This window comes from Bradyrhizobium betae, assembly GCF_004123905.1.
GTDB classification, from domain to species: Bacteria; Pseudomonadota; Alphaproteobacteria; order Rhizobiales; family Xanthobacteraceae; genus Bradyrhizobium; species Bradyrhizobium betae_A.
Genome location: NZ_MZXW01000050.1, coordinates 173,015 through 230,685 on the forward strand (window position 1 = coordinate 173,015; position 57,671 = coordinate 230,685).

Here is a 57,671-nt window from a genome sequence, read left to right on the forward strand (position 1 = left end):
AGATCAAGCAGCTTGAGCTCGAAAACGCCCAGTTGAGGCGTCTCGTGACGGACATGCTCCTGGAGAAGCTGAAATACGAAGAGGAGCTGCGTTCGCGCCGGGAGATGCGGCTGCGGCATCCCGACGGCGGCTAGAGCATGATCCGGACCCGGAGGGCTGCGCTAGCGCAAAGTGCGAAGCAGTTTTCCGAACAGATCATGCTCAAACAATAGCCAAGCGTTACGACCTCCCAAAACCGCCAGTCATGTAATATCCGTTCTGATAAACGCCTGGCTGCTCAAACCTTTCCAGAACTTTCAGGTCTGCCTTGTTCAGGACCACGCCGAGCAGGCGATCGTGAAGCTCGGGGTCCGCCAGCAGGTGATGACGCACCGCCTTGATTTTGGTGCTGCCCCATCCCACGGCGAATACGAAGGAATCGATCGCCGTGACGACGGCCCGGACATCGACGACCGGCGCGATCGGCGGCAGGTCGATGATGACGTAGTCGTAGCTTTGGCGGAGCCTCTCGAGGAGATCCCGAAATCCCTGCGACGCCAGGACTTCGTCGGAATGCACCGGGGCCTCCGTCAACAGCAGGGGAAGCAGCGCCAATCCGGTCGTGGGCTCCCGGCCGATGGCTTGCGCCAGCTCGACCTTCCCGCCGAGGACGTCCAGCCATCCAGCTGACGGCCGCGGGGTCAGCGAGCGGGCCAGGGTAGGGTTGCGAAGATCGGCGTCGATCAAGACCACGCGCCGGCCCGCATCGGCCATCAGCACCGCAAGGTTCGAGGCGATGGTCGACTTGCCTTCATTGGGCAGGGTGGACGTAATGCCAATGACCTTGTTGTTCCGAATGGACGACTGCAGCCAGGCACTCACCTTGATGGCGCGAAACGCCTCGGTAAAGACCGAGATGGGATCGTCGACTGCGCGTCGCTTCAACGGATCGGTGAAATTGTAGTGACGATCCGTGGTCACGCTCTCCGTCGGTCGTGAAGGCGTGGCACCCGCTCGATCGGCCTCGGCAGCCTCGGAGCTTGCGGCGATCGAGGGCGGTCGCGCCAGCGCAGGGCGGACATGGTTGGTGACGAGCGGGATCACCGAAAGACAGCGGGCGCCCAATTCCTGCTCGGTCTGCCGCACCGTGCGGAACACGCCGTCGATCGCCTCGCGCAGCGCCGCGATCCCGACGCTGGCGATCAGCCCCATGGTCAGTGCAATGGCCAGGACGAATGATGTGACAGGCTTGCTCTTTTGCGAGGGCGCCACGGCCGGGCTGATCACGCGCGCGTCCGTGATCGGAAACGACTGCTGCTGGATCGCCTCCATGTAACGCTGCAGGAAACTGTTGAAGAGCGTGTGATACACCCTGGCGGAGCTCTCCAGCTCAGCGAGGCCAAGCCGGTCGCGGTTGGTGGTTTGTCCCACCGAGACCAGATTGGCGAGTGCCCGCTCCAGGCTCTCCTCGCGCGTCCTGGCGATCTCATAATCGCTCTTGTAGCTCCCGGCGATGCGTCCGAGTTCCGCGCGGATATTACGGCGTGTCTCCTCCATCTGGTCGCGCAAATTGGCCGCCGCGGCGTGATCCGAGCCGTATTTTCCCGAGATATTGGCTTCGCGCGCGGACAGGTCGAGATATTGGTTGCGCAGCCGCGTAATGACGTCGTTCTTCAGGGTATCGGCAACGGCGCCCTCGCTGACGTCCATCCCCCGAACTTGCTCGATGCGGTCCAGGCGCGCTTTGGCTTCGCTGGTTGCACCACGCGCGGTCGCGAGCTGGCTGTTCAGCTCGAAGAGTTGCTGTTCGCCGATGAGCCGGCTCGAGGCGCTCACGCCAGCGGCCACGCTCGCGCCGCCGAGGTCGACAATGTTGTTCTTTTCCTTGAATTCCAGGACGGCACGATCCGCCGAAGTCGCCTTGGACTTGAGCTCGTTGATCCGGTCCTGCAGCCATACGCCCGCGCGGGCGATCGTCTGGTATTTGGCGCCGAGCTGGTCGTCGATATAGGCTTCGGCGATCGCGTTGGCGATCTTCGCGGCCGTCGTGGGGCTGCGCGACGTAAACGAGATGTTCAGCGCATAGGTCTTCTCGCCGCGTGTGATGGTGCGACGGGCGAGAAACGCGTCGATCGCTCTTTGCTCGCGGTCGCCCTGCGAATCCGAGGAGAGGTGCGAGAACGGATTCCATCCACTCCGTTCGGTGAATTCCGGATCGTCGGCGAGATTGAGGTCCTTGACGACGGCAAGCGCGAGCTTTCGCGACGCGAGGATCTCGACCTGCGATCCGACCTGAAGCGTATCGAGCGGGATGTCCCCCTGCGGCTGCTGCTGGTTCTGCAACACCCGCAATGTGCTGCTGTCGATCAGCAGTGTGGCGATGGCGGTGTATTGCGGAGCGGTGACAAGAAGGTAAAGCACGCCGACGGCAAGCGCCGCTGCGGGCAGGGCAAGAAAGACCCGATACTGCCGCCGCACCAGTCCGGTCAGCTGATCGATCAAGGCCGCCATTGAATTCGACGCTTGGTCTCGCTCGCCGTTATAGTCGATACGCGTTCTGTGCGGCAGCATGTCCATCGTCGATAACATCCTCGGCGGGCAACCCGGCGGGCATGCGAACATCCCTGTGATTGCTTCGTTGGCGGTGCCAGGGTGAGTTCGTCGGCACCGACGAGCCTCGGCACAGCTTCTTCTGCGGGGCTCTCGACCGGCCTGGATCTCGACCAATGCGGCGGCCAGGGTCAGGCACCGCCCCTCCGCGGCGACACGTTATCTCTCTAGCGGAGGAATAATACACAATTGCAACAGTTTGATATGATACGACAGTTAAGGGTCGTGACCGAAACGCGAGATGTGATGCATTACGATAACGATGCGATCTCGCGCGAATAGGGGTCGTTGGCCGCCGCGCTCCCCGGGCCGACATCGTCACCCGCATTCCTGGTCTCGGGACCTTTCGCCCCATCGCATGGGCTGTCCGCCGTTTGCCGCGCTCTGCTGAGCAAGGATTGCGATGCGCGTGGCTCGCAGGGCCTCCGTTGCCGGAATTTGCAAGGCCTCGCCACGGACGAGATGATCGAAGGCGAAGCCGGCAGGCGAGGCGCCCGCGGGCAGGCCGACTTCGCGCCGGGGTCTCGTCGCGGTCTCGACCAGCAGTCGATTTTCCGCGAAGAGAACGTCAGCACGCCCCTTCGTCCCGGAGATCCGCATGGCATAGTCGCCATGCCGTGGCGATGCTTCGGGCTGGATCCAGTCGACTTCGATCGCGCATTGCGGGCCGCCATCGCAGGCGAGGATGGCGCGCCCCAGCGCGGGAAAGTCCGTCGTGCCGGCAGCCGGGATCGGCGAGACCCAGCCGCTGACGGTGCCGCTGGTGTATCCCGTGAGCCAAAGCGCGAGATCGATGTCGTGAACTGTCAGGTCGGCGAGAATGCCACCATAAGTCGATGGCTCGAACATCCATGCTGGACGACGGCTTGGGATGAGCTTGTGCGGCCCGGTTGCGGTGATGGATACGATGTCTCCAAGCTCGCCACTGTCGATGATCGAGCGGAGCGCGAGCGTAACAGGATAAAAGCGCTTCTCCAGCAGGAGCGTCAGCAGATCGCGCCCGGCGAGCGCCTCCTCGATGAGGGCGAGCTGATCCATGGTCACGACCATGGGCTTGTCGGCGATCGCGAAGATGCCGCGGCGTAACAGTTCGGCGACGATCGGGGCGCGAAGACCGAATTCGGTGAAGACCGCAGCCGCTTGAATCCGATGCGCATCCAGAAGCGCGCGCGGGTCGGCGTAGCCGGGCGCCATCGTGCGGCGCTCAAGCTCGGCGCGTCGTGCGGCGTCACGATCGGCAACCGCCACGACCCTGACGTCGGTTCGGTTCGCAATCTCGGACAGCACATATTCGACATGCGGGTGGGCTGCGCCAATGATGGCGATGTCGATTGTCTGCGAGCCATTAGCCGGCATGAATGACCTCCGGCGCAACCTCGCTGGGGCTGATGGCGCGACCTTCCGCGGCCGAGCGATAGATGGCGTCGACCAGTCTGGCGGCTTCGAACCCATCCCTGAACGAGCTCGCGGTCGGCCGTCGCTCCCGGATGGCCCCAACAAAATCGCGCCATTGCGCGACATGTCCGTCGATCCCGATGGCCTTGGGATCGCTGGCGGCACTTCCTATGCTGGCTGCGCTTGGCGGCTCCGCAACGCCGGGAAAGTCCCAGCGCACGATGCTGTCGTTGGCGAGCTCGCAACTGCCGCGATCCGTGAACAATCGAAGCATGGCTGGCCGCCCCGGCGGCAGCGCCGTGCTCGTCACGATCACGCCGAGCGTGCCGGATGCGAAGGAGAGCAGCGCTGCTGTCGTGTCCTCGACGGCGTGCGCGTGTCCGAGCGTCGCCATCTTGCCTTGAACACTGTCAACGGTTCCGAACAGCCAAAGCATCAGATCGAGATTGTGAACGCCCTGATTGAACAGCGAGCCGCCGCCGTGCTCCGTTTCGCTGCGCCACGGCTTCTCCGCATAGTACGCGTCGGAGCGATACCAATGAAGCGCCGCCTCGATCAGGCGCGGCTGTCCGAGGCGGCCTGTGTCGAGGAGGTTCTTGATCGCCTGATGCTGCGGCTCGAGACGACGCTGCGAAACCACACCGCATGTCAGCTGCGAGCGCTCGGCGGCGCGGACCAGGGACGCCGCCTCGGCGGGATCGACGCAGAGCGGTTTCTCGACCAGCACGTGCCGTCCGGACTCGATCGCGGCAAGCGTGACGTCATGGTGGGCGCCGCTCGGGGTGCAGACCACGACCGCGTCGATCGCGGCATTGGCCAGCATCGCATCAGTGGTTGGGAAAGCCGGAATGGGTTCGCCGTTGGTGCAGGCTGCGATCTGCTCGGGCGTGCCGCCGGCGATCGCGGACAAGACGGTCTCGTCGAGTGCGTGGATCGCCCGCGCGTGCGTTTCTCCGATCGCCCCTGGGCCGATCAACCCGATGCGAAGCCGGTTCATGTCTTGGTCCTCAGGGGGTGCACGGGTAAGGCCGGCCCGCGACATAGACCGTATCGGGCGCAAGCGATCCATCCTCGCCGAGACGGAAGCACAGCAGATCGGCCGGGGCTCCCACCGTCAGCGCGGGAAGGTTGAACGGCAAGCGCGGATTGATTGTTGCGAGCCTCAGCGCCTCCGCCAGGGTCAATCCGGCCATGCGTCTGGCCGTGGCTATTCCGAAGGTGAGGCTGACGGCTGCTCCCGCCAGAAAGGAGGTGCCGACGACTTCCAGCCGGCCGTTTGCTTTCAGCTCGACCTTGCCGCCGATCGGCGCGTCATAAATTCCGGGCGTGCAACCCGCGAGGGCGGCGGCGTCCGACACCAGTATCGATCGATCGAGGCCCTTTGCACGCAGCATGGCCTTGAAAGTCTCGGGCGGAAGGTGATGGCCATCGGCGATGAAGCTCGCCCACAGCCTGTCCTCTGCCAGTTGAGTCCAGATCGGGTTGGGATGTCGCGGCAGCGTGGCTGCGATGCCGTTGCCAAGGTGCGTCGACAGCGTTGCTCCGGCCGCGACGGCTGCGGAGATCTGATCCGGTGTCGCACCGGTATGGCCGAGGGCAACACGAACGCCGCGCGCATGAAGGCCGCGCACATAGGCGTCCGTTTCCGGCCAATGCGGCGACAATGTCACGAGACCAACGAGGTTTCCGCTGGCCTCCTGCCACGCGTCGAACTCGTCGAGGCTCGGCGGCCTGACATGCTCGGCCGGATGCGCACCGCGCGCGCCGTCCTCCGGCGCGATGTGCGGTCCTTCGACATGCACGAAGGGCATCGCGTGCCTGACGAGAGGATCGCTATCGCGCGCTTGCGCAACGGCCCGCAATGCATCGACGATCGCATCATGCGAGGCCGTGATCAGCGTCGGGGCAAAACGCGACACGCCGCTCCTGTGGACGGCCGCAACGAGATCGCAGACCGTTTGGGGATCAGGGCGGGCATTGAGATCGTGGCCGCCAAAGCCGTTCAGTTGCAGATCGAACAGTCCGAGCGACAGCCACAGTCCGTCATCATCACCGCCGGGAAAGATGTCTGTGATCCAGCCGTCCTGAATGACGATCGTGCGATTCTGTCTGGTCTCGGGGTCTCGGCCTGAGACGCGCGTTGCCGGATCCGTCATGCGCGTGCCGGTGTTTGCGATGCGAGCCGCGGCGGCGTGGAATCCTGGTCGAGATACAGCGCGCATCGCGGATGCGTGCGGAGCGCACTCGCCGGGCAGGCCGCTCCGATCGGGCCGTACAGGGATTGCTCGACGGCGGCGCGTTTGGATGCGCCGGGCACGACGCAGAACAGCTGGCCGGCGTCCAGCAGCCTGGGAATCGTCAGTGTGATCGCGTGCGTCGGGACGTCCGCAAGCGTCGGGAAACACTCGTCGTCGACCTGCTGTTGCCGGCATATATCGTCGAGCTCGACCACCTTGACCTGCTTGGTATCGTGCAGATCGGCAACCGGCGGGTCATTGAAGGCGAGGTGACCGTTGACGCCGATGCCGAGGCAGACGATGTCGATCGGGGCTTCGGCAAGAAGGCTCGCATAGCGCGCCGCTTCCTGCTCCGGATCCGGCTCTTGCCCAATGAAGTGAACGGCGCCGAAAGCGACGCGCGAGAACAAGTGATGCGTCAGCCAGGCGCCGAAACGCTGCGGCGCATCCGCGGCAAGTCCGAGATATTCATCCATATGGAAGGCTGTGACGCGCCGCCAGTCGATATCACGCTCGCGCGCGAGGGCGTCCAGCATCTCCCCTTGGCTCGGTGCCGCCGCGAAGATCATGCGCACCGTGCCCTGTCGCGCCAGGCGGTCGCGGAGCGCGGCAGCGACGTCTGCGGCAGCCGCCCGGCCCATCGCATCCCGCGTTTTGAATGTCGCGATTCCAGGGCGTATCGAAGCCGTCATGCTCATCCGTGATCTTGCCGGGCCTGCCGTCACCCCGTCGCAGAGAATGTGATGCAACCGGTTGCATGTCAAGCTTGCGCCCCGGGCTCGACCAAGGCATGTAGTTGAATGCGATCCAGAGAAGGCGGCCTGCGGTGAAGCGCGATTCCGACAGCGGCGGGAAGGGACGTCCATCGATCGTGCCGACGATCAGCCAGGTGGCGAAGGCCTCCGGGGTTTCGCGCGCGACAGTGTCGCGCGCCTTCTCGCGGCCCGAGATGCTGACCGAGGCGACCGTCCGGCGCGTCAAGGAGGTTGCGGGCAAGCTCGGCTATGTGCCGAACCAGGTTGCCCGCGCATTGTCGACCGGGCGCCACGGCAATGTCGCGCTCATTGTCTCCGATGTCGCGAACCCGTTCTTTCCGCCGCTGATCAGGGCCGCTCAGCTGCGTGCCGACCAGGCGGGCTTGTGCGTATTCCTCGGTAATTCGGACGAGGATCCTGCGCGTGAGGAATTGCTGGTCGGCCGCTTCATTGGTCAGGTGGAAGGACTCGTCCTCGCTTCGTCCCGCCTCGACGAAGAACATATAAGGCGCCATGCGACGCGGCGGCCTCTGGTCCTCATCAATCGCGATATCGAAGGTATTACACGGGTCTTGATCGATACGGCGCCCGGGGTCGCGGCTGCGATCGCGCATCTTGCCGAACTCGGGCACCGGCACATTGCCTATGTCAGCGGCCCCACGACATCGTGGTCCAACCAGCAACGGCGCAACGCTGTCCGGCGTGAGGCGGAGAAGCGCGGGCTCAAGGTGATCGCGGTCCCTGCGCGCCCGCCATCCTACGACACCGGCCGGTTGGCGGCCACCCAGATCGTCGCCAGCGGCGTCACCGCGGCGATCGCGTTCGACGACCTTGTCGCTCAAGGACTTATGGCCGGGCTCGCTGCGCTCGATGTCGAGGTGCCGAAATCGTTCAGTGTCGTCGGCTGCGACGATGTCCTCGGCGAAACCACCTACCCGCCGCTCACCACCGTGTCGGCGCGCTGCGCCGATGCGGGCGATGTCGCAGTCGGCCTTCTGCTCAGCCAGATGAATGGCGGCGTGTCGGGGGAGATTCGCCACAAGCTGAACTCCCATCTCGTCATTCGCGCCAGCACCGGCCCGGCGCCATTGAAGCGACGAGGCCGCTGACGATTTAGTCAATGGCCTTCGAAAGCGGCATCGGATCGCAATTGACACGCAACCGGTTGCATGCGAGCTTTTTCGCAGAATTTGTCTTAATTCCGGATGCGAGAGTGATCCTCATGGTGAAACCCGTCGGCAGGTTCGGCTATGTCACGCGTCGCGAGGACAGCACTCGCCCGGCGAATTTGGTTCGTCGGTCATGGCGGTCGGCAACGCTGCTGCTGGCGCTGGCTGTTGCGCTACCGGCGTTTGCTTCGCCTGCGTCGGCGGAGAAGCTGACCATCTGGAGCGGGTGGCCTGATCTGGTCCCGTTTTACAAGCGCGTCGGCGACCAGTTGAAAAGCAAATATCCGGATCTCGACATCAGCGTCGAGGCCATTGCCCTGCGCGAGCATGAGAAGCGGCTGGCATTGTCGCTTCCGTCAGGTGCGGCCGGCGACGTCATCGAGATGGAGGTCGAGGCGGCGCGGTATCTCGAGGCCGGCCTCATTCCAGAGCCGCCGGCGTCGATCGTCGATTTCGTCAAGGCCAATTACGACATGACGCGTGTGAAGACCGCCATGTACGACGGCAAGATCTTCGGTGTGCCGCTGTTCCAGGGGCAGGGCGCGTTGTTCTACAACACCGAGATGTTTGCCAAGGCCGGCCTCGACGGCGCTCCTAAGACCATGGCTGACTACACTGCGTACGCGCAGAAGCTCGCGCAGCGCGATGCGTCCGGCGTGCCGACGGTGAGCGGATGGAGCTTGCGCCTCAGCGGCGGCGGCTCGGGCATCGCGGAGAAGTACTGGACCATCCTCTATAACCACGGTGGCACGCTGCTCGAGGAGAAGGGCGGAAAATGGCGCGCGGCCTATGCGAGCGCGGCCGGCCGCACCGCGCTCAAGCAGTATCTCGACAACGTCGTGGTCTATCGGACGGTGACGCCCGAGATGAAGGCGGATGCCGAAGCCTTCGAGCTCGGCCAGACCGCGATGTTCATTCGGGAATCCTGGGTGATTGGCGATATCGCCAAGAAGGCGCCCAACCTGAAATACGCCACGGCGCCGTTGCCCAAGGGCACGCTGATGGTTCCGGTCGATCTCTACGTGCCGAACAAGGGACCCAAGAGCCAGATCGCCTGGGATTTCGTTCAAAAGGCAAACGAGCCGGAAAATCTGCTCTGGTTGCTTGAGAACACGGCCTGGGTCCCCAACCGCAAGGGCCTCGACTACTCCGCAGTCCTCAAGAAAATCCCGCAGCTCGACGCATTCGTCAACGTTCCCTCAGGCTACGTCTTCTTCACGGTGCCGGCGATCAGCCCTGCCAGCGAAATCCTCACCCGGCTTGCGGCGCGGCTGGAGAAGGCGTTCACCGACAAGTCGCTCGCAGGCAACGACGCCGCGATCGATGCTTTCCTGAAGTCCGCGGCCGAGGAGAGCGACAAGATCCTCGCCCGGGAAGATTTGCTGGCCAAACCCTAGAGCTTCCGACAGGGACCCACTCAATCCAGGCGCCGGCCGCAGACCGGCGCTTGCCGGAGGATCCATGCGCACCACGCCGAAATGGCTGTTTCCAGTTCTGGCGCTGCTTCCGGTCCTCGCCCTCTATGGCTGCATCCGCGTCTATCCGATCATCGAGACGCTGCGGCTCAGCCTGTTCCAATGGAATATCATCTCGCGGCGCAAGCCGTTCGTCGGCTTCGCCAACTTCGTCGAGCTGGCGAGCGACCCGCTGTTTCTCGAAGCGATATTCAACACCACCATCATCGCCTTCAGCGTCGTGGCGATCACCATTCCCGTCGCCCTCGCGCTCGCCGCCCTGATCAATAACCGGCAGGGGCTGCGGCGCAGTGGCGTCTACGAGGCCTCGGTTTTCCTGCCGCACGTCGTCTCGCTGGTTCCGGCGGCGATGGCCTGGAAATGGATTTTCGACGCCCGGCTCGGGCCGCTCAACGCCTTGATCGGATTTTTCGGAATCCCGGCCCAGTCGTGGCTGTTCGACCCCGTCTTGTCCCTCGTATGCCTGATCGTGCTCTGCTCCTGGCAGGCGATCGGCTATGCCGTCCTCATCTTCCTCGTCGGACTGAAGAACGTTCCGGATGCGCTCTATGAGGCCGCACGCCTCGACGGCGCCTCGTCGCTTCAGGCCTTCCGCTACATCGCCGTGCCGCTGTTGAAGCCGGTCATGCTGTACGTGTCGGTGATCACGCTGATCTCGTCCTACAACATCTATGCGCAGGCCTTCGTGCTGGCATCGGACGTGCAAGGTGCGCCGGGACACCTTGTTCGCGTCCTCGTCCTCGACATGCTCGAAAACAGCTTTCGCAATTACCGCGTCGGCTATGCGGCCGCTGAAGCCGTCGTGCTGCTTGTCATTGTCCTCATTCTGACCGGTGCGCAGTTCAGGCTGTTCCGTGATCGGAGCCGCGCGTGAGCGAGCACGAGCATCCGTCCGTTGTTGGCCAGAACCGTATCGTCGGCCTCGTGATCGACGCCGTTCTATGCGTCGTCAGCCTGATGATGCTGCTGCCGCTGGTGTTCCTGATCAGCAACGCGTTCAAGACGCCGCCGGAGCTGCTGGTCTGGCCGCCGACCGTGATCCCGCACCAGCCGACGCTGGACAACATCGTCAGCGTCCTGCGCGAAACGCCGCTGTTCCGCTGGATCGGCAACTCGCTCATCTTCGCGACGCTCTCGACCGCGAGCATCGTCTCCACGTCCGCGATCGCAGGCTATGTGCTCGGCAAGTTCGATCTGCCGGGGATCCCGGTCATCTTCGGCGTCATCATCGCGACGGCGGTCGTTCCCTTCGAAGTCTACATGATCCCGCTCTACCTCAACGTCCAATCGGCCGGACTGTTGAACACCTGGCCCGGGCTTCTGGTCGGCTATCTCGTCATGAGCTTCGGCATCTTCCTGATCAGGCAGTACGTGATGACGTCGATCCCCGACGAGCTGCTGGAAGCTGCGCGGGTGGATGGCGCGGGGGAAGGCTGGATCTTCCTGCGGATCGTGTTGCCGCTGATGCGCGGCCCATTGGGCGCTCTCGCCGTGCTCGCGTTCTTTCAGGCCTGGACCGCATTCGCGTGGCCCCTCGTCGTCATGACCAACAAGGACACCTATACGCTCGAGGTTGGGCTCGCGTTGTTTCAGACCGGTTTCACCGTGGATATCGGTCGTCTCAGCGCGGCCGCGGCCCTGGCGCTGGTTCCGAGTGCGCTGTTCTTCTCGCTGATGCGCCGAAATTTCGTGCGCGGCGTCGCCGCAAGCGGTCTGAAGGAGTGATGTCCGCCGCGCGATAGGATTCAATCGAACGCCTCAAAACGCACGCGTCCCCCGGGACGGCGCTGAGCGAGCTGCGGCAGATCCGCCGAGATCCTGAAGGGGCGTTGCGAGACCAGCCTCGACGATTTCGAGATCAACAGACATCGCACAGCTCAGGCCTTAAACTCTTCTTTCCCGGCGATGATCGCGCCCGTCTCCGCCGCGCGCTCGAGCGCGGCAAATTCGGCAACAGCGATGGGGTGAAACCGCAGCAGATCGCCGGCGCGGAACAGGAAAGGCTCGTGCGTGCGACGCGGATCGTAGGAGCGCACCGGCGTGCGCCCCAGCATGTGCCAGCCGCTTGGCGCAGCGAGCGGTGGCGCAACTGCCGCCTGCTGGCCTCCGACCGAGACGCTGCATGGCGGCGTCACGAGCCTGGGCTCCGGGCGCCGGTCGACATGAAGTGCGGGATCGAGCCCGCCGAGATAGGCAAATCCCGGTATGAAGCCGATCATGTAGACACGGTATTCGGCTGCACTGTGCCGCGCCACGATCTCGTCCGTCGTCGTGTCGAGCCGTTGTGCAAGCCAGTCGAGGTCCATCCCGTTGTCGCCGCCATAGGCGACCGGAACGGTCCAGCGGCGGCGGACCTGCCCTTCCGGGGGGAGCGGCGGCCACAGCGCCATGATCTCGGATTCGATGTCGCGCCGTGACAGCAGGGTCGGATCGAAGCAGACCAGCAGCGTGCGATAGGTCGGTACGATCTCCACGATGCCGGGCAGCGCGCGCCCGGTCAGCGCATGGTCGAGATCGACGACGCGCGCGTTGACGTCGGCATTGATGCCGTCTCCGATTTCGACCGTCAGCGCAGCGTCGCCGGATTGGCGGAAGCGCGGCATCGCGTAGAGTGTATCGTTCATCATGCTCATTCATGCCGTCGCGAAGCTGTCAGACCCATGCATGCTCTTCGAAAAGCATCACTGTCCCATGCAAGCCGCGCGCCGAATTTGTCGTGACGCGCACCGCGCATCATGCGTATATCGAACCAGCGCGACATGCGAGGGCGATGATGACTCTGATCGATATGAACTGCGACATGGGCGAAGGCTTCGGCGTCTATGCGCTCGGCGACGATGCCGAGATGCTGCGCACCGTCACCTCGGCCAACATCGCCTGCGGCTTTCACGCCGGCGATCCGCTCGTCATGCATCGCACCTTGAGCGAGGCGAAGGCCAACGGCGTGCAAGCCGGCGCACATCCCGGGTTCCTCGATCTCTGGGGTTTTGGCCGCAGGCCGATTCAGGGCGAGCGGCCGGCCGACATCGAGAAGATCGTGCTCTATCAGGTCGGCGCGCTGATGGCGCTGGCATCCGACGCCGGCCATCCTGTCCGCCACGTCAAGACTCACGGCGCGCTCGGCAACATCGCCGCGGAGGATCGCGATCTCGCCGAAGCCGTGGCGCGCGCGATCCGCACCATCGACCGCAATTTGATCTTCGTGGTGATGCCTGGCCAGGAGACCGAGCGGGCCGGCGAGAAATTCGGCCTGCCGCTGGTGCGCGAGGTCTATGCCGATCGCGCCTATGCCGACAACGGCAATCTGGTGTCGCGCCGCCTTGCGGGAGCCGTCATTCATGATGCCGAGCTCGCGTCCGAGCGGGTCATTCGCATGATCGCGGATCGTGCGATCACGTGCCTGTCGGGAACGCGGCTGCCGACCCGCATCGACAGCGTCTGCGTCCACGGCGATACGCCGGGCGCGGTTGCGATGGCGCAACGCCTGAAGGCGCGCCTTGCGGCGGCAGGCGTCACGCTGGCGCCGATGGCTGAGGTCATCGGTGCCTGATCGCCTGCGGGCCTCTCCTTCACGAGAGAACGCCGTCTCGCGATCAAGCTAGGCGTGCCTCGCTCACCCGGGGTACGAGACCGCTGATTTGCCCGACGGGCAAAACACCTTGTAAGGCAGGCGGCGTGTCAACCCTGATTGTCGGCTTCAGGCCTGAGGCGGTCGTGCCGCGATGGCGGTCATCTCGAGTTTGACGCCCGGCCCGAGATCAGCGACGCCGATTGCGGCGCGCGCCGGCAGATGAGCCTCGGCGAAATGCGCCTTCCAGGCTGCATTGAACTCTGCCTTCTCCTTGAGGCTGGTCATATAGATCGTCACTTGCAGGACGTTGGCCAAATCGGATCCGAGGGTCTTCAACAACTGGGCCAACTGCTTGAGGACGTCGTTGGCCTGGCCCGACATATCGAGGCTCGCGTCCTCGGGAACAATTCCACCGATGTAAAGCACGCCATTATGCTCGACCACTTCGTGGAGCAGACCTTCGTAGGGCAAGACGCGCTGGATCATGATGAGACCGATGTTGCTGCAGGGGATGCGCGGCATATCGCACATTTCGATGTCAGTGTCGTCGGAAGAGATTGCACGCGAAGCCATGCCGAAAGCGGGACTGGGCATGCCCCGCATGCGGTCTCGTAAAATATTGAAAATAAAAGAATAAATGGCTTTTGGTGTCGCCGCCGGTCGATTCGGCGAGAGTTCGCCAAGGTGTCCTTGCACGAGGCCCCGGCATTTCCGCCGGCCTTGAGCCCGACGACATCGCGGAGCGGATCGGTATACTGGCACCCGAATTGACACCGGAGCGGCCAGCCTGCGCAGGACCGCAACAAGGATCAGATGATGGACGATACGATTGGTTTCCCCGATCCCGGCCTCGACCTCTCGGACGGCTTCAAGCCGCACACCTCGCATTGGGGCGTGTTTTCCGCGCGCCAGGGCAAAGCGGGGCTCGAGGTCAGGGCCTATGCCGGCGATCCCGATCCGAACGGCATCATCGACAATTTCCCAGGCGCGCTCCGCCACCAGGCGCGCATCGCGCAGCCGGCGATCCGCCGTGGCTGGCTCGAGCGCGGGCCCGGCCCGGACGATCGCCGCGGCCGCGACGAGTTCGTCTCCGTGAGCTGGGAGAAGGCGCTCGATCTTCTCGGCGACGAGCTCGGCCGCATCCGCGACACGCGCGGCCCTGGCGCCGTGTTCGGCGGCTCCTATGGCTGGTCGAGCGCGGGCCGCCTTCACCACGCTCAGAGCCAGGTGCATCGCTTCCTCAACATCGCCCTGGGCGGTTATGTGCGCTCGGTGAATTCCTATTCCTCGGGCGCGTCCTCCGTGCTGCTGCCGCAGATCCTTGCGGGCTACGAGGATATCACCAAGCGCAACGTCACCTGGGAGCAGATCGCTGATAATACCGACATCGTGCTGGCGTTCGGCGGCATGGCGCTGAAGAACTCCATGGTGGCCGGCGGCTCGATCAGCAAGCATGTCGAGCGTGACGCCATGGCAGCGGCGCACCGGCGCGGCTGCGAGTTCATTCTTGTCAGCCCGCTGCGTGAAGACCTGCCTGTCGAAGCCGGCGCCGAATGGATGACCTGTGTTCCGAGCACCGACACCGCGCTGATGCTCGGCATCGTTCACACGCTGGTCAGCGAGAATTTGCACGACCAGGCCTTCCTCGATCGCTACACCGAGGGTTGGCCGGTCTTCCTGCGCTATCTCACCGGCGAGAGCGACGGGCAGGCGAAGCACGCCGAATGGGCATCCGGGATCTCAGGTGTCGATGCGGACACCATCCGCAAGCTCGCGCGTCGCCTCGCCGGAAAGCGCGCGCTGATCACCGTCTCCCATTCGCTCCAGCGCGCCGAACATGGCGAGCAGCCAGTGTGGATGGGCATGGTGCTGGCGGCCGCACTCGGCCAGATCGGCCTTCCCGGCGGCGGCTACGGCTATTCGCTCGGGGCGATCGGCTATTACGGCCGCCGCGTCAACGACGTGCCGGGGCCGACGCTGGGGCAGGGCCGCAACGGTATCAGGGATTTCATTCCGGTCGCGCGCATCGCCGACATGCTGCTCAACCCCGGCAGCACCTATCGCTACAATGGCGAGACGCGCACCTATCCGGACATCCGCTTGGTCTACTGGGCCGGCGGCAATCCCTTCCATCACCACCAGGACATCAACCGCCTGCGCAAGGCGTTTGCGAAAGTCGACACGTTCGTCGTGCATGATCTCGGCTGGACCGCCACCGCGCGGCACGCCGACATCGTGCTGCCCGCGACGATGACGCTCGAGCGCGAGGACATCGGCTATTCCAGCAACGATCCGCTGATGGTCGCGATGCACCGGATCGCCGAGCCGTTTGGCCTTGCGCGCGACGACTACGAGATCTTTGCCGATCTCGCCGAGCGTCTCGGCGCCCGCGAGCCTTTTACGGAAGGCCGCACGTCACGGGAGTGGCTGGAACATCTGTACGAGCCGACCCGCGCATCGCTCGAAGCGCGCGGCCTGGAGGCGCCGAGCTTCGACGAGTTCTGGAAGCGCGGCAGCCTGGTCGTTCCGCAGCAGCCCGACGATGGCGGCCGGCTGCGCAGTTTTCGCGAGGATCCGGTCGCCCATCCGCTGCCGACGCCGAGCGGACGCATCGAGATCTTTTCGCAGAAGATCGCGGGCCACGGCGATGCGGATTGTCCGGGACATCCGGTCTGGCTGGAGAAGACCGACATGCCGAAGCCGGGTGCGCCGTGCTTCCTTGTCGCCAATCAGCCGGTGACGCGCCTGCACAGCCAGCTCGATTTCGGCGGACATTCGCTTGCCGCAAAGCATCGCGGCCGCGAGGTCGCGCGCATGAACCCGGTTGACGCCGACGCGCGCGGCATCAAGGACGGCGACATCATCCGCCTGTTCAACGACCGCGGCGCCTGCCTTGCCGCAGTCCACGTCACCGACGGCATCGCGGCCGGTGTCGTTCAGCTTCCGACCGGCGCCTGGTACGACCCGATGGACCCCGAGGACGAAGCGCCGCTCTGCGTTCACGGCAATCCGAACGTGCTCACTCGCGACATCGGCACCTCGTCCTTCGCGCAGGGCTGCACCGGGCAACTGACGGCGGTCGAGGTCGAGAAGTTCACCGGCAATCTGCCGCCGATCCGGGCGTTTGATCCGGTGTAGCGGAAGGGCCGTTAATATCAGCTCGATATCAACGTCAACGAGCGCGCCGGCGCGGCGCGCTCGTTGACGGACTCCGACGCAAATTTTCCGGCCGTCATCGCCGGCGGCAAGACCGGATTGGTGCTGTGCCAGGTCGGCGGCCAGTGCTCGGCCCGATGGCCCCAGGCATTGAGCTGTCCGAGCGCATCGAACAGACCGAGATATTGGTGATAGGCGACGTTCGGCAGGTCCTCGCCGATCGGACATCCCAGCGTCACCACGCGCAGGCCGTCGAGCCGCTCTGCCGGGACCGATCGGATCGCGTTGCTGATCTGAAGCGAGCCTTTGCTGTGACCGACCAGCAGGCGGAACGGCTGTTCGCGATTCATCAGCAGCGAATGGAGCACGTCCGATGAACCGGATCCGCATCGGAACACCGGTGCGCCCCGCACGGTCGGCTCACTCGGCGCCGATGCGGCAAGCTCGCGCCCGATGCGCGCGACCCCAGGCGCGGCCGCCGCGAGCCCCGTCTGGATCATCGACTTGCTGCCGAGGTAATCGTGCAGGCCGAACGCGAACCAGCCGCCCAGCGATTGGAGAAGGACGTCGGCAACACCGTAACCCGGTACGAGCGCCAGCACGGGCTTCTGAAGAGCGACGGAGACGTCCCAGGCCAAGGCCGCGCTCCCCAGCGCCGAACTGCCGACGCCGGTGATCGTGACGATGTCGACGTCTCGCGTTTCCTGGTAGGGCGAATTGAGGAAGGCGTCGACGCTCTTGTATTCGTGGACGTAAGGCGGCGTCGCGGCATCAATGAGGAGCATCGATCCTTCGGGATCGCTGAGCGCGTCGAAGTCGACGATGCGGGACGGCCGCTTTTCATCCTGTGCCGCCATCTGCGCGTCCTTTCCGGCCAATCCGGCGCGCAGGGTCGGAACGTCGTAGAAGATGAAGTCCAGTGCGGTGTTGAACAGCCGGCACGAACGTACCGCCGGCTCGATGAGCCATTTTGGAATCTCGAAGAGGGATAGTCCGGTGGACGAATGATCTGGTGTCGCCATGACGGGCTCCAATTGCTTTTGAACAATCGATCTTCCGCCTGATCTTGTCCGCTTATGTGCGGTCAGGCCGACGCCCGGCGATATAAGTGTAGTATGGAGAAGCGGCAATTTACAATTGTCGCTTCGATGGAGCGCTGATCACATTTGTCGCATCGCAAGTCCCGCAGCGCAGGAGGACGGGGCTGACAACGTCGTCATCGCAATCGTCGCTGACGTCGCAAAAAGGGGCCGCCCTGTGTGGGTGCAGGGACGGCCCCCGAGTGGCTCGTAGGCCCGGGAGGACAAGGGCGCGAGCCGGCGCAAGTGGCAGGGCACTTGCGCCAAAGGCAGATCAGGCGGCCGCGCCGACCATCCAGTCATTTTCCGCCGCCGGCCGGCTTCGCGGCAACGCTTCGACTTCAACGCGCTCGCCCTTGCTGGCGAGGCGCCAGCGCGCCGGCGATTGACCGCTCATGCGCTTGAACACGGTCGAAAAATGCGCCTGGGTGCTGAAGCCGACGGCAAGCGCGATCTCGGCCAGCGGCCTCCCGCTCGTCGTGAGCAGCGTCTTGGCATGCTCGATCCGGTGATTGAGCAGATATTCGCGTGGCCGATAGCCGGTCGCGGCGCGGAACTGCGCCGCGAAGTGCATGCGCGACAGGCCCGCGACGTTGGCGAGCTCGGACAGGCTGAGACAGCGGTCGAAATGATCGGCGATATGCTGCTCGACACGCCGCAGCCGCCATTTCGGCAGGGCATTGACCTTGGCGCGCGGCGGCTCCAGCCGGGCGAGATGCACGGCGAGGGTTTGGCCGATGCAGCGCGTAAAGCGGTGGTCCGCCGCGTCGCCATGTGCGATCAGCGCCCGGGCGAGCTGCGCCGCGAGCGGGTCGCGCAGTAGCACGAGGTCGTTCAGTCCATCGGTCGTGGAAAATTGCGCCGGAAAATGATCCGCGGAGATGTGGAAATGCAGGAAGGCGCAGGGGGCCTGGAACTGGACGCTGAGCTGCCGCGACGGCGCGCTGACATACATCGAGCCCGCGGGCATCGTGCCGTCGAAGACGATCTGGCGATCGCGGGTCAGCTTCGCACGCGTCTGCTTCAGGGCGATGCCGACGAAATAGCAATTCTCGGGTGTTGTCGCCTCGTGCGACGAGGCGCCTCGCGGATCGTCCCATCGCGAGACAATGATATCCTCGGCGGCAGCCTCCGGGTTGTAGTCGACCCCGCGCCATTGGTTCTCGCGGCTGATCGCTTGGGCTGCGTGAGGCAGCTTCTGATCGTGCGCACCGGCTGGAAAATCAATCCAAGGATGCGCTGCCTGCAAATCGCTCAACATCGTTCGTCCTCTCTCTTCCCAGTGACCGCTTGTGGCGGCCGGCGAACGCACAAGTCCTGCGTCCGGTATGCTGGAAGAGTAAGCGCGTGTGCGCCAGGACGCTCGTTAGCGGTGATTAGGAGTTGTTAGTTGTTGTGTGAGCGCGAATGGTGTGACAGCTCGCCGCAGCTGACTCGATTTTACGAGAGCTTTCAACTCGTTGCCTCAATCGGGCTACTCTAATACGGCGTCGAAGATCTCGACATCCATCAGCACGGGCTTGGCGATCACGGCTCCGTCGGGCTGCAACGTCTGCACACGCCGCAGCGTCGGCACCACGATGCCGCCGAAACTGTCATGAGCCCAGGAGTAGTGCGTGACCTTCATTCCGAAGAGATCGTGATCCGTCCGCCGTTGCAGCGCGTTCTCGTCGAAATAGAAGATCTGCTCGGGCGCGAGCGTGATCAAGTGCGCCGGGAATTGCGCCCGCAACCGCCGCCAGGTCTCGGTGCCTTCGTGCCACGGCGCCAGCTCCTCCACCACGACGTCGGGATGCGCAAGCAAAAATGGGATCGTCAGATAATTCCAGATCGCGACGCCGCAGAAGAAAATCAGATGCAACTCGTCCGCAAGCGCGGGCGAGCTCGCTTCCGGAAACGCGAGGCGCGGATTGCGCCAGGTCCGCAGCACCGCGCCATCCAAGCTTTCGATCGTGATCGCGTCCGGTTGAAAGGAGCCCGAATGTTCTCCCCCGGTGATGCCGGTGAAGCGGACGGATTGCGTCCGGGTCGAGCCTTCCGCGGTCACATCCTTGAATTCTCTGGCGTGCCCGGCGCTGGAGAACAGCGTTCCGCCGACGGACAGATGGAGCGTGAACCGGTTCAAGCTGTTCCAGCGGGCCAAACCGCCGCTGGCATCGATTACGTCGTCAAGAAGAGCCATGTCCCGCCATATCCGCCGTGAAGTGCCACCACCATGGCGGGGCGGATGCGGCTTGGCGTGTTAGAAGTTGTTAGGAGTTGCGAGCGGCCGGGATGGCGGTATCCCGTTGAAGATGCTGTCAATTCAGCGCGACCAGGAGATCCCTGGCGGCCACGAGATCGCGGCTCTGGAGCCCCTCCTGGTACCGCGCGACGAGCGGGGCGAGCAGGTCTCGTGCTTCGCCGGCCTTTCCGGTTTGGCGCCAGAGCTGGCCGAGGCTGATCGCCCCCCGCAGCTCCCAGCCGAGCGCGCATTGCCGCCGCGACAGATCCAGCGATTTCCGCAGGCAATGCTCGGCCTCCGCGGCATCACCTGATTGCACCAGGATGTCGCCTTTGACCCGGAGCATCTCCGGCATGTCGAAGGATTCGCCGTGATCGGGGATCTCGGCGATGGCCTCGTTGATCGTCCGCAGGGCCTCATCAAGCTGGTTCTGCGCCCCGAGCCCCTCGGCGAGCGCCGTCGCGAACACCGTCGTCATGATCCGGTGCCGCGTGGCATACAACGTGGCCTGGCTGCGGCGAAGATGCTCGATCCCCCCATCGACGTCGCCGCGACGCAGCAGCAGCTTGCCCTTCTGGCCGATGCCGACCGCATGATAGGGGCCGAGGAAGTGCCGCGCGGAATGATCGATCAACCGCTCGATCAGGGTTTCGGCATTGGCCCAGTCGCCAACCCAGAGGAACACGTAGATGGTCCAGATCAGGGCGATGCCGAGGGTGAGCGGCTGTTCGAGCAGCTCGGCCTCGTGCACCGTGTATCTGGCCGCCTCGACCGCACGATCGGGCCGGCCGGTGAGCCAGAGCCCGCGCGCGAGCGCCACCAGCGCGACGATCCGGTCGTCATAGCCGAGATGCCCGATGTTCAGCCGCTGCGAGCCGGGATTTTCCACCATCGCGCTTTGGCAGAACTGCACGGCCTTGTCCTGGTTGCCGATCAGATGATGCGCGACGCCCAGCATCCATTCCACGTTCAGTGCGGCGGCCGGATCGTTCAGCTTGCGCGCAACGCTCTCGCCCTGCGCGCCGGTGCTGAGCGCGCCGTGAAAATCTCCGACCCTGGTCAGGTAGATGTGCAATCCGCGCAGCAGCCACAGCTGCCAGTGCAAATCCTCGAGTTCCTGCGCAAGCTGGAGACTGCGCGTGAACGCCGAGCGAACCGCCTCGGTATTACCTTGCGTGAACATCACGGAGACGCCGAGCGCGGCCTGAAGAGTCATCTCCTGGCGGCTGTCCAATGTGTTCGCACCGGAAGCGGTCAGCGCCTGCTGCGTCCAGCGAAAACACTCCGTCAGCAAGGTCAGCTCGAGGAAGAACTGGGCGGCTGACGCCGCCAGATCCACGCCGATCGTCCGGTCGCCGCCGTCCGAAAAGCTCCAGGTCAGCGCGGCCCGGACATTGGGCAAATGGTCGGCATAGGGAAGGAAGCCGCCTGCGCTCTGCAGGCCAGAGGATTTGAGCGCGATGTCGCGGAGGACATCGCGGAAATACTCGGCGTGCGCACGCGCGACGCGGGTCGCTTCCCCGTTCTCGACCAGCTTGCCGCCGACAAAGGCGCGGGTGGTGTCGAGCAGGCGATAACGCAGCCGCCGCTCCGCGGGCGAGGTCGCGATCAGGGATTTCGAGAGCAGGTTCGAGATCGCCTCGACCGCCTCGGGCTCGCCGATGCCCTGGCAGGCTGCGACGGCGAGCGCGGCCTCCAGCGTGAACGGCCCGACGAACACCGACAATCCGCGCAGCGTCGCGCTTTCGGCGGCCGGCAGCAAATCGTAGCTCCAGGCGAGCGCGGCGCTTAAGGTCTGGTGCCGCGGGATCGCGGTGCGCCGTCCCCGCCACAGCAGCGAGAAGCGGCTGTCGAGCAGCGAGGCGGTCCCGGCAATGCCATAAGCATTGACGCGTCCGGCCGCGAGCTCGATCGCGAGCGCGATGCCGTCCAGCCGCCGGCAGATCTCGGCGACGAGCGGCGCATCCTCCTCGCTCAGTTCGAATTCGCTCAGGCTCTCGGCAATGCGTTCCACGAAAAGCTGGCTTGCGGGATAGGCAAGGATGTCGGCGATGCCGAGCCCGTCGCGCTCCGGCGGGCAATCCAGCGGAAACAGCCGATGGACGCGTTCACCTTCGGTGCGAAAGGATTCGCGGCTGGTGGCGAGGATATGCAGCTCGGTTGCCTCGTGGACGATGCGCTCGGCCAAGGGTGCGAGTTCGTCGATGATGTGCTCGCAACTGTCGAACACCAGCAGCGTCCGCCGGTTGCGCAGGAACGTCAGCAGGCCCGGCATCGGGTCATCGGAATTGACGGTCAGGCCGAGCGCGGCCGCAATCGTTCCGGGAACGAGCCGGGCATCCGTCAGCGAGCCAAAATCGACGAAGCACACCTGGCCGCCGAAGGCTTCGACCTCGCGATGCGCGACCGCGAGAGCGACCGAGGTCTTGCCGATCCCGCCCGGGCCGACGATGGTGACGAAGCGATGCAGGCCGAGCCCGGCGGAAATCTTCTCGACGGCATCATCCCGCCCGATCATCCTCGCAAGCGGCGAGGGGAGCGCGTGGGGCGAAGCGACAGGCAGGCTGGCCCGGTTCTCCGAAGGTGCGGAGCGGAGCAGCGGGACGACAAAACAATAGCCGCGCCCGGGAACGTTGACGACGTAGCGCGAGCTTTCGCCGGCATCCCCTAAGGCCTTGCGCAGTGTCGTGATGTGAAAGCGCAGGCTGCCTTCGTCGACGTTCACGTCGGACCAGACCCGCTTGATCAACTCCCGCTTGTCCACGACCTCGCCGGCGCGCTCGGCGAGAAAAATCAGGATGTCGAGCGCGCGGCCGCCGAGATGAAGTGGGGCTCCGTCCTTCTCCAGCAGCCGCGATTTTGCAAACAGCCGGAATGGTCCGAAGGAAATCGCCGAATCCTGGTCGTTAGTGTCCGGCACGGGCCAATGGTTCCAGCGAAAGGGCTAAGTCTGTACTTTGGTCTACCAGAACGAGGTCGTCAGTAAACTGGTCGAAAGTGGCGAAATCGCGTGGTGATTGCTGCACGCATTGAGAATAGTCGTCGCAAATTTCGCTTAAACGCGAACAGTTTACGACGCGACTGCGACAATCCGGCAGTGGGCTTGACCGTCGCGGCGACAGTCTCTGACGCCTGGTTGTGAGGTGCCGATCATAACAGAATCTTGCAACGTCTAACGAGCAAAACGCGCGCAACGCATCCAGTATCGCTTTCACGTTAGGTCCTATTCCCACGGGGAGGCTATCATGTCCGGTATCGGCTCCATGCCGAGCGGCGGCGCCGTTCGATCTCAATTCGTCGGCAGTCCTGACGATCAGTCGCGTGATTGGGAGCTGGTGCTGCGGGAGTCCCACCACCGCATGAAGAACACGCTGACGCTGCTCGGTGCGTCAGTTCGCCGCGATTTTTCGCGGGCGGGCACCAGGGATATGACAGGCGCAGTGGATCGGTTCGAGCGGCGCATCGTGGCCTTCGGCAGGCTCTATCAGCTCCTGTCCGACAGCGGCGAACCGTCGATGGTCTCCGTCGAGGCCTTCTTCGAAAATCTCTGCGGCGCGATCGCCGAAGCGGTGCTGGAGCCGGCGGGAATCCGTTGCGAGGCCGCGATCGAGAGCGGTACGCTGCCGGCATCGCAATGCCATCGGCTCGCGCTGATGCTGACGGAGCTGGTTACGAACGCGGCAAAGCACGCCTTTCCGAACAAGAGCGGTGCGATGATCCGCATCGAGGTCGCGCGCCGTGACGGCGCCTGGGTCTGCACGGTCGCCGACAACGGCATCGGCGCGACCGCGCCGCTCCAGGGCATCGGCAGCCGCATCCTCGAAGGGCTCGCACGCAGCATCGACGCTCGGCTGCATGGCGAGGCGGGACAGGGCGGTACGCGCGTGACCATCGTGATGCCGGCCGCCGCTTGAAATCGTCTCAACTCAAATCCGGGAGTTCGACATGACCACACTCGAAATCGACCGCGCCGCCGCGGCCAAGTCCTTGAACAAGTCTTCGACATCGCGCAGCGTAGATATGAAGCTCGAGATCGTCGTGATACCCGTGTCCGATGTCGACCGCGCCAAGGCGTTCTATGCGCGACTCGGCTGGCGACTGGATGCCGACTTCGCCTCCGGCGAGGAGTGGCGCGTGATCCAGTTTACGCCGCCGGGCTCGGCCTGCTCGGTGATCTTCGGCAAGAACGTCACAGCGGCGGCGCCCGGTTCGGTGCGCGGGTTGTACTTGATTGTCTCCGATCTGGAGGCCGCACGACAGGATCTGCTCGGTCGCGGCATCGAGGTCAGCGAGCCGTTCCACGGCGCTGGCGATGTTCACGCCGGACCCGACGAGCCATATCTGTTCGGCAGCGTTCGCGTCAGCGGTGCTGATCCCAAGCGCGGCAGCTACAGCTCATTCGCCTCGTTCACCGATCCCGACGGCAATGGCTGGCTGTTCCAGGAAATTACCACACGACTGCCCGGGCGCATCGAGGCCGACGGTACGAATTTCGCTTCGACAGCAGATCTCGCCGCAACGTTGCGCCGCGCGGCGGCGGCGCATGGCGAGCACGAGAAGCGGACCGGCGGTCACGACGAGAATTGGGCCGACTGGTACGCCGACTACATCGTGCGCGAGCAGGCCGGCCAGCCGCTGCCGTCCTGAAGCTGCGACATTCTCCGATTACGGCGCGCGATGACTGACCTCATCGCACGCGCCTTGCCGGAACCGCTGCGGCGTTCGGCAGGTTGGAACGGCGAGGGCGGTCGTGCCAATGTCGCTTTCCTTCGGTACGGAGCGCCGGTGCTGAAATCAAACAAGGAGAACCACGATGATCCGCAAGGCAACTGCAGTTTGGAAGGGCACGGGCCGCGATGGCACTGGCCATATCTCCAGCGAATCCGGCGTGCTCGCTGACACGCCCTATTCGTTCAAGACCCGCTTCGAGAACGAGAAGGGCACCAATCCCGAGGAATTGATCGCAGCCGCCCATGCCGGCTGTTTTACCATGGCGCTGGCCTTCGGCCTTCAGATGGCGGGTTTCACGCCGGATGAGCTTTCGACGGAGGCTGCCGTCACGCTGGAGCCCGAAGGCAAGGGTTTCAAGATCAGCAAGTCGGCGCTCACCCTGCGCGCCAAGGTGCCGAATCTCGACGATGCAGGATTCGCCAAGATCGCCGGCGAGGCCGAAAAAAACTGCCCGGTGTCGAAAGTGCTCAATGCCGCCATCACGCTCGACGCCAAGCTGGGATAGAGGCTGGCGTTCGATCGCTGTCCATCCGGTTCTCGGAACCGGGTGGACATAGGCGAACTGCCCGGCTTTCGGCGGGGCCGCCGAGGGCTTATGATATATGAGACGCAGAACGGACAGACAGTTGGGAGCGGACAGATGACGACAGAGCGCGCAGTTTTGGCCGGGGGCTGCTTCTGGGGCATGCAGGATCTCATCCGCAAGCAGCCGGGAGTCATCTCGACCCGCGTCGGCTACACCGGCGGCCACGTCAAGAACGCCACTTACCGCAACCATGAAGGCCACGCCGAAGCGATCGAGATCATCTTCAATCCGGCGAAGACCAGTTTTCGAACCATGCTGGAGTTCTTCTTCCAGATCCACGACCCGACCACGCTCAACCGTCAAGGCAACGATCTCGGCACGAGCTACCGCTCGGCGATCTTCTATGCCAGCGAAGAGCAGAAGCGGGTCGCCGAGGACACCATCGCCGATGTCAATGCGTCCGGCCTTTGGCCCGGCAAGGCGGTGACCGAGGTCGCGCCCGCCGGCGAGTTCTGGGAGGCCGAGCCCGAGCATCAGGATTATCTCGAGCGTTATCCCGACGGCTACACCTGCCACTTCATCCGGCCCGACTGGAAGCTGCCGCGGCGCGCGGCCGCCGTGGGAGGCTGAGCGCGTACGGTCAGGTCCGCAATTGCGCGATCAGATCGCGGGCAGCGCGCATGTCGGCGATGTCGGCGCCCTCCGTGAACGGTCCGGAGACCTTCTCCAGCATAGCCAGAGCGTCCGCGCTCCGGCCCGCACCGATGATGGAGCGCGCGAGGCTGGTCGCGCAGCGCAGCTCCCAGAAGCGGGCGCCTTGCTGAGCGGCCATCTCCATGGCCTCGCGAAAGCGCGCTTCGGCGTCGCCCGCATGCCGCGCGCTCCGGAGCATCAACTCGCCCTTGATGCGGATCAGCTCCGGCAGATACCAGAGCTCCTGCCGGTCGTTGCAGCGGGCGAGGACGTCCCCGATCATCTCGAGGCCGCGGTCGACCTGGTCGGCCTCCCCGAAACATGCGGCGAGTTCGCCGAGCAGGGGCAGGAAGCGCGGCAGGAAGCGGGCATCGCCGGCGCGGTTGAGCTCTTCGCGCAGCAGCGGCAGGCCGGCCGCCGCACTGCCGCGCTTCGCCGCGACCGCCGCATTGAAGGCACGGGCCCACAGGCCCCACAGCCGGATCGCGTGGCGCTCGGTGTGTTCGAGCAGCTCGGTGCCGTGACGTTCCGCGGCGTCGAAATCGCCCGCCCAGAACGCGATCGGGCAGGCCGCCTGTCCCAGCACGCTGCAGAAGGTCAATGCGTGGTCGTTGGCGCGGCCTTCGTCGATGTTTCTGGCCGCGAGCGCCTGGGCCTGGTCGGCGAGACCTTGCAGCCAAAGGATGCGGGCGCGGAAATATTGCGTGGATATTCGCAAGTCGAGCGGGAAGATTTTTGGCTTCTCCGTCAGGACATGCAGCGAGGCATTGACGCGGTCGATGCGAACGCGCGCACCGTTCTGGTCGCCGAGATAGTGCAGCGCGACGGCCATCAGCCGGTCGCTCAGCATGGGGTCGGTCTTGTCGGGCGAGTTCGCCGCGGCGTTCGCAAACCGATCGGCCAGCGCGCGCGCCTTGCCGAACTGGCCGTTGTTGAACTGGTCGATGCACAAGCCCCAGAGCGCGCGCAGGCGGAAGTCCTTGTCGTCGAGCCTGTCGGCGAGCTCGAGCGTGGTCTCGAGGATCGGGCGCGCTTCGCGCGCGCGGCCCTCGCCATACATCAGCGACCAGCCGAGCGCCGACAGCAGCTGCATGCGGAGACGGTCGTTGCCGGTATCGCCGAGTGCGGCGAGGGCTGTTTTGGCACGCTCGCGGCATTCGGCGAACAGCGACAGGCGGATCCACAACGTCACCGCGACCGCTGTCAGCGCGATCCCGAGCGCAGCGTCGCCGTCGGGACCGAAGGCCCAGTTCAATGCCGTGCGCACATTGTCGAGCTCCGCGCCATAGATGCTGAGCCATTCCGGCTGCGGCGTCGATGTGTCGGTCTCCGCACGCGCGAAGAAGTCGCGAAAATGCTCGGCGTGGCGCCGCGCGACCTGCCTGGTTTCACCGAGCTCGTTGAGCTTGCCATGCGCGTAGGAGCGCGTGGTGTCGAGTAGCCGGTAGCGCAGCGTCCGCGACCCCGACGGCGAGATCAGGGATTTGGTGACCAGACTGTCGATCGCCTCGAGGGTTTCCGAGACGCTCAGGCCCTCGCCCGCAGCAACCGTGGCGGCGGCGTCTGGCGCGAAGGGGCCGGCGAAGACGGACAGTCGCCGCAAGGTGGCGCTCTCGGCCGGGGGCAGGAGATCGTAGCTCCAGTCGAGCGCGGCGGCGAGCGTCTGGTGCCGCGGCACGGCGGTGCGCCGTCCGCGCCATTGCAGCGAGAAGCGGCTGTCGAGCAGGGATGCCGTGCCCGCGATGCCATACGCATTGACGCGGCCCGCCGCGAGCTCGATCGCGAGCGCGATGCCATCGAGCCGGCGGCAGATGCTCGCGACCAGCGGAGCTTCTTCGGCGCTGAGCTGGAACGGACCCGAGCTCTGCGCGATGCGCTCCACGAAGAGTTGAGCCGCGGGGTAGCCGAGGACCTCTTCGACGCTCAGATCCTCGCGCTCCGGCGGACAATCCAGCGGGAAGAGCCGGAAGATGCGCTCGCCTTCGCTCCGGAACGATTCGCGGCTGGTTGCGAGAACGCGCAGCTGCGGCGCGTCGCGAACGAAGCGCTCGACGAGCGGGGCCAACGCATCCAGCACATGCTCGCAACTGTCGAAGATCAGCAAAGCGGGGCCGGTCTTCAGGAATGTCAGCAGGGCCGGCGTCGGATCCTCCGCGCTGATGGTCAGCCCGAGCGCGGAGGCGATGCTCGTTGCGATATGGCTGGAATCCCGCAATGGACCGAAGTCGACAAAGAACACGCGCCCGCCGAAATCGGCCGAGCGGCGATGCCCGACGGTGACGGCGACCGCGGTCTTGCCGATGCCGCCCGGGCCGACCACGGTCATGAAACGATAGAGCGACAGTCCGTTCGAGATCTTCTCGATGACCTCCTCGCGTCCGACCATCTTCGCGAGCTGAATGGGCAGGGAGCGAAGGGGCGCGATCTCGCCGGAGATCGGTGCAGGCTGCGCGGCCGGCGGGGCCACGTGGGCGAGCGAGGCGACGAAGCAATAGCCGCGGCCGGGGACGTTGACGACATAACGGGCCGACTTGCCGGTATCGCCGAGTGCCTTGCGCAGCGCTGCGACGTGGAAGCGCAGGCTGCCCTCGTCGACATTGACGTCGGCCCAGATGCGCTTGACCAGCTCTCGCTTGTCGACGACTTCGCCGGGGCGCTCGGCCAGGAAGATGAGAATGTCGAGCGCACGGCCCCCGACATGAAGCGGCGCGCCGTCCTTCTGCAGGAGACGCGATTTTGGAAACAGCCGAAATGGCCCAAATGAAATGGCCGAGTTTTCGTTATTAAGTATTGGCACGCGCCATTGCCCCCGCGACGGGAGTCAAAAGGTATTACTTTTCTGCTCTAGCAGAACGATGCGTACAGTAAACTGGCCGAAAGGGAGTGGGGCAGGTCTGGCAGCCCTGCGTGGATGGCGTGGGTCGGTTGATTGTTTGAAATAACGCCTTAAACGTAATGACTTACGTTGTACGCCGGACCGATAATGGCCGGGCTCTTACCCGGATGGAGCATTGACGGCGATCGAGAATTGCTGCGATGGGACGGTCGGGAGCCGGTCCCGCCTCGACAGTGACACCCGCTTCCGGAATTGAGATATGCCCTCCTACTCGCGGCGACAGGCCGTCCATGCGTTGTCAGGCGCGGTGGCGCTGACCGCCCTTCCACGCCGCGGACAAGCCGCAGACTATCCGTCCCGTCCGATTCGCCTGGTGCTTCCGTACGGCGCCGGCGGAGCAGGCGACCAGATCGGGCGTCCCTGGGTGGACAAGATGTCGTCGCTGCTTGGACCGACCTTCGTCGAATATATCGGCGGTGCGGGCGGCGCGATCGGAGCTGCCACGGTCGCGCGAGAGGAGCCTGACGGCTACTCGCTGCTGCTCGGCAATGGCAGCACGCAGGTCATCATTCCCCTGACCTCGAAAAACCCCGGCTATTCTGTCGATGATTTTCGCGCCATCTATCGCTTGATCAGCACTGCGCTGGTTTTCGCGGTCCATCCGTCGGTGCCCGCCACTGATCTGCGTGAGCTGATCGCCTACGCGAAGGCCAACCCGGGAAAACTGTCCTACGGGACGCCCGGCATCGGCACCGGCAATCATCTGGTTGGCGAATCCTTCAAGCAGCAGGCCGGCACGCTGGACTTGGTCCACGTGCCGTATCGGGGCATTTCGCAGGCGACCAACGACCTCGCGAGCGGCCAGATATCGCTCGTCATCGGCGTGATGTCCGACCAGTTGAAGCAACTGGGCGAGACCGGGAAAATCAGGCTGCTGGCGGTCACCAGCGAGAGGCGGCTGAGCGGTGCGCCGGAGATTCCGACCGCCATGGAATCCGGCATGCCGGATCTCCGTTACGAGGGATGGTTCGGCATCTTCGCACCCCGACGCACCGACGATGCGATCATCGACCGGATCGCGCAGGTGACGCGCCTCGCCATGGCCGATCCGGCGCTGCAGGCAAGCTATCGTGCCCAGGGCATCGAGCCGGACAGCGATTCGAGTCCCGACAAGTTCCAGCGCATCATCGACGCGACGACGGCAAGCCTGGCGCCCGTGATCAAATCGATTGGGCTGAGCAATCTGTGAGGCTGATCAGGCGCCCTTGCGGGTGACGATGCGTGCCGACAGCGTAACGAGACCCATCAGCGCGGCGAGCAGCCAGAATGCCATCGGCAAGCCGCCAAGACGCGCGACGAAGCCGACACCGGCGGGACCGATCAGGATGCCGGCATAGCCCGCGGTGGTGATCGCCGCGACGGCGAGCCCGGTAGGCATCACGGTTTGCCTGGCTGCGCGGCGGAACAGCACCGGCACGAGGTTCGACGCACCGAGGCCGATGAGCAGGAAGCCGGTGATGGCGACCGCCGCAACCGGAGCTGTCAGCAGGACCATAAAACCCGCGATCGCAATGATGCTTCCCCAGACCAGGGTCGTGCGATCCCCGACGCGTGCAACGACGGCGTCGCCGCCGAGCCGCCCGATCGTCATCGCGATCGAGAACACGATATAGCCGATCCCGCCTTGCGCCTCGGAGACGAGGCCCGCGCCGATGACGAGCAACGCGCCCCAGTCGAGCATCGCGCCTTCGACAAGGAAAGTGATCGCGCCGAGCAGTGCGAGCAGCAGCACCGAGCCGTGCGGAAGCACGAACAGCGGTCCGTCCTGCACCTGCACCGACCGAAGCAGGCGCGGTGCGGTCAGCAGCATCGCGATCAGCATGAGTACGGAGCAGATCAGCGTGCAGGCGAGCGCGCCGAGCTGCAGCGAGAGCAGCGCGGTCATCAGGGCCGATCCGGCGAAGCCGCCTATGCTGAACAGCGCGTGGAAGCCCGACATCAGCGGGCGGCCCGCATCGCGCTCCACCTCCACCGCATGGATGTTCATGGCGACGTCGATGGAGCCGAGTGCGGCACCGAAGGCGAACAGCGCGGCAGCCAGCGTTACCGAGGTGTTCGCGACCGCCAGAAGCGGCAAGACCACCGCCAGGCCGAGCCCGCCCCCGATGATGATCGGCCTGCTGCCGTAGCGCGCACTCATGATTCCGGTCAGCAGCATCGCGACGACCGAGCCGATGCCGAGGCTGAGCAGCAGCAGTCCGAGGACGCCGTCGTCGACGCCGAGCCGCGCCTTCGCGAACGGCACCAGCGGCGCCCAGCACGCGATGCCGAAGCCCGCAACGAGAAAGGAGAGCCGCGTCGCAAGGCGCGTCGCCGGCCGGTCGGCAGAAAGCATGAGAACTCCGGGAGAAGCAGTGGCGGGGCCAATCGACAAGCCCCACGATTGCCGCGTCTTTATGTCCGAGACGCGCCCGAATTGTCGAGGGCAGCATTCGATAGCTGCAAGCGGACGCGCAGGCCCGTGGGCTCGTTGTCGAGCAGCTGAAGGGTCCCGTCATGCGCGGTCACGATTGCCTGCGCGATCGAGAGGCCGAGGCCAAATCCGGCCGTCTCGTCCATGGTGCGGGCTTCCTCGCCGCGCACGAAGGGCTCCAGCATCGCCGCCTTCCTTTCGTCGGGAATGCCAGGTCCATCATCGGAAACGTCGATGACGAGTTGCTGCCCTGATGTCAGCAGCGCGACGTCGATCCTGGCTCCGAAGCGCGTTGCGTTCTGGACGAGGTTGGTGACGGCGCGGATGATTTCGTCCGGCCGCAGGACGAAGGTGATTCTCGCGGGGCCGGAATAGGTCACGGCAAATCCGGAATCCGAAAACTGCTCGCACACCATTTGCAGCAGCGCCGCCACGTCCACCAGCGTCGGCTTGACCGGGCTTTCGTTGCGCAGCAGGGAGAGCACAGATTCAAGCATCGACTGCATCTGGTCGAGATCGCGCACGGTCTGCGTGCGTTGGGTCGGGTCCTCGATATATTCCGACCGCAGCCGCAACCGCGTGATCGGCGTACGCAGGTCGTGGCTGATGGCCGCGAGCATGCGCGTCCTGTCGTTCATCAGCGCGGTGATGCGCTCGCGCATCCGGTTGAGCGCTCTCGCTGCGGATTTGATTTCCTCCGGGCCATTCTCGGGCAGTGGCGGCGACGACCGGTTCAGGCTGAAATTCTCCGCCGCGCGCGCGAAGGCCGACAGCGGCGAGGACAGCGCGCGGCCGGCCCAGACGCCGAGCAGCGTGACGCTCGCCACCAGGAACAGCAGCGTGGAGGTCCACAGCCCGCTGACGAAAGCCGGAATTTTGGGCGATCCGATCGTGGCTTCGAGCACGTCGTCCTTCGAAAGGTGGAACCACACTCGATCGTCTTCCGACGTGCCGCCGCGGATGAGGTCGACCTCACCGTCGAGCGGCGACAGCACGTTCAGCGTCCGCTCCGGCAATGGTACGGTGGAAGCGGAAACGCCTTCCAGCAACCGGAGCTTCAGGGCAGGGAAGGTTCGACTGACGCTTTCCAGGACGGTCGCCCGCTCGGCCTGTGGCGTATTGGCGATGATCCGAACGATCAGCGAAAACTGCTCCAGCGGCCTGTCCACCAGCAGCTTCGGCCGGTTGAGCAGAAAATATCCGGCGATCAGCACATGGATCAGGATCAGCGAAACCAGGACCAGGGCTGCGATCTGACCGCTGATCCGCCTGAAGCTGAACAGCGCCACGATGTCTGCGGCGCGCCTCATGCCTCCACCACCACCGGCGTGAAGATGTAGCCGCCGGTGCGGATGGTCTTGATCACGGACGTGTCTTCGCTGCGGTCGAGCTTGCGGCGCAGCCGGCTGACCAGCACGTCGATGCTGCGGCCAAAGCTTCCGCCGGGACGGCCGCGCGTCATGTTCAGCAGGCTGTCGCGGGTGAGAACGCGGCCGGCGCGCTCGCAGAAGGCCTGCAGCAGATCGAACTCGGCGCTGGTCAGCGGCACCTGCGCGCCTTCGGGGTCGCGCAATTCCCGCAGGCGGAGATCGATGATCCAGCCCTGGAATGTCAGGCGCGTCGCGGTGGAGGCGGCGGTGAGGCCGCTCGATTGCCGGCGCAGCACCGCGTTGATCCGGGCGAGCAGTTCGCGCGGGTTGAACGGTTTCGGCAGATAATCGTCGGCGCCCATTTCGAGGCCGAGGATCCGGTCGAGGTCCTCGCCCTTTGCGGTGAGGATGATGATCGGCGTCGTGGTCTCCATCCGCAGCCGGCGGCAGAGGCTCAGCCCGTCCTCGCCCGGTAGCATCAGGTCGAGCACGATCAGATCGGTCCGGTTCTGCGACAGATGGCGATCCATCTCCTTGCCGTTCGTGACGGCGCTGACCGAGAACGAATGCTCGCCGAGGTAACGCGCGATCAGGTCGCGGGTTGGCCGGTCGTCCTCGACGATCAGGATGCTTGGCGTTCCGTTGGTCATGATTGATATCGCATCGGGGGCGCCGATCGTTGATCGATTTGCGGACGATTGTCGCGTCCGAACAACTACGGTCATGGTGCAATCCTACGGTCAGTCACGGCTCAAGGCCACTACAGGGTCGAGGAAGGCGGCGCGGCGGGCCGGGAAAAAGCCGAAGGCGACCCCGATCCCGGTCGAGGTCAGGAACGCCGCGCCGATCGAGAACATCGAATAGGTGACCTGGAATCCCGGCGCTGCGACGTTGATGGCGAGGCCGAGCAGGATCGCGATCAGGATGCCGGCGATGCCGCCGATGGACGAGATCAGCGTCGCCTCCACCAGGAATTGCTGGAGGATGTCGCTGCGCCTGGCGCCGACCGCCATGCGCACGCCGATCTCGCTGATCCGTTCCGACACGGACACCAGCATGATGTTCATCACGCCGATGCCGCCAACCACCAGCGAGATCACCGCGATCGCCGCCACCAGGAACGCCAGGGTCTGCGTCGTGCTGGTGATGGTGCGGCGGATATCGTCGGTGTTGAGGATGACGAAATCCCTGGTGTTGTGCCGCTGCGTCAGCAGTGTCGTCACCGCGTCCTGCGCCAGATTGGTCGAGACCTCGTCGCTGATCCGTAGCAGGATGCTGCGCAACGCGCGGTCGCGCGTGAACTGAGCCTGCACGGTGGTGTAGGGCAGGTAGACCGACAGGTTCTGGTTCGAGCCGAACCCGCCCTGCTGCTGGGCGATCACGCCGACGATGCGGCAGGGCACCTTGCCGAGCCAGATGACCCGGCCGATGCCTGAGGTCTGGTCGTCGGCGAAGAAGGTCTTGCGGGTGTTGTCGTCGATGACGACGTGGCGCTCGATGTTGCGCACGGCGTCGTCGTCGAACAGACGTCCTTTCGCGAGTTTTGCACCTTTGACCTGGAAATAGCTCTCGCCGACGCCGTTGACGAGGACATTGGACTCGTTGCCGCGATAGCGTACCGTCGTGCTGGTCGAGACCGTCGGCGTGACGCCGGCAATAAAGCCCTGCCGGCCGAGCGCGCGGGCATCGTCGAGCACCAGCGTCTTGATCTTGCCGGCGCGGGCATCGCCAAAGTCCTTGCCTGGAAACACCTCGATGGTGTTGGTGCCGAGGCTCGATATGTCGGACAGCACCTTGCGCTGCGAGGCGTTGCCGAGCGCGACCACCGATGACACCGCGGCGATGCCGATGATGATGCCGAGCATGGTCAGGAAGGCGCGCAGCCGGTGCGCGGCCATCGCCACCAGCGCCATCCGCGAGGCCTCGCGCAAACGCCCCAATGCGCCGGACCAGCCGGCACCGCTGTCCCATGCGGCCCGGGGGACTGGCGCGGTCGGCTCCGATGCGCCCGCCGCCTCCGTGCGGCGGTCGGCGACGATCCTGCCGTCGCGCAACTCGATGATGCGTTCGGCGCGTGTGGCAACATCGGCATCGTGGGTGACGATGATGATCGTCCGCCCCTCGCGATGCAGCTCCTTCAGGATTCTCAACACCTCCTCGCCGCTGCGTCGGTCGAGCGCCCCGGTCGGTTCGTCCGCCAGGATGACCTCAGCGCCGTTGATCAGCGCGCGTGCGATCGAGACGCGCTGCTGCTGGCCGCCGGAGAGCTGGTTCGGGCGATGGCCCTGCCGGTCGTTCACACCGAGCCTTGTGAGAAGCTGCTCTGCGCGGGCGCGACGTTCGCGCGCTTTCAAGCCGGCATAGACGGCGGGGATCTCGACATTCGAGGCGGCGGTGAGGTCGCCGAGCAGATTGTAGCGCTGGAAGATGAAGCCGAAATGCTCGCGGCGCAGCGCCGCCAACGCATCCGCATCCAGCTCGGAGACGTTCTTGCCGGCGACGCGATAGGCGCCCGACGTCGGACGGTCGAGACAGCCGAGGATGTTGAGCAGCGTCGACTTGCCCGACCCGGACTGACCGATGATCGCGACCATCTCGCCCGGCAGGATGCTCAGCGACAGATCGTCGAGGGCGACCACCTGGGTGTCGCCGGCCGTGAACTCCCGCCGGACATTTTCGAGCGCGATGATCGGATCGGTCATGTCAGGGACCTCCGCCTCCCGGCGGGCCGCCCGGCATGCCGCGCGAAGCGGTCTGCTCGTTGGCCTCTCCGGTGACGACCCGTTCGCCCTCGTCGAGACCCGATCTGATCTCGACGGTGGTGCGATCGTTGAGGCCGGTCTTGACCTCGCGCTCGCTGACGTCACCCGACGCGGCAAGGGTGCGCACCGTGCTGCGGCCGTCGGATTTCCGCATCACCGCCAGCGCCGGTATCACCTTCACGCGCTTGGCCTCGCCGGTGATGATGTGCACCTCCGCGGTCATGTAGGTCCGCAGCGACAGCCCCTTATTGGGGACGTTGAAGACGCCGATGTAATAGATCGCCGTGCTGGTCGAGCTCGACGAGCTCGTGCTGGAGCTCGAACTCGACGTCGTGGTCGAGGAGAAGCTGGCGTCATTCTTGATCGATTCGGGCGCGGGTTCGATCTGCTCCAGCTTGGCCTCGTAGCGTTGGTCCTGGTCGCCGAGAATGGTGAAGTAGAGCGATTGCCCCGGCCTGACCTTGACGATGTCCGCCTCGGAGATCTCCGCCCGCACCGTCATCGTCTCGAGCTGGCCGAGCACGACGATGGTCGGCGCGGACTGCACCGCGTTGACCGTCTGTCCCTCCTGCACCACGGTCGCCAGCACCGTGCCGTCGATCGGGGCGGTGATGCGGGTGTATTCGAGATTGACCCTGGCCGTCTCGACGCTGGCTTCGGCCCCCACGATCAGGGCCTCCAGGGCGACGATCTGCGCACGGGTCTGGCGCACCGTCGAATCCGCGCTGTCGAAATCGCTGCGCGAGGTCGCGCGCTGGGCCAGGGTCGCCTGCTGACGCGCCAGGTTGGCCTCGGCCAGCACCAGCGCGGCTTCCTTCTCGTCCTTCTGCGCACGGTAGTTCTTCAGCGAGGCTTCCGAGCTGCGCAAATCGTTCTGCTTGGTGACAGGGTCGATCTGCGCGATGACGTCGCCGGCCTTGACCGTGTCGCCGACGCGGACGTTGAGTGCGGTGATCCGGCCCGACACCTGTGCGCCGACCGCGGTCAGCCGCGCCGGTTTGAGCGTGCCGCTCGCCAGAACTTCCTCGCGGAGATCGCTGACCGTGACCGGCGCGGTGATGTAGGATTGCGCCTTGCTCGACGTTCCCGGCAACCGTGTAGCCGCGACGACGCCGGTCGCAACGACCGTCACGATCGCGGCGGCGATCTTCACGCGCTTGACGGTGATGAACCCGGTCACTTCAACGCCTCCCGCATGTGCGGTCCCGTATTGCCGTCCACGATGATTGGCGTTGCCACGTCGACCGGATCGGACCAGCCGCCGCCGAGCGCCTTGGCCAGCGAAATGTAATCCTTGGCCGCCGACACCTTGCTCTGGATCAGCGAATCCTCGGCCGAATAGAGCGAGCGTTCGGCGTCGAGCACGTCGATGAAGCTGGCGCTGCCGGTCTCAAACAGCGATCGCGACAGTTTTGCGGCCTCGCGATAGTTCTTCGCGGCTTCCGTCAGCTTGGTGGCGCGCACGCGCTCCTGCGACAGCGACACCAGCGCGTTCTCGACGTCCTCGAGCGCGGTGAGCAGGGTCGAATGAAACGTCGCGAACGCCTGGTCGCGTTGCGCCTCTGCGATCCTGACCGTGGCCTGCCGCTTGCCCGCATCGAACACCGGCACCGTGACCGAGGGTCCGACAGACCAGCTCACGCTGGAATATTTGGCGAGATCGCCGGCGCGCAGCGCGGAGGTGCCGACCGAGCCGGTCAACGACACCGCCGGATAGCGGTCGGCCTCGGCCGCGCCGATCTTGGCGGTCGCCTGCGCCAGCTTGCGCTCGGCGCTGGCGACGTCGGGCCGGCTCTGAAGCAGATCGGCCGGCAGTCCCGTCGGCAACGGCATGCGCGGCGCCGGCACGGGCGCAGTCCGTGCCATCAGCGCGGCGACGCCGTCGGGAGGCCGCCCGAGCAGGATGCCGAGCCGGTGGATGTCGGCCGCGAGCGCGGCCTGATAGGTCGGAACGTTCGCTTCCGTGCTCGCGGCTTGCGCGGTGGCCTTGGCGAGATCGACGGCGTTGCCGCTGCCGGCCTCGTATTTGCTGCGGGTGAGCTTTTCGGTATCGCGCTGCGAGACCGATGTCCGCTGCGCCAGCGCGATCCGCGCCTGGTAGCCGCGCGCCTCGACGTAATAGGCGGCGACGTCGCCGATCAGCGTGACCAGGCTGTCGCGCAGATCTTCGTCGGCCGATTGCGCGCCACGCACCGCGGCCTCGATGTTTCGCTGCGTGCCGCCGAACAGGTCGAGCTCCCAGCTCGAATCGAAGCTCCCCTGATGCAGAGTGTAGGGCGCGCTGTCGACAACCGCCGAGGCGGAGCCCGAACTGGTCTTGTTGTCGGTCACCGAGGCGGAGCCGCTGACGGATGGAAACAGGCCCGCGCTGGTCTGCTGGACCGTCGCGCGCGCTTCGCGTACGACCGCCTTGGCCTTCGCGACGTCAGGATTGGCCTCGACGGCTTGCTCGATCAACCGGTTGAGCATGGGATCGCGCAGACGCAGCCACCAGCGGTCCAGCGTGCCGGTCTGGCGCCGGGAGGTCGATCTGGCACTCCAGTGCGAAGGCATGTCGAGCCTGGGCGGGCCGGAATAGTCCGGGCCGACGGCGCATCCGGTCAATGTGCCGCCCAGCATCAGCGCGACGCAGGCCGATCTGGCGCGCGACAGGGTGGCACGCAACAAGGTGGGCGTCGAATGATGGTTCTCCTTTGCGGGTAACACGGGGACCAGGACGAACAAGTGTGACGGCATCAAATCGGCGGAAATCCATTGGCCTTGCCCTCGGAAGGAGGGTGCCCATTTCCCTCGGCAGTACGAGGCAGGAACCACTAGCCGGGTGATCGTGGCCTTTCGGCAGCCCGAATGTTGCTGAATGTAAACAGATGTTACGGCGCTTCTCGGCGCCGGCGGCAGGGTGCCCGTCGGGCAAAACACCTGCGCGGGCTGTCAACCCACTCGCGCGAAAATATTCCGCTTTACCGAAATTCGGATTTGTCGTATGTGTCGCCCATCCCGGCTCATCCTTGAGGGGCGATCATGTTGTCGTCACGATACGCGAGCCGGGCTTGCGGTGGACGCAGCAGCGTCGGCACGACATGGTGCGGGCAGGGCGGGTAGTCCCTGTGAGCCCGAAACCGCGTGCGGATGAGCGGCGCTGCCAGGCTTCGTCTCGTCGGTAAGTTTCCGGCTCCGTCGACAGGGCTGGAAATACTGCGGCGAAATGGCGGGCCGTGCGTACGGCAAAACCGTGTGGTCCTGGCCGTCGTTGCTACGGTCAAGTCTTCGCGAAGGTGCGAGCGAGCCCAACCGGGCAGACTGCATCATCCAATTCGCGGGACGAGGGAGGCCAGAAGGAACTCGGCTCCCGGGAGAGCACGGCATAAGCCGTCCGACCATCGCGCAGGGAAGGCCGAGTGATTGGCACCACCTGTATGCTGCTGTGCGGTTCTTTTGCGCTACCTTTCGCGCAGCGGACCGCGGGTGCGAGGTCAGCACCCGGCCTTCCCTGCGCCCTCTTGGCTAAGAGGGTGAAGAGATGAAGCAAAGCTCGGGCGAATTGCGCCGCGAGAACGCGAAGGCGTGTCTGCGACTATACACTCGCTGTCATCGCCCGCGAAGGCGGGCGATCCAGTATTCCAGAGACGGCGCGGCTAGAATCGAGAAGCTTCGGCGTACTGGATTCCCCGCCTTCGCGGGGAATGACGGCGGTGATTGGAATGACGATGCCGCCCCACGCTTCGTCATTGCGAGGAGCCCTTGCGACGAAGCAATCCAGAATCTTTCCGCGGCGGCAGTCTGGATTGCTTCGCTCCGCTCGCAATGACGGATCTCGCGTTACCACCGATAGCTCAACGTGCCGATCACCTGGCGCCGTTCGCCGGCATAGCAATAGCCGGCCTGACAGGTCGCATACTGCTTGTCGAACAGGTTGGTGCCGTTCACGCGCATGTAGGCGCCGCGAAAACTGCGGTCGAGCTTGCCGAGATCGTAGTCGATCACGGCGTCGAACAACGTCTTCGCGGCATTCTCGAACGTATTCTGGTCGTCGCCGAAATTGGCACCGATATAGCGCACGCCGAGGCCCAGCCCCAACCCTTCCACGGGCGTGCCGGACTGGAACGTGTATTTGCCGAAAGCTGCGAACGAGTCCCTCGGGATGCCGGAATATTCATTGCCGGTCGTATCGGTATTGCCGCGCGTGATCACGACGTTGAGGTGGGTATAGGCCGCGGTGAGATCGAATCCCGGTTTGAGCGCCAGCTTGGCCTCGAGCTCGAGGCCCTTGGAGTCGACCTGTCCGGTCGCCGCTTGGAACGTGATGTTGTCGGTATTGGTGCGCAGGACATTGTCCTGCTTGATGTCGAAGACCGCGGCCGTGAGCAGCAGCGGAACATGAGGCATCTGATATTTGATGCCGGCCTCGGTTTGCTCGCCGGTGGTCGGCTTGAAGGTCGCCCCCGTCACGTCCACGCCGGTTTGCGGGCTAAACGACGTGGCGTAGCTGACATAGGGCGCCACGCCGTTGTCGAAGAGATAGCTCAGGCCCGCGCGACCGGTGAAGGCCGAAGGTTTTTGAGTGACCGGCGTTCCGTCCAGCGTCGTCGTCGTGCTCTGCGAGACCCAGCTCTGACGGCCATTGAGCGTCAGAATGAATCCGCCGAGCCTGGCCTGCTCCTGTGCGTAGAGTCCCACCTCGTCGGTCGACTGCTTGGTGAAGATCGAAAACGCCGGAGAGGCGATCGCCTGCGCGCCATAGTTCTTGGTCAGGAGATTGAGATCGGGTGCCGGTCCATATCCGATCTTGTCGTCGTAGTAGGAGTGACTGTAGTCGACACCGAACAGCACGGTGTTCCTGACCGAGCCGAGTGTGAAATTGGCTTCGGCCTGGTTGTCGAGGGTGGCGGTCTTGAGATTGTCCACGATGCGCCAGGCGGACCGCGACGCGGTCTGGGTCGCGGTGTCGATCGAATCGATCTGGGTGTATTTCGCGTCGACGCCGACCTGATAGAATCGGAAATTCTGCCGCACGGTCCAGGTGTCGTTGAAATTGTGCTCGAACGCATAACCGATACGGAACTGCTTCTGGTCCATGGCGCTGAACGCCGGATCATTCGAGTAGATGTTGGTCAGCTTGCCATCCGCGGTGCGCGCGTTGCCGATGCTCGCAGCGGTGCGGCTGGTCTGATATTCCGAGAGGATCGTGAACGTCGTATCGAGGTTCGGCTTCCAGGTCAGGGCAGGCGCGATATAGGCCCGGTCGTCATCATTGCCGGGAAACCAGGTTTTTGCATCGCGCAGCAAGCCCGTCAGCCGGTAATACAATTGATCGCTGCCGGGAACTGGTCCGCCGACGTCAAAACTGCCCTGGTAGCGATTGTAGTTGCCGGCCTGCAATTGCACCTCGCCAAACGGCGTCTGCGTTGGCCGCTTCGTCGTGACATCGACGATGCCGCCCGGAGAGCCGAGGCCGTAGAGACCGGAGGCGGGCCCCCGGAGAATCGATACGCTCTCGAGTCCATAAGGTTCGATCTTGGGGATGGCGAAGTTGCCGCCGCCCTGACGCAGGCCGTCGCGATAGATGCCTGTATAGGTCACGTCAAAGCCGCGAATGGAAAAGGCGTCGAAGCGTGGGTCGTAACCGAACGCCGTGGTCGTGACGCCGGGGGTGTAGTTGACGGCGTCCTTGAGCGTCTGGACGTTGCGGTCTTCGAGCTCCTTCTTGGTCACGACCGAGATGGACTGCGGCGTCTCGATCAACGGCGTGTTGGTCTTGGTGCCGGCGGAGCTGCTGGTCGCGACATAACCAATTGTCGCGCCAGTCGCGCCAGTCGCGCCTCGCGCCGCCAGCGCAGCGCGATTCTGATCCGCCGTTACGTTGGCGCGCCGGTTGGCCGAGGCCGCGCGCGAAGATCGTGTGCGTTGGCTGGGTGCGGCGGCGGTGCTGCGCGTCTTCGGTGGATTCGGCGCTTCGACGGTGACCGGTGGCAGGCTGCTGCTCTGAGCTTGCGCGCGGGACGACAAGACGTCAACGGATACGAATACGACAGAACCAAACATCGTGGCGTTGATCGCAACAGCGGTTCCAAGCCAACGATATTTCCTCTCCGACAATGCAACGCCCACCGATGATGATTCCCAATCTTGCCGAACTCACTCACGCGAACGCGCGCAGCTGCGTGCCGACGCGCGTTGAGCGATGCGGACTTCTATGGGTGAAGCAGTCGGAATTCCACACGCGCAAAATAGAATTGCTTGAACGTGCGGTGAGCGATCCTGGAATGATTCAAGATGCGTTTGGAAAACTCGCGCTTGCGTGCGGCAGATGCGCGCGCGGATGTCATGGCGCGTCGCGGACGATCGCAGCCTTTTCATCAGTCAAGCGTTGCCCGACGCCGCAGGACGTTGCTGGCCGTCGTGCTTGTCGAGGCGACCGGCAGCGTCGCTGCAAGCCGGTCACCACGAGATCGGTATTCGCTGTGCAAATCCGCCAAGGTCCGAGTCGGGGCTGAGTGGCTGGCGATCGAGCGGCCGGTTGTTATTCCCGCGCGCGAAGGAGGTGCCGGGCGGAAAGGCGTAGTCGGTGAACTTGCGCTCACCGGGGAGCACCTCGGTCCCTCCATCCAGCCACGATCGCTTGCTGACATAAAGGCGGGTGTGCGGTCCGGACCGGTAGGAGCGGTTGGCGCCGCGGGGACCGTACTCGTAGACGGTATTTTGCGCCGTCCGCGATGGGTCGCGCTTGCCGACGGTCGCGGCATGAGCGGTGAGCGTCGAGGCGAGGAGGGCGACCAGAACCGTTCCGGACATGACAATCGCGTTCATCGAAAAACACCCATGCGAGTTCCTGATGTCGTGGCGTCTCGCACCGGCTTAAGCGCCTGTAAAGAATCCGGGTGTTTCGCGATGTTGCTGGGCACCAGCACGGACAGTCGCATGCGCGGCGGTTTCGATGCCGCCCAGTCGCCGCCGGGAGCCCGCGCGGACGTCACGGCCGGAATGACCACATGGCTGATCCGCCAATCAAATTCAACGACCGGAAACAGTACAGCAATCTCAAAGCCACACCGCGGCCACAGCCGTTTCGTTTCAGAGCAGTCAGGTGCTCTTGAGGTGTGGAATGTCGGTTTTACGGGCCTGGCTGATCGCGGCGGTGATGAGTGGCGTATCGATTGCGAGTTCAATTTCCGTCGTGCTGTTGCCGCAACCGGCCGTCGCGCAAGCCGTGGAGTCGATCGTGGTTGAAGGTAACCGCCGCGTCGAGGCCGAGACGGTCCGCTCCTATTTCAGGCCCGGCCCCGGCGGGCGCCTCGACCAACCGGCAATCGACGACGGCATCAAGGCGCTGATCGCGACCGGTCTGTTCCAGGACGTGAGGATCAACCGGGCCGACGGCCGCCTCGTGGTGTCGGTGGTCGAAAACGGCGTGATCGGCCGCATCGCTTTCGAGGGCAACAAGAAGATCAAGGACGAGCAGCTCACGGCGGAAATCCAGTCCAAGGCACGCGGGACCTTCTCGCGGACACTGGTGCAGTCCGATACGCTGCGCATTGCCGAGATCTACCGGCGCTCGGGCCGTTACGACGTGCGCGTCACGCCCGAGATCATCGAGCAGCCGAACAACCGCGTCGACCTGATCTTCACGGTCCAGGAGGGCGCCAAGACCGCGGTCAAGTCGGTCGAGTTCGTCGGCAACAGCGCCTATTCGGCCGCGCGCCTGCGCGACGTCATCAAGACGCATGAGAGCAATTTTCTCAGCTTCCTCGCCAATAACGACATCTACGATCCCGATCGCGTCGAAGCCGATCGCGACCTGATCCGCCGCTTCTATCTCAAGAACGGGTTCGCGGACGTCCAGGTCGTCGCCGCCCTCACTGAATACGATCCGGACAAGAAGGGCTTCCTCGTCACCTTCAAGATCGAGGAAGGCCAGCAATATCGTGTCGGCTCCGTCGATTTCCGCTCCAGCATTGCCAATTTCGACGCAAGCTCGATGCGCTCCTATTCGCGTGTTGGGGTCGGTTCGCTCTACAACGTGGAAGCGGTCGAGAAGTCGACCGAGGAGATGCAGATCGAAGCTTCGCGCCGCGGCTACGCCTTCGCACTGGTGCGCCCAGGCGGCGATCGCAATTTCGATGCGCACACGGTGTCCGTGGTATTCAACGTCGACGAGGGGCCGCGCACCTATATCGAGCGCATCAGTTTGCGCGGCAACACCCGGACGCGTGACTACGTGATCCGGCGCGAGTTCGACATCTCGGAAGGAGATGCCTACAATCGTGCGCTGGTCGACCGTGCCGAGCGGCGCCTGAAGAACCTCGACTACTTCAAGAGCGTCAAGATCGTCACGGAGCCGGGCTCCTCCAGCGACCGCGTCATCCTGATCGTCGACATGGAAGAGAAGTCGACCGGCGACTTCTCGATCTCGGGCGGCTATTCCACATCCGATGGTGCACTGGCCGAAGTCTCGGTCTCCGAGCGCAATTTGCTGGGCAAGGGGCTCTATGCCAAGGCGTCGGTGAGCTACGGCCAGTACTCGCGCGGCATATCGCTGTCGTTCGTCGAGCCCTATCTGCTCGACTATCGGATGGCTCTCGGGTTCGACACTTATTGGAAACAGCAGAAATCGAACAGCTATACGAGCTACGGCGTGACGACGCTGGGCTTCTCGCCGCGCATCGGCCTCGCATTGCGCGAGGACACCTCGCTCCAGCTGCGCTATTCGCTCTATCAGCAGAGCATCACGCTCGCCAGCGCCTACAACAACTGCAACAACAACGCGTCGAACTCCTCGCTGGCCTTCAACCCGACCCCGGCCTACGTCAAGAACGTTCTGGGTGGCGTCGATCCGACCAATGCCACCGACTCGGGCGTCTATGGCTATGGCTGCTATGGCGACGGCGAATCGAGCCTGCCGGTCCGGAAAGAACTGGCGAACGGCGCGACCTGGACCTCGGCGATCGGCTACACGCTCAACTACAACACGCTGGACAACAACAAGAACCCCACGGACGGTCTGCTGGTCGACTTCAAGCAGGATTTTGCCGGCGTTGGCGGCAACGTGACCTATCTAAAGACTGCGCTGGACACCAAGTACTACACACCGCTGGTGTCCGAGATCGTCAACGTGATCCACGTCCAGGGCGGCATCCTCAACAAGATCGGCAACAACGAACTGCGCATGCTCGATCACTTCCAGATGGGCCCCAATCTCGTGCGCGGCTTCGCCTCCAACGGCATCGGTCCGCGCGACATCAGCTATTACAATTACGGCTCCAGCGGCGATGCGCTCGGCGGCACGAAATATTGGGGCGCTTCGATGGAGCTTCAGATGCCGTTCTGGTTCCTGCCGAAGGAAGTCGGCCTGAAGGGGGCGGTCTATGCCGATGCCGGCTCGCTCTGGGGCTATCAGGGGCCGACGTCGTGGACCGCCACGGGCGAGGTCAACACCAAGGCCTGCCCGACCTGCGGATTGCAATATGACGACAGCAGCGTGGTGCGTTCGTCGGTGGGCGTCGGCCTGATCTGGGCCTCGCCGTTCGGGCCGCTGCGCTTCGACTACGCCGTGCCGCTGACAAAGGGCAAATACGACATCGTACAGGAATTCAGGTTTGGAGGTGGCACCTCGTTCTAGGACGCTGCGCGGCCACGGGAGGTGGCGGCATCTGTCGTGCATTTGTGAAAATCTGTGATGAGCTTGCTGCGTGCCGGCGTGGACAGCCATTGGCGAATGTCGGATAATGGCGCCTGCGAATTGCAGGGCCTGTGGCCTGCACTTGAGCTCTCACAGAAGGACTAATCGCGATGACACAGGCAGGTGCCTACGGGCAGAGGCTTGGCCAGTTCCTGCGTTTGAAGGATGCGCCGCCCGCTTTGGTCGCGCGCTCGCTACGCAGCGCCGAGCTCGCGGTCACCGAGACCCGGAATGATCAACCTGTGCCCGGCCTGTCGGGTTCGCTGGCTGCAGAGGACGCGTTTCTCGTCAGCCTGAAGTTGCACGATTATCCGGATTGCGAGGTCTGGGAGCGCGGCAAATCCATCATGAAGACGGACATTCGGGCCGGCACGACCTATCTCTACGACCTCAAGCGTGATCCGCGCTACGTGATCGACAAGCCGTTCCACTCGCTGTTCTTCTACATTCCGCGTTCGGCGCTCGACGGGATCGCCGAACAGAGCAGTGCGCCGCGAATCGGCGAGCTCGACTGTCAGGTCGGCGTCGGCCATGACGATGGAATCATCCGGCACCTCGGCGCGTCGCTCCAGGAAGGGCTGCGCAGGCCTGACGAGGCCAACCAGCTCTTCATCGACCACATGATGCTCGGGTTGACCGCCCACGTCGCGCAGGCCTATGGCGGGCTTCAGCGTACGTCCGCGCCCGCGCGCGGCGGTCTCGCGCCCTGGCAGGCGAAGCGCGCCTGCGAGAGGCTGGAATCGGACCTCGGCGGCAAGCTCTCATTGCAGAAGGTCGCAGCCGAGCTCGATCTCTCGGTCAGTCATTTCTCGCGGGCGTTCCGGATCTCCATCGGCCTGCCGCCGCACCAATGGCTGCTGCATCAGCGCGTGAAGGCTGCCAAGCAGTTGATGAGCGTCCGCGACCTGCCGCTGACGGAGATCGCGATGTCGGCCGGCTTCGCCAACCAGAGCCACTTCACGCGTGTGTTCTCCTCGATCGTCGGCGCCAGCCCGGCCGTGTGGCGCCGCGAGGCGCTCGGCGGGTCGAGCGGCGAGGCGTAACAGACTTCAGCGGCGCTTCGCGAGTGAGATGGTGTAGGCCGCGCGCCGCGCTGCAAAAATCTCGTCCGGCGGGTGACCGATGCCATCGGCGAGATTGGCGGGATTGAAGATTGAGGCGTCACAGGCCTGATCGGGCTCGAAGCCGGTGATCACGATGGTGCCGAGGCGCACCTCGTCGCGGCTGTCTTCCTCCGGCCAGCGCATGGTGACGTCCATGGTGGGATCGCCCGGGCGGTCGAGCAGCGCCATGACGTTGAAGCGGACATGGCCCGCGGCGATCCGCGTGCCCAAATCGTCGTGCAGGAAGTCGGCGGGCTTCGCTCTCGCGTCGTCCTCGCTCAGCGTGATCTCGCCGCCGGCCGGGACGACCTTGAACTTGATGAAGCGCGTCTCGTTCAATTCGTTCGTCGCCGGAAAGGCGTGCACGCCCCAATAAGTCGTGCCGGCAAGACTTCCGGGCAGCGCACGCGCCGCGATGTAGTTCGCCTGATTGAGCGTCTCAGGATTGGCCGCCGAGAACGCCTTGACCTTCGTCATGTCAGGCTTGCCATCCAGCCCGGGGATGCGCGCCTCAAGGAAAGCCAGCATCTGGTCGAGCGTTCGCGCAAAATGCACCGGCGCGCTCTCCACGAGAATGTCGGAGCGATGCTCGTCGTCGCCCAGCTTGAAGCCGAAGCCGCGCAGCACCAGATTGTTGGTGTCGGCAACATTGGGGTTGCCGCCGCCGACCGAGAAGCGTGCCAGCACGCGCGATGGCCTGGTGAAGCTCTGCGACCGCGTGATATCCCCCGCACGGTCCGACGGGGTGTAGGTGCCGCGAACGCACCAGCCCTTGGCAAAGCTCGCGCGGACCTTTGGCGGATTGCCGGCGACGGCCTTCAGTGCATCAACGATGGAGGCGGGCGTTGCGTCACCGCTCGGGCGGTCGGACATGGCTGAACTGATCTCTCGCGTGTGCGAGCCAAATTCTAGCCGCGCGGCGGACCCGCGGTCTTGCCCAAAGCGAGCGGCTATTGCCCAATCCTGCTGAAGACATGCGCTCACCCATCAGGGAATGTCGGGGTGTGTGTCCGTCAGCGGTATCCAGCCGCCCTCGCCACGCTCGAATAGCGGGCAGCCGTAGACCGCGCGAACCGGAAGCGGCGCCGTCGCAGCCTGCCAGCGATTGGTCTGCTTCATTGCGACGACCATGCCGGCAATGTCGACGCCGACCTTTCGCAACAGGCGCACCGCGGCGATCGCGGTCGCGCCGGTCGAGATCGCATCATCGACCAGCACGACCCGGCGGCCCTCGATCAAGGGCATCAGGTTCGGATCCAGCCGCAGGCTCTTGCCGATCTCAGGGCTGGTGATTGAAGTCACGGGCTCGGACAGCGCGTCGTCGTACCAGAACTTGCGCGAGTAGCCGAGCGGGACATAGCGCGGCTGCCCGAGCCGCTCGGCGACCAGCGATGCGAAGGCAAGACCAAGGGTCGGCAGGCCAACAATGATCTCGGCATCGAATGCGCGCGCCTGCGTCGCCATATGGTCCGCGAGCGCGGCCACCACGAGGTTTGAGGCCTGGTTGGCAATCAGAGACGCCACGGCGCGGCCGCCGTCGGGCAATTGGCGCAGCGGCAGGACGAGGATACGGCCGCAAGGCAGGGTGACGGGATAGCCGAAGCGATAGGGCGGCGTTGCCGAGAAGCGCACGGGGACGCCCGGCGTCAGCTCCTGCCAATAGCCGGTGGTCGCCTCGGTATAAGTCTCGCTCGCGCTCATGACGCTGGCATCAGCCGCCAAGGATTCGCCGGGAGGCGTCGACGAAGACCTGCGCGCCGGTGACGATATCGGCGTCGGCGGTGTTCTCGGTCCAGTGATGGCTGATGCCGCCGATCGACGGCACGAACAGCATGCCCGCGGGCATGATGGTCGCAAGCAACTGCGCGTCGTGGCCGGCGCCGCTGGGCATACGGATGGATCGTCCGCCGGCGACGACCTTGCCAGCGGCTTCGATCGCGTCCTGAAAGCCGGCGTTCATCATCGCGGGCGCGCCGGTGCGAATCTTCTCCACGGTAACGGTGCAGGGACCCTTCGCATTGACCTCGTCCGCCATCGTGCGCAGCAACTCCTCCAGCCGCGCGATGACGGCCGGGTTGTCGTCGCGGATCTGGAACAGCATTTCGGCGCCACCCGGAATGATGCTGGGCGCGCCCGGATCGAGCGTGATCCGGCCGGTGGTCCAGACCGTGCGCGGCCCGCACGCGGCGGGGAAACGTTCGTCGATCGCCACGCAGAATTTCGCTAGCGCGAGGCCGGCGTCCTTCCGCGCAGCCATGCGGGTGGTACCGGCGTGATTCTGTTCGCCGACGAAATTGATCTGATATTGCCAGATGCCGACGATCGAGGTCACGACGCCGATCGCGAGCTTGCCGCTTTCGAGCGTGTCGCCTTGCTCGATATGCGCCTCGAGATATCCGACGTGCCGTCCCGGCTCGGCGGCGATGCGGGCGCGCCCGGAGAGCCCCATGTCAGCGAGCGCATCGCGCATGGTGCGGCCGCTGGTGCGGTCGCGGGCGGCGTCGATATCGGCCTCGGTTACCTGTCCGACATAAGAGCGGGAGCCGAGGAAATGTCCAAAATGTCCTTCCTCGTCGCACCAGGCGGCGACTTCGACGGCGCCCTTGAGCGACGTATCGGCATTGAGCACGCGTGCGGCTTCGAGCGCATAGACGACGCCGAGCGGGCCGTCGAGCCAGCCTGCATAGTTCTGGCTCTCCAGATGCGAGCCTGCCAAGAGCTTCGGCCCGGACTTCGTGCTCGTCCCGAACACATTGCCGATGCCGTCGATCGCGGCCGCAAGGCCCGCCTCGGGCAGCTTCTGCACCAGCCAGTCCAGCGACTGCCTGTGCGGCTCGGAGAAGGTCGGCTTGTGCACGCCGGTCTTGTAGGCGCCGATGGCGCGGAGCGCGTTGAGGTCGGCAAGAACCCGCTCGCCGTTGGCGTGGGACTTAGAGTCAGGCATGTTCAGCAACCTTCAGCGCCTCGGTGCGGATCTCCTCGACCAGCCGTTCCTTGAGCTGGACGAATTCGGGCGTCGTCTTGATCTTGTAGGAGCGCGGATGCGGTAGGTCTATGGCAATCTCGGCCTTGATGCGGCCGGGGCGTGCGCTCATGACGATGACGCGGCTGCCGAGGAAGATCGCCTCCTCGATGTCGTGGGTCACGAACAGCACGGTCTTCTGGTCGCGCTCCCAGATGCCCAGCAGCATCTCCTGCATCAGGGCGCGGGTCTGGTTGTCGAGCGCGCCGAACGGCTCGTCGAGCAGCAGGATCTTTGGGTCGTTGGCGAGCGCGCGAGCGATCGCGGTACGCTGCTGCATGCCGCCGGAGAGCTGCTTTGGCCAGTGGTTCTCGAAGCCGGACAGGCCGACCTGGCGGATGAAGGCATCGGCAATCTTGTGGCGCTCCGCCTCGGTCACGCCGCGCTCGCGCAGACCGAAGGCGATGTTCTCGCGCACGGTCAGCCAGGGGAATAGCGTGTAGGACTGGAACACCATGCCGCGATCGGCGCCCGGACCGGTGACGTCACGTCCGTCGAGCGTGACGCGTCCGCCGGTCGGGCGATCGAGGCCGGCGACGATGCGCAGCAGCGTGGACTTGCCGCAGCCTGAGGGCCCAAGGATCGTGACGAAGTCGTTGTTGCCGATGGTGAGATCGGTCGGCTCCAGTGCTCTCGTCGGCGCATTGCCGTGGCGCGCGGGGAAGGTGCGCGAGACCTGCTCGATCTTCAGCGTGGTCATGCCAGCCTCCACGGAAACAGCCAGGCGTTGAACGCCTTGAACATGAAGTCCGAGAGGAGGCCAATCAATCCGATTACGATGATGCCGAAGATGATCTGACCGGTATTGAGCAGCGCCTGGCTGTCGGTGATCATGTGGCCGATGCCGGAGGACGAGCCGATCAACTCGGCGACGATGACATAGGTCCAGGCCCAGCCCAGCACCAACCGCAGGATCTCGGCGATCTCGGGCGCAGAGGAGGGCAGCAGCACGCGGCGGATGACGCCGCGGTCGCTGGCGCCCAGCGTGTAAGCCGCCTCGACCAGATCACGTCGCGTCGTGCCGACGGTCACGGCGATCATCAGGATGATCTGAAACACCGAGCCGATGAAGATGACGAGCAGCTTTTGCAGTTCGCCAATGCCAGCCCACAGGATCAGCAGCGGGATGAAAGCGGAAGCGGGCAGATAGCGCGCAAAGGAGACGAACGGTTCGAGGAACGCCTCGACCGGTTTGTAGGCGCCCATCAGCACGCCGAGCGGCACTGCGATGAGTGCGGCCAGCGCAAATCCGCCGACGACGCGCCAGATCGTCATGCCGATGTCGTATGCAAACCCCTGCTTCGCCAGCAGGTCATAACCTTCCAGCACCATGGTCAGCGGGTTGGCGAGGAACACTTTCGACACATGGCCGCCGAAGGTTGCCCACGACCAGAGGGCAACGAACACCACGAAGAACGCAAGGCCATAGGCCACGCGCTGTCTCGATGTCACGGGATCCAGGGGACGCATCAAACTGTCTATCCAAATGGTCGATCAGGCGCCGGTCCCGCCTTGCGGCAGGACCGGCAGCTCGTCGAGGCTTACTTGATGAAGCTGGCGTCGTAGAGGTCCTCGACCTTCGGCGCAGCCTTGATGATGCCGATCTCGAGCAGGAGCTCGGCGGCATCCTTGTTGAAGGTCAGGAAATCACCGGCGAAGAACTTCTGGTTCGCGGCCTTGTCCTGCCAGCGCAGATATTTTGCCGAGTTGCCGAACGCCTCGCCGGTCTGCTTCACGTCCGCGCCCATGATCTCATAGGCCTTGGCCTGGTCCTTGGCGATCATCTCGAGCGCTTCGAAATAACTATTGGCGAGCGCCTGCGCCGCCTTCGGGTTCTCGGCGAGGAACTTTGGCGTGCAGCCAAACGTGTCCATCACGATCGGATAGTCCAGCGTGGTCGCGATGATCTTGCCCTTGTCGGGCGCGGCGCGCACAGTCGACAGATACGGCTCATAGGTCATCGCGGCGTCGTTCTGGCCGGAGACGAAGGCTTGCGCGGCGGCCGCCGGCTCGAGGTTCACGACGGTCACGTCCTTCGTGGTGAGGCCGTTCTTCTTGAGCATCCAGGCCAGCGCGAAATAGGGTGAGGTGCCGGGCGCGGAAGCCGCAACCGTCTTGCCCTTCAGATCCTTGATCGCGGCGACGTCGTTGCGTACGGCCATGCCGTCGGCGCCAAAGCTCTTGTCGAGCTGGAAGATCTGCTTGGTGGCGACGCCGTTGGCGTTCCAGGAGATCCAGGTCTCGACCGTGGTGGCCGCGCACTGGATGTCGCCGGAGGCGATTGCGAGGTGGCGGTCCTTCTGCGGGATCTTCTTGATGGTGACGTCGAGACCGTTCGTCTTGAAGATGCCTGCCTCCTTCGCCAGCGTCAGCGGCGCGAAGCCGGTCCATCCGGAGATGCCGATTCCGATCTTGACGTCGTCGGCGAGCGCGGGAGTGGAAATCGCGAGAGCAATGATTGTCGCAAAAACTTTCGATTTACGCATGATTGTCGTCCTCTTGCCGATCGATGGATTGACGTCTTGTTGATCCCTGTTGGTCCAGCCGGACCGTTGCCCGAAGCGTTGCACGAATTGTGCCGACATTGCTCTCTCAGCCTCCCTTGAATCGGGCCACAAGGCGGTGAGAGTCACCGGGATAAAGCAGGCGCACCGCGGTGATCGTGCGCGCGCCGCGCCACGTGTAGCGGTCGATGACGAGGCAAGGTGCGCCGACGGCGATGTCGAGCGCTTCCGCCGCGCGATCGTCCGCAACGGTGGCGCTGATCGTATGCTCGGCCTCTGTCCATGGGACATGGTGAAGCAGCCACGAGCCGGGCGGCTCGCGCGAAAAATCGGCTGTCGCCGCATCGGGCACGGAGGACAGATCGATCAACCTGTCCTCAACCGCGAAGGGCACGTTGTCGGCACTGTGGCGGCAGGTGATCGCGACCACCTTGCCGGCTTTCTTCACCCCGAGACGATCGCGGTCGGCAGCGGTCGCCGTGCGTAGCTTGCGATGGATCAGCTCGTAGCCGTAAGCGCGGCCGAGCGCGGTGATCTCGGCGCGCATGTCGGCGATCTTGAGCACGGCCGAGTGATGCTGCGGCCGGCGCACGAAGGAGCCGGCGCGGCGCCGCCGCTCGATCAAATCGGCCTGCGCCAGTTCCGAGAGCGCCTTGTTCACGGTCATGCGCGAGCAGCGGTAGCGCGCGACCAGTTCGTGCTCGAACGGAATGCGGTGGCCGGGCGGCCATTCGCCGGTCAGGATGCGCTTCTCGATATCGGCCCGGATGCGCTTGTAGAGCGTCGGCTGGTCGGCCGCCTCGGTGGCGAGGCTCATGCAACGAGCCTCCGTACCGCCGCATTGAAGCGTTCGCGCGCGGACTGGCGCAGCCGATGCCGCCCGCCTTCGACCACCTTGTCGCCGCCGGCCCAGACACAGTCGATCGCGCCGCTGCCTGCCGCAAAGATCCAGCCGTCGACGAGTGCGTCGTGCCTGCGTCCTGCCAGAGAAGGATGCGCGGCGTCGAGCGTGACGATATCGGCACGTGCGCCGGACATGAGACCGACGGTCGCTTGCGCCAGTGCCTGCGCGCCGCCGGCAAGCGCATTGTCGAACAGCGTGCGGCCGGTCGACGTACCGGCGCTGCCTGAGAGGACGTTGCGCTGACGATGCTTGAGACGCTGCCCGTATTCGAGCAGACGTAGCTCGTCAGCGACGCCGACCAGCACGTTGGAATCTGTGCCAATACCGAACCGGCCGCCGGCATCGAGGAATTCACGGGCCGGAAACATGCCGTCGCCGAGACTGGCTTCAGTGATGGGGCAGAGACCTGCCACCGCGCCCGTCCTTGCGAAAGCGGTGACCTCCTCGCTCGTGGTGTGGGTGGCGTGGATGAGGCACCAGCGTTGATCGAGCGGCGCGTGCTCCAGCAGCCATTGCACCGGCCGTTGGTGCGACCAGGCCAGGCAATCCTCGACCTCCTTCACTTGCTCGGCGGCGTGAATGTGCACCGGACCGCCATCCGCCAGCGGAATGATGGCCGCGAGCTCGTCCGGCGTGACGGCGCGCAAGCTGTGCGGCGAGATGCCAATATTCGCGCCCGGCAGCTTGCCGATGGCCTTGCGCGACGCAGCCATCAATGCCGCGAATTGATCGACCGAGCAGATGAAACGGCGCTGGCCGTCATGCGGCGCGGCGCCTCCAAAGGAGCCGTGCGCATAAAAACTCGGCAATAGCGTAAGGCCAATGCCCGACGCTTCGGCAGCCTGCGCAATGTGCGCGGCCATCTCGGCGATGTCAGCGTAGGGTGAACCGTCGCGATCATGATGAAGGTAGTGGAACTCGCCGACGCGGGTAAAACCCTGCTCCAGCATCTCGACATAAAGCAACGTCGCGACGGCGGCGACGTCGTCGGGTGTCATGGCCAGCGCGAAGCGATACATCGTCTCGCGCCAGGTCCAGAAGGTGTCGGTGCTGTCGCCGCGCATCTCGGCCAGCCCCGCCATGCCGCGCTGGAAGGCGTGGCTGTGCAGGCTCGCAAGCCCCGGAAGCGCGATCGTGTGACGCTCGTCGCCCGCAGCCGGCGCCACACCCGGCGTCACCTCCGCGATCGCGCCGGCGGCGAGCACCACCTGCACGTCATTGGCCCAGCCCGAGGGCAGGAGCGCGGAAGCGAAATGCAGTCGTGTCATGTTTCCATGCCGGCTGGACAGAACCACGCCACGATTATATGTCTAGACATATAAGTCAAGCATCCCACGGCGAATGGATACCCGCATGGCAGAGCGCTTCGACCGGATCTGGCATAATGCCCACCTCGCCACGATGCGGGCTGATCGCCCCGATCTCGGCGAGATCGAGCGCGGCCTGATCGCTGCGCGTGGCGGCCACATCGTCTATGCGGGTGCGGAGGCGGATTTTCCTGTTGATGCGGACGCGATCAAACGGATCGATTGCGAGGGGCGCTGGATCACGCCGGGCCTCGTCGACTGTCACACGCATCTCGTCTATGGCGGCAACCGGGCGCATGAATTTGAGCTGCGCCTGAAGGGCGCGAGCTACGAGGAGATCGCGCGCGCCGGCGGCGGAATCGTCTCGACGGTGGCAGCGACGCGCAAGGCCAGCGAGGCCGAGCTCGTCGCAGGCGCGCTGCCGCGGCTCGATGCGTTGATCGGCGAGGGCGCCACCACGGTCGAGATCAAATCCGGCTATGGCCTCGATACCGAGACCGAGATGCGGCAGCTCTCGGCTGCGCGCAGCCTCGGCCGCCAGCGGCCAATTGCGATCCGCACGTCCTTCCTCGGCGCGCATGCGTTGCCGGTGGAAGCGGACGGCGACAAGGATCGCTACATCGATCTCGTGTGCAAGGAGATGCTGCCCGCCGTTGCAAAGGCCGGTCTTGCCGATGCTGTCGATGCTTTCATGGAGGGCATTGCGTTCTCGGCTGAGCAGACGACGCGGGTGTTCGAGACGGCGAAGGGGCTCGGGCTGCCCGTCAAGCTGCACGCCGACCAGCTGTCGAATCTCGGCGGCGCCGCGCTCGCCGCGAAACTCTCCGCGCTCTCGGCGGATCATTTGGAACATACCGACGAGGCCGGCGCCGCCGCGATGGCCAAGGCCGGAACGGTGGCCGTGCTATTGCCCGGCGCCTTCTACTTCATCCGCGAGACGCAGAAGCCGCCGGTCGAGGCGTTCCGCAAGCACGGCGTTCCCATGGCGCTGGCGACCGACTGCAATCCCGGCAGCTCGCCGCTGACGTCGCTTCTGCTCACGATGAACATGGGCGCGACGCTGTTCCGGATGAATGTGGCCGAATGCCTTGCAGGGATCACCCGCGAAGGCGCACGGGCGCTTGGTGTGTTGGATGAGACCGGCACGCTGGAGGCGGGAAAATGGTGCGATCTCGCGATCTGGGACATCGAGCGTCCCGCCGAGCTCGTCTACCGCATCGGCTTCAATCCGCTGTATCGGCGGGTGTGGAGGGGGCAGTGACGGAGCAGGGCACAGCGATCGTCGTCAAGCCGGGAGCGGTCAGCCTCGATGATCTCGCGCGCGTGCTGGAAGGCGCGTCCGTCGTGCTCGATCCCTCGTTCTGGCCGCGCGTCGAGGCGGCCGCGGAGATCGTCGCGAAGGCCGCTCAGGCCGCGGCGCCTGTTTACGGCATCAACACCGGCTTCGGAAAGCTCGCGTCAAAGCGTATTCCACCCGACCAGACCGCACTGCTCCAGCGCAACCTCATCGTCTCGCATTGCTGCGGCGTCGGCCCGGCGACGCCCGAGCCGATCGTGCGGCTGATGATGGTGCTGAAGATCGTCTCGCTCGGCCGCGGCGCCTCCGGCGTGCGCCGCGCGGTGATCGAGCAGTTGCAGGCCATGCTGGCGAGAGGCGTCTATTCGCTGGTGCCGCAGCAGGGCTCGGTCGGCGCTTCCGGTGATCTCGCGCCGCTCGCGCATATGACTGCGGTGATGATCGGCGAAGGACAGGCGATTGTCGACGGCAAGACCGTGTCCGGCAGCGAGGCGCTCGCCGCCGCCGGTCTCGCGCCGCTGACGCTCGGCCCCAAGGAAGGGCTTGCGCTGATCAACGGCACGCAGTTCTCCACCGCCTATGCCATCGCCGGCGTGCTGCGTGCATTCCGCCTGGCGCGCGCCGCGCTCGTGACAGGTGCGCTCTCGGTCGATGCGGCGATGGCGTCGACGGCGCCGTTCCGTCCCGAAATTCAGGCGCTGCGCGGTCATCCCGGGCAGATCGCTGCGGCCGCGACCCTGACCGCGCTGCTCGAAGGCAGCGACATCCGCCTGTCGCATCTCGAAGGCGACGAGCGCGTGCAGGATCCCTATTGCCTGCGCTGCCAGCCGCAGGTCGCAGGCGCGGCGCTCGACCTGATCACGCAGGCCGCGCGCACGCTGATCGTGGAAGCCAATGCGGTCACCGACAATCCGCTGGTGCTGGTCGAGACCGGCGAGATCGTGTCCGGCGGCAATTTTCACGCCGAACCGGTCGCCTTTGCCGCCGATGCCATCGCGCTAGCATTGTCGGAGATCGGTGCGATCAGCGAGCGGCGCATCGCGACCCTGGTCGATCCCGCACTCAATTTCGGCCTGCCGCCGTTCCTCACGCCCGATCCCGGCATCAATTCCGGCTTCATGATCGCCGAGGTGACAGCGGCCGCGCTCTATGCTGAGAACAAGCAGCGTGCGGCTGCCTGCTCGATCGACTCGACGCCGACCAGCGCCAATCAGGAAGACCATGTCTCGATGGCCGCGCATGCCGCGCGACGACTGTCCGACATGGCCGACAATCTCGCCGCGATCCTCGGCATTGAGCTATTGGTTGCAGCGCAGGGTATCACGTTGCGTGCCCCGCATGCGACCAGCGCGGCGCTCGTTGCGGTTATCGCTCTACTTCGCGAACAAGTACTAGCGCTCGGCGCCGACCGCTACATGGCCGGCGATCTCGCCAAGGCCGCCGCGCTGGTCGATGCCGATGCACTGCCAGCCGCGGCCATCGCTACCCTTCCATCCGATCCGTTTCCAAGACTTGACTAAGGGGTGTTCCGCATGAACCGCCGACTGGATAACGACCGTACCATTCGCGCCCCCCGCGGCAGCGAGATCAGCGCCAAGAGCTGGCTGACGGAAGCGCCCTTGCGCATGCTGATGAACAATCTCGATCCTGATGTCGCGGAGCGCCCGAGCGAACTCGTCGTCTATGGCGGCATCGGCCGCGCCGCGCGCGATTGGGAGAGCTTTGACCGGATCACCAACGCCCTGCGCAAGCTCGAGAACGACCAGACGCTGCTGGTCCAGTCCGGCAAACCAGTCGGCGTCTTCCGAACCCATGCCGACGCGCCGCGCGTGCTGATCGCAAACTCCAACATCGTTCCGCATTGGGCCACGCTCGATCATTTCAACGAGCTCGATCGCCTGGGCCTGATGATGTACGGCCAGATGACTGCGGGCTCCTGGATCTATATCGGCAGCCAAGGCATCGTGCAGGGCACTTACGAGACCTTCGTCGAGGTCGGACGTCGCCATTATGGCGGCAGCCTCGCCGGTAAATGGATTCTCACCGCCGGTCTCGGTGGCATGGGCGGGGCGCAGCCGCTGGCCGCAACGATGGCCGGCGCGTCGATGCTCGCGGTCGAATGCCAGCCGAGCCGCATCGAGATGCGGCTGCGCACCGGCTATCTCGACCGCCAGGCCGCGACGCTCGACGAAGCGCTGGCGACCATGACGGAGGCCGCGAAGACCAAGAAGGCGGTCTCGGTCGGCCTGCTCGGCAATGCCGCCGAGATCTTTCCGGAGCTGGTGCGCCGCGGCGTCAAGCCCGACATCGTCACCGATCAGACCAGCGCGCATGACCCGATCAACGGCTATCTGCCGAAGGGCTGGACGCTCGCCGATTGGGAAGCCAAGCGCGCCTCCGATCCGAAGGCGGTCGAGCGCGCCTCGAAGACGTCCATGGTCGAGCATGTCCAGGCGATGCTCGATTTCCATGCGCAGGGCATTCCGACGCTCGATTACGGCAACAACATCCGCCAGATGGCGCAGGACATGGGCCTGAAGAACGCCTTCGATTTCCCCGGCTTCGTGCCAGCCTATATCCGCCCGCTGTTCTGCCGCGGCGTTGGCCCGTTCCGCTGGGCCGCGCTCTCGGGCGATCCTGAAGATATCTTCAAGACCGACGCCAAGGTGAAAGAGCTGATGCCCGACGACAAGCATCTGCACAATTGGCTCGACATGGCGAAGGAGCGCATCAAGTTCCAGGGCCTGCCGGCGCGGATCTGCTGGGTTGGCCTCGGCGATCGCCATCGGCTCGGTCTTGCCTTCAACGAGATGGTCG

General features: G+C 64.8%; 45 protein-coding genes (2 of these 45 running past the window's edge). 17 read left to right on the plus strand and 28 right to left on the minus strand.

The genetic code is table 11. From position 1 onward, the window contains the following. Window positions 1-134 carry the 3' end of a helix-turn-helix domain-containing protein gene (locus B5V03_RS33350; RefSeq protein ID WP_129274621.1) on the plus strand. It extends 232 nt beyond the left edge of the window, so only the last 134 of its 366 coding nucleotides appear in the window; its start codon lies beyond the left edge, outside the window; it ends in the stop codon at window positions 132-134. Window positions 135-219: 85 nt separating this feature from the next. On the opposite strand, the gene B5V03_RS33355 is transcribed toward B5V03_RS33350, so the two are convergent. The 5 genes from B5V03_RS33355 to B5V03_RS33375 form a co-directional block, all read right to left on the minus strand. Beyond that, window positions 220-2,706 (minus strand): polysaccharide biosynthesis tyrosine autokinase, encoded by a 2,487-nt coding sequence (locus B5V03_RS33355; RefSeq protein ID WP_206736223.1) that lies wholly within the window; start codon window positions 2,704-2,706, stop codon window positions 220-222. 201 nt (window positions 2,707-2,907) lie between these two features. Further along, window positions 2,908-3,945 (minus strand): Gfo/Idh/MocA family protein, encoded by a 1,038-nt coding sequence (locus B5V03_RS33360; RefSeq protein WP_129274622.1) that lies wholly within the window; start codon window positions 3,943-3,945, stop codon window positions 2,908-2,910. Next, the gene (locus B5V03_RS33365; protein WP_129274623.1) at window positions 3,935-4,981 is read right to left on the minus strand and encodes a Gfo/Idh/MocA family protein; all 1,047 of its coding nucleotides are present in this window, start codon (window positions 4,979-4,981) and stop codon (window positions 3,935-3,937) included. The genes B5V03_RS33360 and B5V03_RS33365 overlap by 11 nt, the downstream gene beginning before the upstream one ends. A 10-nt stretch (window positions 4,982-4,991) precedes the next feature. Next, window positions 4,992-6,140, minus strand: a complete 1,149-nt coding sequence (locus B5V03_RS33370) for an N-acetylglucosamine-6-phosphate deacetylase (RefSeq protein WP_129274624.1) — start codon at window positions 6,138-6,140, stop codon at window positions 4,992-4,994. After that, complete coding sequence (locus tag B5V03_RS33375) at window positions 6,137-6,862, minus strand: glucosamine-6-phosphate deaminase (RefSeq protein WP_129274941.1); 726 nt, start codon at window positions 6,860-6,862, stop codon at window positions 6,137-6,139. The genes B5V03_RS33370 and B5V03_RS33375 overlap by 4 nt, the downstream gene beginning before the upstream one ends. A gap of 185 nt (window positions 6,863-7,047) precedes the next feature. Between B5V03_RS33375 and B5V03_RS33380 the strand changes: the two genes are divergently transcribed. The 4 genes from B5V03_RS33380 (at window position 7,048) to B5V03_RS33395 (ending at window position 11,345) form a co-directional block, all read left to right on the plus strand. Then, window positions 7,048-8,085 carry a LacI family DNA-binding transcriptional regulator gene (locus B5V03_RS33380; RefSeq protein ID WP_129274625.1) on the plus strand — a complete coding sequence of 346 codons (1,038 nt, stop codon included), beginning with the start codon at window positions 7,048-7,050 and terminating at the stop codon, window positions 8,083-8,085. Window positions 8,086-8,198: 113 nt separating this feature from the next. Then, the gene (locus tag B5V03_RS33385; RefSeq protein ID WP_129274626.1) at window positions 8,199-9,542 is read left to right on the plus strand and encodes an extracellular solute-binding protein; all 1,344 of its coding nucleotides are present in this window, start codon (window positions 8,199-8,201) and stop codon (window positions 9,540-9,542) included. A 64-nt stretch (window positions 9,543-9,606) separates the two neighbouring features. Next, on the plus strand, window positions 9,607-10,494 hold the full coding sequence (locus B5V03_RS33390; protein ID WP_129274627.1) for a carbohydrate ABC transporter permease: 888 nt from the start codon (window positions 9,607-9,609) through the stop codon (window positions 10,492-10,494). After that, window positions 10,491-11,345: a carbohydrate ABC transporter permease gene (locus B5V03_RS33395; RefSeq protein WP_129274628.1), complete on the plus strand. Its 855-nt coding sequence runs from the start codon at window positions 10,491-10,493 to the stop codon at window positions 11,343-11,345. Before B5V03_RS33390 ends, B5V03_RS33395 begins: the two co-directional genes overlap by 4 nt. Before the next feature lie 152 nt (window positions 11,346-11,497). On the opposite strand, the gene pxpB is transcribed toward B5V03_RS33395, so the two are convergent. Beyond that, a complete protein-coding gene (gene pxpB / locus B5V03_RS33400; RefSeq protein WP_129274629.1) occupies window positions 11,498-12,253 on the minus strand; it encodes a 5-oxoprolinase subunit PxpB in 756 nt (251 codons plus the stop codon). Between the two features lie 140 nt (window positions 12,254-12,393). On the opposite strand from pxpB, the gene B5V03_RS33405 reads away from it, so the two are divergent. After that, complete coding sequence (locus B5V03_RS33405) at window positions 12,394-13,170, plus strand: LamB/YcsF family protein (RefSeq protein WP_129274630.1); 777 nt, start codon at window positions 12,394-12,396, stop codon at window positions 13,168-13,170. Between the two features lie 147 nt (window positions 13,171-13,317). On the opposite strand, the gene B5V03_RS43090 is transcribed toward B5V03_RS33405, so the two are convergent. After that, window positions 13,318-13,887 carry a RidA family protein gene (locus B5V03_RS43090; RefSeq protein WP_245502420.1) on the minus strand — a complete coding sequence of 190 codons (570 nt, stop codon included), beginning with the start codon at window positions 13,885-13,887 and terminating at the stop codon, window positions 13,318-13,320. A gap of 120 nt (window positions 13,888-14,007) precedes the next feature. Here B5V03_RS43090 and B5V03_RS33415 point away from each other — a divergent pair, with 120 nt between their 5' ends. Beyond that, the gene (locus B5V03_RS33415; RefSeq protein WP_129274631.1) at window positions 14,008-16,329 is read left to right on the plus strand and encodes a molybdopterin guanine dinucleotide-containing S/N-oxide reductase; all 2,322 of its coding nucleotides are present in this window, start codon (window positions 14,008-14,010) and stop codon (window positions 16,327-16,329) included. Window positions 16,330-16,346: 17 nt separating this feature from the next. Here B5V03_RS33415 and B5V03_RS33420 read toward each other — a convergent pair whose 3' ends face one another. The 4 genes from B5V03_RS33420 to B5V03_RS33435 all read right to left on the minus strand — a co-directional run bounded on the left by B5V03_RS33420 (window position 16,347) and on the right by B5V03_RS33435 (window position 22,570). Beyond that, on the minus strand, window positions 16,347-17,369 hold the full coding sequence (locus B5V03_RS33420) for a hypothetical protein (RefSeq protein ID WP_129274632.1): 1,023 nt from the start codon (window positions 17,367-17,369) through the stop codon (window positions 16,347-16,349). Window positions 17,370-17,700: 331 nt separating this feature from the next. Next, a complete protein-coding gene (locus B5V03_RS33425; RefSeq protein ID WP_129274633.1) occupies window positions 17,701-18,687 on the minus strand; it encodes a helix-turn-helix domain-containing protein in 987 nt (328 codons plus the stop codon). Between the two features lie 213 nt (window positions 18,688-18,900). Further along, window positions 18,901-19,608, minus strand: coding sequence for a hypothetical protein (locus B5V03_RS33430; RefSeq protein ID WP_129274634.1), 708 nt, complete (start codon window positions 19,606-19,608; stop codon window positions 18,901-18,903). A gap of 118 nt (window positions 19,609-19,726) precedes the next feature. Continuing rightward, a complete protein-coding gene (locus B5V03_RS33435) occupies window positions 19,727-22,570 on the minus strand; it encodes an ATP-binding protein (RefSeq protein ID WP_129274635.1) in 2,844 nt (947 codons plus the stop codon). A 325-nt stretch (window positions 22,571-22,895) separates the two neighbouring features. Between B5V03_RS33435 and B5V03_RS33440 the strand changes: the two genes are divergently transcribed. The 4 genes from B5V03_RS33440 to msrA all read left to right on the plus strand — a co-directional run bounded on the left by B5V03_RS33440 (window position 22,896) and on the right by msrA (window position 25,537). Then, window positions 22,896-23,564, plus strand: coding sequence for a sensor histidine kinase (locus B5V03_RS33440; protein WP_129274636.1), 669 nt, complete (start codon window positions 22,896-22,898; stop codon window positions 23,562-23,564). Window positions 23,565-23,595: 31 nt separating this feature from the next. Continuing rightward, window positions 23,596-24,297, plus strand: coding sequence for a VOC family protein (locus B5V03_RS33445; RefSeq protein ID WP_129274637.1), 702 nt, complete (start codon window positions 23,596-23,598; stop codon window positions 24,295-24,297). Between the two features lie 166 nt (window positions 24,298-24,463). Then, the gene (locus B5V03_RS33450; protein ID WP_129274638.1) at window positions 24,464-24,886 is read left to right on the plus strand and encodes an OsmC family protein; all 423 of its coding nucleotides are present in this window, start codon (window positions 24,464-24,466) and stop codon (window positions 24,884-24,886) included. 135 nt (window positions 24,887-25,021) lie between these two features. After that, window positions 25,022-25,537: a peptide-methionine (S)-S-oxide reductase MsrA gene (gene msrA, locus B5V03_RS33455; protein ID WP_129274639.1), complete on the plus strand. Its 516-nt coding sequence runs from the start codon at window positions 25,022-25,024 to the stop codon at window positions 25,535-25,537. A gap of 10 nt (window positions 25,538-25,547) precedes the next feature. On the opposite strand, the gene B5V03_RS33460 is transcribed toward msrA, so the two are convergent. Then, window positions 25,548-28,325 (minus strand): ATP-binding protein, encoded by a 2,778-nt coding sequence (locus B5V03_RS33460; RefSeq protein ID WP_433995362.1) that lies wholly within the window; start codon window positions 28,323-28,325, stop codon window positions 25,548-25,550. A 370-nt stretch (window positions 28,326-28,695) separates the two neighbouring features. Between B5V03_RS33460 and B5V03_RS33465 the strand changes: the two genes are divergently transcribed. After that, on the plus strand, window positions 28,696-29,685 hold the full coding sequence (locus tag B5V03_RS33465; protein WP_129274641.1) for a Bug family tripartite tricarboxylate transporter substrate binding protein: 990 nt from the start codon (window positions 28,696-28,698) through the stop codon (window positions 29,683-29,685). Window positions 29,686-29,691: 6 nt separating this feature from the next. Here B5V03_RS33465 and B5V03_RS33470 read toward each other — a convergent pair whose 3' ends face one another. The 8 genes from B5V03_RS33470 to B5V03_RS33515 form a co-directional block, all read right to left on the minus strand. Then, window positions 29,692-30,831 (minus strand): MFS transporter, encoded by a 1,140-nt coding sequence (locus B5V03_RS33470; RefSeq protein ID WP_129274642.1) that lies wholly within the window; start codon window positions 30,829-30,831, stop codon window positions 29,692-29,694. 59 nt (window positions 30,832-30,890) lie between these two features. Then, window positions 30,891-32,219: an ATP-binding protein gene (locus B5V03_RS33475; protein ID WP_129274643.1), complete on the minus strand. Its 1,329-nt coding sequence runs from the start codon at window positions 32,217-32,219 to the stop codon at window positions 30,891-30,893. Beyond that, a complete protein-coding gene (locus tag B5V03_RS33480) occupies window positions 32,216-32,929 on the minus strand; it encodes a response regulator (protein ID WP_129274644.1) in 714 nt (237 codons plus the stop codon). The genes B5V03_RS33475 and B5V03_RS33480 overlap by 4 nt, the downstream gene beginning before the upstream one ends. A gap of 90 nt (window positions 32,930-33,019) precedes the next feature. After that, complete coding sequence (locus tag B5V03_RS33485) at window positions 33,020-34,981, minus strand: MacB family efflux pump subunit (RefSeq protein WP_129274645.1); 1,962 nt, start codon at window positions 34,979-34,981, stop codon at window positions 33,020-33,022. 1 nt (window position 34,982) lies between these two features. Then, window positions 34,983-36,221 carry an efflux RND transporter periplasmic adaptor subunit gene (locus tag B5V03_RS33490; RefSeq protein WP_129274646.1) on the minus strand — a complete coding sequence of 413 codons (1,239 nt, stop codon included), beginning with the start codon at window positions 36,219-36,221 and terminating at the stop codon, window positions 34,983-34,985. Then, window positions 36,218-37,660, minus strand: coding sequence for an efflux transporter outer membrane subunit (locus B5V03_RS33495; protein ID WP_433995363.1), 1,443 nt, complete (start codon window positions 37,658-37,660; stop codon window positions 36,218-36,220). The genes B5V03_RS33490 and B5V03_RS33495 overlap by 4 nt, the downstream gene beginning before the upstream one ends. Before the next feature lie 1,200 nt (window positions 37,661-38,860). After that, complete coding sequence (locus B5V03_RS33510; protein WP_129274648.1) at window positions 38,861-41,083, minus strand: TonB-dependent siderophore receptor; 2,223 nt, start codon at window positions 41,081-41,083, stop codon at window positions 38,861-38,863. A 396-nt stretch (window positions 41,084-41,479) separates the two neighbouring features. After that, window positions 41,480-41,848, minus strand: coding sequence for a hypothetical protein (locus B5V03_RS33515; RefSeq protein ID WP_129274649.1), 369 nt, complete (start codon window positions 41,846-41,848; stop codon window positions 41,480-41,482). Window positions 41,849-42,179: 331 nt separating this feature from the next. Between B5V03_RS33515 and bamA the strand changes: the two genes are divergently transcribed. Together bamA and B5V03_RS33525 are read left to right on the plus strand one after the other, a co-directional pair. After that, window positions 42,180-44,657 (plus strand): outer membrane protein assembly factor BamA, encoded by a 2,478-nt coding sequence (bamA, locus tag B5V03_RS33520; RefSeq protein ID WP_433995364.1) that lies wholly within the window; start codon window positions 42,180-42,182, stop codon window positions 44,655-44,657. 170 nt (window positions 44,658-44,827) lie between these two features. Further along, window positions 44,828-45,760: a helix-turn-helix domain-containing protein gene (locus B5V03_RS33525; protein WP_129274651.1), complete on the plus strand. Its 933-nt coding sequence runs from the start codon at window positions 44,828-44,830 to the stop codon at window positions 45,758-45,760. Window positions 45,761-45,766: 6 nt separating this feature from the next. On the opposite strand, the gene B5V03_RS33530 is transcribed toward B5V03_RS33525, so the two are convergent. The 8 genes from B5V03_RS33530 to B5V03_RS33565 all read right to left on the minus strand — a co-directional run bounded on the left by B5V03_RS33530 (window position 45,767) and on the right by B5V03_RS33565 (window position 53,518). Then, the gene (locus B5V03_RS33530; RefSeq protein WP_129274652.1) at window positions 45,767-46,693 is read right to left on the minus strand and encodes a catalase family peroxidase; all 927 of its coding nucleotides are present in this window, start codon (window positions 46,691-46,693) and stop codon (window positions 45,767-45,769) included. Between the two features lie 114 nt (window positions 46,694-46,807). Next, on the minus strand, window positions 46,808-47,521 hold the full coding sequence (locus B5V03_RS33535) for a phosphoribosyltransferase (RefSeq protein WP_129274653.1): 714 nt from the start codon (window positions 47,519-47,521) through the stop codon (window positions 46,808-46,810). A 10-nt stretch (window positions 47,522-47,531) separates the two neighbouring features. After that, a complete protein-coding gene (locus tag B5V03_RS33540) occupies window positions 47,532-48,764 on the minus strand; it encodes a Zn-dependent hydrolase (protein ID WP_129274654.1) in 1,233 nt (410 codons plus the stop codon). After that, window positions 48,757-49,542 (minus strand): ABC transporter ATP-binding protein, encoded by a 786-nt coding sequence (locus B5V03_RS33545; protein ID WP_164988460.1) that lies wholly within the window; start codon window positions 49,540-49,542, stop codon window positions 48,757-48,759. Before B5V03_RS33545 ends, B5V03_RS33540 begins: the two co-directional genes overlap by 8 nt. Next, the gene (locus B5V03_RS33550; protein ID WP_129274943.1) at window positions 49,539-50,312 is read right to left on the minus strand and encodes an ABC transporter permease; all 774 of its coding nucleotides are present in this window, start codon (window positions 50,310-50,312) and stop codon (window positions 49,539-49,541) included. The genes B5V03_RS33545 and B5V03_RS33550 overlap by 4 nt, the downstream gene beginning before the upstream one ends. A gap of 71 nt (window positions 50,313-50,383) precedes the next feature. Continuing rightward, the gene (locus B5V03_RS33555; protein ID WP_129274656.1) at window positions 50,384-51,328 is read right to left on the minus strand and encodes an ABC transporter substrate-binding protein; all 945 of its coding nucleotides are present in this window, start codon (window positions 51,326-51,328) and stop codon (window positions 50,384-50,386) included. Between the two features lie 106 nt (window positions 51,329-51,434). Beyond that, window positions 51,435-52,163 carry a histidine utilization repressor gene (hutC, locus tag B5V03_RS33560; protein ID WP_129274657.1) on the minus strand — a complete coding sequence of 243 codons (729 nt, stop codon included), beginning with the start codon at window positions 52,161-52,163 and terminating at the stop codon, window positions 51,435-51,437. Beyond that, window positions 52,160-53,518, minus strand: coding sequence for a formimidoylglutamate deiminase (locus B5V03_RS33565; RefSeq protein ID WP_129274658.1), 1,359 nt, complete (start codon window positions 53,516-53,518; stop codon window positions 52,160-52,162). The genes hutC and B5V03_RS33565 overlap by 4 nt, the downstream gene beginning before the upstream one ends. A gap of 85 nt (window positions 53,519-53,603) precedes the next feature. On the opposite strand from B5V03_RS33565, the gene hutI reads away from it, so the two are divergent. The 3 genes in view from hutI to hutU are tightly spaced (at most 12 nt apart) and all read left to right on the plus strand, a layout consistent with a single transcriptional unit that may run on beyond the window. Beyond that, entirely contained in the window at window positions 53,604-54,818 is a 1,215-nt protein-coding gene (gene hutI / locus B5V03_RS33570) for an imidazolonepropionase (RefSeq protein ID WP_129274659.1), read from the plus strand. Further along, window positions 54,815-56,374, plus strand: a complete 1,560-nt coding sequence (gene hutH, locus B5V03_RS33575) for a histidine ammonia-lyase (protein ID WP_129274660.1) — start codon at window positions 54,815-54,817, stop codon at window positions 56,372-56,374. The genes hutI and hutH overlap by 4 nt, the downstream gene beginning before the upstream one ends. 12 nt (window positions 56,375-56,386) lie before the next feature. Then, a protein-coding gene (hutU, locus tag B5V03_RS33580; RefSeq protein WP_129274661.1) for a urocanate hydratase crosses the window boundary here: on the plus strand, window positions 56,387-57,671 show its 5' portion. It continues 386 nt past the right edge of the window; 1,285 of the gene's 1,671 nt are visible here — the first part of the coding sequence; the start codon lies at window positions 56,387-56,389; its stop codon lies beyond the right edge, outside the window.

Excerpts from the sequence above, each read along its gene's own strand:
- B5V03_RS33405 (WP_129274630.1), top strand. The coding sequence starts at position 12,394 with ATGACTCTGATCGATATGAACTGCGACATGGGCGAAGGCTTCGGCGTC.
- B5V03_RS33360 (WP_129274622.1), bottom strand. The coding sequence starts at position 3,945 with ATGCCGGCTAATGGCTCGCAGACAATCGACATCGCCATCATTGGCGCA.
- B5V03_RS33515 (WP_129274649.1), bottom strand. The coding sequence starts at position 41,848 with ATGAACGCGATTGTCATGTCCGGAACGGTTCTGGTCGCCCTCCTCGCC.
- B5V03_RS33470 (WP_129274642.1), bottom strand. The coding sequence starts at position 30,831 with ATGCTTTCTGCCGACCGGCCGGCGACGCGCCTTGCGACGCGGCTCTCC.
- B5V03_RS33510 (WP_129274648.1), bottom strand. The coding sequence starts at position 41,083 with ATGTTTGGTTCTGTCGTATTCGTATCCGTTGACGTCTTGTCGTCCCGC.
- B5V03_RS33465 (WP_129274641.1), top strand. The coding sequence starts at position 28,696 with ATGCCCTCCTACTCGCGGCGACAGGCCGTCCATGCGTTGTCAGGCGCG.
- B5V03_RS33430 (WP_129274634.1), bottom strand. The coding sequence starts at position 19,608 with ATGGCTCTTCTTGACGACGTAATCGATGCCAGCGGCGGTTTGGCCCGC.
- B5V03_RS33480 (WP_129274644.1), bottom strand. The coding sequence starts at position 32,929 with ATGACCAACGGAACGCCAAGCATCCTGATCGTCGAGGACGACCGGCCA.
- B5V03_RS33445 (WP_129274637.1), top strand. The coding sequence starts at position 23,596 with ATGACCACACTCGAAATCGACCGCGCCGCCGCGGCCAAGTCCTTGAAC.
- B5V03_RS33415 (WP_129274631.1), top strand. The coding sequence starts at position 14,008 with ATGGACGATACGATTGGTTTCCCCGATCCCGGCCTCGACCTCTCGGAC.
- B5V03_RS33485 (WP_129274645.1), bottom strand. The coding sequence starts at position 34,981 with ATGACCGATCCGATCATCGCGCTCGAAAATGTCCGGCGGGAGTTCACG.
- bamA (WP_433995364.1), top strand. The coding sequence starts at position 42,180 with ATGAGTGGCGTATCGATTGCGAGTTCAATTTCCGTCGTGCTGTTGCCG.
- B5V03_RS33390 (WP_129274627.1), top strand. The coding sequence starts at position 9,607 with ATGCGCACCACGCCGAAATGGCTGTTTCCAGTTCTGGCGCTGCTTCCG.
- B5V03_RS33425 (WP_129274633.1), bottom strand. The coding sequence starts at position 18,687 with ATGTTGAGCGATTTGCAGGCAGCGCATCCTTGGATTGATTTTCCAGCC.
- B5V03_RS33535 (WP_129274653.1), bottom strand. The coding sequence starts at position 47,521 with ATGAGCGCGAGCGAGACTTATACCGAGGCGACCACCGGCTATTGGCAG.
- B5V03_RS33550 (WP_129274943.1), bottom strand. The coding sequence starts at position 50,312 with ATGCGTCCCCTGGATCCCGTGACATCGAGACAGCGCGTGGCCTATGGC.
- B5V03_RS33555 (WP_129274656.1), bottom strand. The coding sequence starts at position 51,328 with ATGCGTAAATCGAAAGTTTTTGCGACAATCATTGCTCTCGCGATTTCC.
- B5V03_RS33385 (WP_129274626.1), top strand. The coding sequence starts at position 8,199 with ATGGTGAAACCCGTCGGCAGGTTCGGCTATGTCACGCGTCGCGAGGAC.
- msrA (WP_129274639.1), top strand. The coding sequence starts at position 25,022 with ATGACGACAGAGCGCGCAGTTTTGGCCGGGGGCTGCTTCTGGGGCATG.
- pxpB (WP_129274629.1), bottom strand. The coding sequence starts at position 12,253 with ATGAGCATGATGAACGATACACTCTACGCGATGCCGCGCTTCCGCCAA.
- B5V03_RS33370 (WP_129274624.1), bottom strand. The coding sequence starts at position 6,140 with ATGACGGATCCGGCAACGCGCGTCTCAGGCCGAGACCCCGAGACCAGA.
- B5V03_RS33545 (WP_164988460.1), bottom strand. The coding sequence starts at position 49,542 with ATGACCACGCTGAAGATCGAGCAGGTCTCGCGCACCTTCCCCGCGCGC.
- B5V03_RS33495 (WP_433995363.1), bottom strand. The coding sequence starts at position 37,660 with ATGCTGGGCGGCACATTGACCGGATGCGCCGTCGGCCCGGACTATTCC.
- B5V03_RS33530 (WP_129274652.1), bottom strand. The coding sequence starts at position 46,693 with ATGTCCGACCGCCCGAGCGGTGACGCAACGCCCGCCTCCATCGTTGAT.
- B5V03_RS33475 (WP_129274643.1), bottom strand. The coding sequence starts at position 32,219 with ATGAGGCGCGCCGCAGACATCGTGGCGCTGTTCAGCTTCAGGCGGATC.
- B5V03_RS33525 (WP_129274651.1), top strand. The coding sequence starts at position 44,828 with ATGACACAGGCAGGTGCCTACGGGCAGAGGCTTGGCCAGTTCCTGCGT.
- B5V03_RS33365 (WP_129274623.1), bottom strand. The coding sequence starts at position 4,981 with ATGAACCGGCTTCGCATCGGGTTGATCGGCCCAGGGGCGATCGGAGAA.
- hutC (WP_129274657.1), bottom strand. The coding sequence starts at position 52,163 with ATGAGCCTCGCCACCGAGGCGGCCGACCAGCCGACGCTCTACAAGCGC.
- hutI (WP_129274659.1), top strand. The coding sequence starts at position 53,604 with ATGGCAGAGCGCTTCGACCGGATCTGGCATAATGCCCACCTCGCCACG.
- B5V03_RS33440 (WP_129274636.1), top strand. The coding sequence starts at position 22,896 with ATGTCCGGTATCGGCTCCATGCCGAGCGGCGGCGCCGTTCGATCTCAA.
- B5V03_RS33420 (WP_129274632.1), bottom strand. The coding sequence starts at position 17,369 with ATGGCGACACCAGATCATTCGTCCACCGGACTATCCCTCTTCGAGATT.
- B5V03_RS33375 (WP_129274941.1), bottom strand. The coding sequence starts at position 6,862 with ATGGGCCGGGCGGCTGCCGCAGACGTCGCTGCCGCGCTCCGCGACCGC.
- B5V03_RS33565 (WP_129274658.1), bottom strand. The coding sequence starts at position 53,518 with ATGACACGACTGCATTTCGCTTCCGCGCTCCTGCCCTCGGGCTGGGCC.
- B5V03_RS33540 (WP_129274654.1), bottom strand. The coding sequence starts at position 48,764 with ATGCCTGACTCTAAGTCCCACGCCAACGGCGAGCGGGTTCTTGCCGAC.
- B5V03_RS33450 (WP_129274638.1), top strand. The coding sequence starts at position 24,464 with ATGATCCGCAAGGCAACTGCAGTTTGGAAGGGCACGGGCCGCGATGGC.